The organism is Paenibacillus sp. ISL-20, assembly GCF_018613005.1.
Taxonomy (GTDB): domain Bacteria; phylum Bacillota; class Bacilli; order Paenibacillales; family Paenibacillaceae; genus Paenibacillus_AQ.
This window is the reverse complement of the sequence record NZ_JAGGRD010000002.1, coordinates 1-57,671: the sequence shown is the minus strand read 5'-3', so window position 1 is coordinate 57,671 and position 57,671 is coordinate 1. Positions and strand designations below refer to the sequence as shown.

The 57,671-nt window shown below is 49.2% G+C and carries 54 protein-coding genes, 1 pseudogene and 1 riboswitch (1 of these 56 running past the window's edge); of the genes and pseudogenes, 43 read left to right on the top strand and 12 right to left on the bottom strand.

The annotated features are described in order from the left end of the window. The 3 genes from J7E85_RS02700 to J7E85_RS02690 all read left to right on the top strand — a co-directional run. Positions 1–1,242, top strand: the 3' portion of a protein-coding gene (locus J7E85_RS02700; RefSeq protein WP_215154710.1) for a sensor histidine kinase. 159 nt of this gene lie to the left of the window's left edge; 1,242 of the gene's 1,401 nt are visible here — the last part of the coding sequence; its start codon lies beyond the left edge, outside the window; its stop codon occupies positions 1,240–1,242. Between the two features lie 61 nt (positions 1,243–1,303). Then, a complete protein-coding gene (locus tag J7E85_RS02695) occupies positions 1,304–2,392 on the top strand; it encodes a hypothetical protein (protein WP_215154708.1) in 1,089 nt (362 codons plus the stop codon). A gap of 199 nt (positions 2,393–2,591) precedes the next feature. After that, complete coding sequence (locus tag J7E85_RS02690) at positions 2,592–4,013, top strand: N-acetylmuramoyl-L-alanine amidase family protein (protein ID WP_215154706.1); 1,422 nt, start codon at positions 2,592–2,594, stop codon at positions 4,011–4,013. Positions 4,014–4,149: 136 nt separating this feature from the next. Here the strand turns inward: J7E85_RS02690 and lepB are convergent, their stop codons facing one another. Continuing rightward, positions 4,150–4,791 carry a signal peptidase I gene (gene lepB, locus J7E85_RS02685; protein WP_215154704.1) on the bottom strand — a complete coding sequence of 214 codons (642 nt, stop codon included), beginning with the start codon at positions 4,789–4,791 and terminating at the stop codon, positions 4,150–4,152. 368 nt (positions 4,792–5,159) lie between these two features. Between lepB and J7E85_RS02680 the strand changes: the two genes are divergently transcribed. Next, positions 5,160–6,095, top strand: coding sequence for an NAD(P)/FAD-dependent oxidoreductase (locus J7E85_RS02680; protein ID WP_215154702.1), 936 nt, complete (start codon positions 5,160–5,162; stop codon positions 6,093–6,095). Between the two features lie 267 nt (positions 6,096–6,362). Here J7E85_RS02680 and J7E85_RS33795 read toward each other — a convergent pair whose 3' ends face one another. Together J7E85_RS33795 and J7E85_RS02670 are read right to left on the bottom strand one after the other, a co-directional pair. Beyond that, positions 6,363–6,533 (bottom strand): hypothetical protein, encoded by a 171-nt coding sequence (locus J7E85_RS33795; RefSeq protein WP_251035408.1) that lies wholly within the window; start codon positions 6,531–6,533, stop codon positions 6,363–6,365. Positions 6,534–7,203: 670 nt separating this feature from the next. Then, complete coding sequence (locus J7E85_RS02670) at positions 7,204–7,428, bottom strand: hypothetical protein (protein WP_215154700.1); 225 nt, start codon at positions 7,426–7,428, stop codon at positions 7,204–7,206. Between the two features lie 311 nt (positions 7,429–7,739). Between J7E85_RS02670 and J7E85_RS02665 the strand changes: the two genes are divergently transcribed. From J7E85_RS02665 to J7E85_RS02630, 8 genes are all read left to right on the top strand, one after another. Further along, positions 7,740–8,756 (top strand): zinc-dependent alcohol dehydrogenase family protein, encoded by a 1,017-nt coding sequence (locus tag J7E85_RS02665; protein WP_215154698.1) that lies wholly within the window; start codon positions 7,740–7,742, stop codon positions 8,754–8,756. Between the two features lie 242 nt (positions 8,757–8,998). After that, positions 8,999–9,682 carry a sigma-70 family RNA polymerase sigma factor gene (locus J7E85_RS02660; RefSeq protein ID WP_215154696.1) on the top strand — a complete coding sequence of 228 codons (684 nt, stop codon included), beginning with the start codon at positions 8,999–9,001 and terminating at the stop codon, positions 9,680–9,682. 444 nt (positions 9,683–10,126) lie between these two features. Next, entirely contained in the window at positions 10,127–11,293 is a 1,167-nt protein-coding gene (locus J7E85_RS02655; RefSeq protein WP_215154694.1) for a bis-aminopropyl spermidine synthase family protein, read from the top strand. 62 nt (positions 11,294–11,355) lie between these two features. Beyond that, complete coding sequence (locus tag J7E85_RS02650; RefSeq protein ID WP_215154692.1) at positions 11,356–13,491, top strand: DNA topoisomerase III; 2,136 nt, start codon at positions 11,356–11,358, stop codon at positions 13,489–13,491. A 137-nt stretch (positions 13,492–13,628) separates the two neighbouring features. After that, positions 13,629–13,766: a hypothetical protein gene (locus J7E85_RS02645; protein ID WP_181469949.1), complete on the top strand. Its 138-nt coding sequence runs from the start codon at positions 13,629–13,631 to the stop codon at positions 13,764–13,766. Between the two features lie 234 nt (positions 13,767–14,000). Beyond that, on the top strand, positions 14,001–14,264 hold the full coding sequence (locus J7E85_RS02640) for a DUF1294 domain-containing protein (protein ID WP_076325616.1): 264 nt from the start codon (positions 14,001–14,003) through the stop codon (positions 14,262–14,264). 120 nt (positions 14,265–14,384) lie between these two features. Further along, on the top strand, positions 14,385–14,819 hold the full coding sequence (locus J7E85_RS02635; RefSeq protein ID WP_076325615.1) for a universal stress protein: 435 nt from the start codon (positions 14,385–14,387) through the stop codon (positions 14,817–14,819). A gap of 194 nt (positions 14,820–15,013) precedes the next feature. Further along, entirely contained in the window at positions 15,014–15,292 is a 279-nt protein-coding gene (locus J7E85_RS02630; protein ID WP_215154690.1) for a hypothetical protein, read from the top strand. A 34-nt stretch (positions 15,293–15,326) separates the two neighbouring features. Here the strand turns inward: J7E85_RS02630 and J7E85_RS02625 are convergent, their stop codons facing one another. Next, positions 15,327–15,938, bottom strand: coding sequence for a histidine phosphatase family protein (locus tag J7E85_RS02625; protein ID WP_215154688.1), 612 nt, complete (start codon positions 15,936–15,938; stop codon positions 15,327–15,329). Positions 15,939–16,474: 536 nt separating this feature from the next. After that, a riboswitch (purine riboswitch) is annotated at positions 16,475–16,576 on the top strand. Positions 16,577–16,771: 195 nt separating this feature from the next. Between J7E85_RS02625 and purE the strand changes: the two genes are divergently transcribed. The 8 genes from purE to purF all read left to right on the top strand — a co-directional run bounded on the left by purE (position 16,772) and on the right by purF (position 25,530). Further along, the gene (purE, locus tag J7E85_RS02620; protein WP_215154686.1) at positions 16,772–17,257 is read left to right on the top strand and encodes a 5-(carboxyamino)imidazole ribonucleotide mutase; all 486 of its coding nucleotides are present in this window, start codon (positions 16,772–16,774) and stop codon (positions 17,255–17,257) included. Then, complete coding sequence (purK, locus tag J7E85_RS02615; protein WP_215154684.1) at positions 17,254–18,441, top strand: 5-(carboxyamino)imidazole ribonucleotide synthase; 1,188 nt, start codon at positions 17,254–17,256, stop codon at positions 18,439–18,441. Before purE ends, purK begins: the two co-directional genes overlap by 4 nt. Positions 18,442–18,444: 3 nt before the next feature. Then, complete coding sequence (purB, locus tag J7E85_RS02610) at positions 18,445–19,740, top strand: adenylosuccinate lyase (RefSeq protein ID WP_215154682.1); 1,296 nt, start codon at positions 18,445–18,447, stop codon at positions 19,738–19,740. A gap of 225 nt (positions 19,741–19,965) precedes the next feature. Next, a complete protein-coding gene (locus J7E85_RS02605; protein WP_215154681.1) occupies positions 19,966–20,856 on the top strand; it encodes a phosphoribosylaminoimidazolesuccinocarboxamide synthase in 891 nt (296 codons plus the stop codon). A gap of 50 nt (positions 20,857–20,906) precedes the next feature. Beyond that, positions 20,907–21,152: a phosphoribosylformylglycinamidine synthase subunit PurS gene (gene purS, locus J7E85_RS02600; protein WP_012819094.1), complete on the top strand. Its 246-nt coding sequence runs from the start codon at positions 20,907–20,909 to the stop codon at positions 21,150–21,152. A 4-nt stretch (positions 21,153–21,156) separates the two neighbouring features. Next, entirely contained in the window at positions 21,157–21,846 is a 690-nt protein-coding gene (gene purQ, locus J7E85_RS02595) for a phosphoribosylformylglycinamidine synthase subunit PurQ (protein WP_215154680.1), read from the top strand. Continuing rightward, positions 21,824–24,067, top strand: a complete 2,244-nt coding sequence (purL, locus tag J7E85_RS02590; protein WP_215154679.1) for a phosphoribosylformylglycinamidine synthase subunit PurL — start codon at positions 21,824–21,826, stop codon at positions 24,065–24,067. The genes purQ and purL overlap by 23 nt, the downstream gene beginning before the upstream one ends. Next, complete coding sequence (purF, locus tag J7E85_RS02585; protein ID WP_215154678.1) at positions 24,052–25,530, top strand: amidophosphoribosyltransferase; 1,479 nt, start codon at positions 24,052–24,054, stop codon at positions 25,528–25,530. Before purL ends, purF begins: the two co-directional genes overlap by 16 nt. A 31-nt stretch (positions 25,531–25,561) precedes the next feature. Here the strand turns inward: purF and J7E85_RS02580 are convergent, their stop codons facing one another. Next, entirely contained in the window at positions 25,562–25,804 is a 243-nt protein-coding gene (locus J7E85_RS02580; RefSeq protein WP_215154677.1) for a hypothetical protein, read from the bottom strand. 23 nt (positions 25,805–25,827) lie between these two features. On the opposite strand from J7E85_RS02580, the gene purM reads away from it, so the two are divergent. From purM to J7E85_RS02510, 14 genes are all read left to right on the top strand, one after another. After that, positions 25,828–26,868 (top strand): phosphoribosylformylglycinamidine cyclo-ligase, encoded by a 1,041-nt coding sequence (gene purM, locus J7E85_RS02575; RefSeq protein ID WP_215154676.1) that lies wholly within the window; start codon positions 25,828–25,830, stop codon positions 26,866–26,868. Then, positions 26,868–27,479 (top strand): phosphoribosylglycinamide formyltransferase, encoded by a 612-nt coding sequence (purN, locus tag J7E85_RS02570; protein WP_076325605.1) that lies wholly within the window; start codon positions 26,868–26,870, stop codon positions 27,477–27,479. The genes purM and purN overlap by 1 nt, the downstream gene beginning before the upstream one ends. A gap of 151 nt (positions 27,480–27,630) precedes the next feature. Continuing rightward, positions 27,631–29,178, top strand: a complete 1,548-nt coding sequence (gene purH / locus J7E85_RS02565) for a bifunctional phosphoribosylaminoimidazolecarboxamide formyltransferase/IMP cyclohydrolase (protein ID WP_215154675.1) — start codon at positions 27,631–27,633, stop codon at positions 29,176–29,178. Positions 29,179–29,396: 218 nt separating this feature from the next. After that, entirely contained in the window at positions 29,397–30,665 is a 1,269-nt protein-coding gene (gene purD / locus J7E85_RS02560; RefSeq protein WP_215154674.1) for a phosphoribosylamine--glycine ligase, read from the top strand. A gap of 437 nt (positions 30,666–31,102) precedes the next feature. Next, positions 31,103–31,819, top strand: coding sequence for a response regulator transcription factor (locus J7E85_RS02555; protein ID WP_215154673.1), 717 nt, complete (start codon positions 31,103–31,105; stop codon positions 31,817–31,819). Beyond that, positions 31,816–32,895, top strand: a complete 1,080-nt coding sequence (locus J7E85_RS02550; RefSeq protein ID WP_215154672.1) for a sensor histidine kinase — start codon at positions 31,816–31,818, stop codon at positions 32,893–32,895. The genes J7E85_RS02555 and J7E85_RS02550 overlap by 4 nt, the downstream gene beginning before the upstream one ends. A gap of 91 nt (positions 32,896–32,986) precedes the next feature. Further along, positions 32,987–33,907, top strand: coding sequence for an ABC transporter ATP-binding protein (locus tag J7E85_RS02545; protein WP_215154670.1), 921 nt, complete (start codon positions 32,987–32,989; stop codon positions 33,905–33,907). Further along, positions 33,904–34,611, top strand: a complete 708-nt coding sequence (locus J7E85_RS02540; RefSeq protein WP_215154668.1) for an ABC transporter permease — start codon at positions 33,904–33,906, stop codon at positions 34,609–34,611. Before J7E85_RS02545 ends, J7E85_RS02540 begins: the two co-directional genes overlap by 4 nt. 14 nt (positions 34,612–34,625) lie before the next feature. Beyond that, positions 34,626–35,360: an ABC transporter permease gene (locus J7E85_RS02535; RefSeq protein ID WP_215154666.1), complete on the top strand. Its 735-nt coding sequence runs from the start codon at positions 34,626–34,628 to the stop codon at positions 35,358–35,360. Positions 35,361–35,806: 446 nt separating this feature from the next. Then, positions 35,807–37,117, top strand: a complete 1,311-nt coding sequence (locus J7E85_RS02530; protein WP_215154664.1) for a sugar ABC transporter substrate-binding protein — start codon at positions 35,807–35,809, stop codon at positions 37,115–37,117. A 97-nt stretch (positions 37,118–37,214) separates the two neighbouring features. Then, on the top strand, positions 37,215–38,528 hold the full coding sequence (locus tag J7E85_RS02525; protein WP_215154662.1) for a sugar ABC transporter permease: 1,314 nt from the start codon (positions 37,215–37,217) through the stop codon (positions 38,526–38,528). Next, positions 38,528–39,370 (top strand): sugar ABC transporter permease, encoded by an 843-nt coding sequence (locus J7E85_RS02520; RefSeq protein ID WP_071221547.1) that lies wholly within the window; start codon positions 38,528–38,530, stop codon positions 39,368–39,370. The genes J7E85_RS02525 and J7E85_RS02520 overlap by 1 nt, the downstream gene beginning before the upstream one ends. A 131-nt stretch (positions 39,371–39,501) precedes the next feature. Next, positions 39,502–41,538: a methyl-accepting chemotaxis protein gene (locus J7E85_RS02515; RefSeq protein ID WP_215154660.1), complete on the top strand. Its 2,037-nt coding sequence runs from the start codon at positions 39,502–39,504 to the stop codon at positions 41,536–41,538. A gap of 262 nt (positions 41,539–41,800) precedes the next feature. Beyond that, positions 41,801–42,118: a hypothetical protein gene (locus J7E85_RS02510; protein WP_215154658.1), complete on the top strand. Its 318-nt coding sequence runs from the start codon at positions 41,801–41,803 to the stop codon at positions 42,116–42,118. Between the two features lie 185 nt (positions 42,119–42,303). Here the strand turns inward: J7E85_RS02510 and J7E85_RS02505 are convergent, their stop codons facing one another. Beyond that, the gene (locus J7E85_RS02505; RefSeq protein WP_215154656.1) at positions 42,304–44,445 is read right to left on the bottom strand and encodes an alpha-amylase family glycosyl hydrolase; all 2,142 of its coding nucleotides are present in this window, start codon (positions 44,443–44,445) and stop codon (positions 42,304–42,306) included. Between the two features lie 433 nt (positions 44,446–44,878). Here J7E85_RS02505 and J7E85_RS02500 point away from each other — a divergent pair, with 433 nt between their 5' ends. The 5 genes from J7E85_RS02500 (at position 44,879) to J7E85_RS02480 (ending at position 49,480) form a co-directional block, all read left to right on the top strand. After that, complete coding sequence (locus tag J7E85_RS02500; protein WP_215154649.1) at positions 44,879–46,024, top strand: serine hydrolase domain-containing protein; 1,146 nt, start codon at positions 44,879–44,881, stop codon at positions 46,022–46,024. A 309-nt stretch (positions 46,025–46,333) separates the two neighbouring features. Continuing rightward, a complete protein-coding gene (locus J7E85_RS02495) occupies positions 46,334–47,290 on the top strand; it encodes a GNAT family N-acetyltransferase (protein WP_215154647.1) in 957 nt (318 codons plus the stop codon). Between the two features lie 35 nt (positions 47,291–47,325). Next, entirely contained in the window at positions 47,326–48,033 is a 708-nt protein-coding gene (locus J7E85_RS02490) for a PIG-L deacetylase family protein (protein ID WP_100540310.1), read from the top strand. A gap of 506 nt (positions 48,034–48,539) precedes the next feature. Then, positions 48,540–49,154: an alpha/beta hydrolase gene (locus tag J7E85_RS02485; RefSeq protein ID WP_215154645.1), complete on the top strand. Its 615-nt coding sequence runs from the start codon at positions 48,540–48,542 to the stop codon at positions 49,152–49,154. 140 nt (positions 49,155–49,294) lie between these two features. Further along, positions 49,295–49,480, top strand: a complete 186-nt coding sequence (locus J7E85_RS02480) for a hypothetical protein (protein ID WP_251035407.1) — start codon at positions 49,295–49,297, stop codon at positions 49,478–49,480. Between the two features lie 147 nt (positions 49,481–49,627). Here J7E85_RS02480 and J7E85_RS02475 read toward each other — a convergent pair whose 3' ends face one another. Beyond that, complete coding sequence (locus J7E85_RS02475; RefSeq protein WP_251035406.1) at positions 49,628–50,233, bottom strand: copper amine oxidase N-terminal domain-containing protein; 606 nt, start codon at positions 50,231–50,233, stop codon at positions 49,628–49,630. Positions 50,234–50,522: 289 nt separating this feature from the next. On the opposite strand from J7E85_RS02475, the gene ilvA reads away from it, so the two are divergent. Next, positions 50,523–51,788, top strand: coding sequence for a threonine ammonia-lyase IlvA (ilvA, locus tag J7E85_RS02470; protein ID WP_215154771.1), 1,266 nt, complete (start codon positions 50,523–50,525; stop codon positions 51,786–51,788). 139 nt (positions 51,789–51,927) lie between these two features. Here the strand turns inward: ilvA and J7E85_RS02465 are convergent, their stop codons facing one another. The 3 genes from J7E85_RS02465 to J7E85_RS02455 all read right to left on the bottom strand — a co-directional run bounded on the left by J7E85_RS02465 (position 51,928) and on the right by J7E85_RS02455 (position 53,993). After that, entirely contained in the window at positions 51,928–52,866 is a 939-nt protein-coding gene (locus tag J7E85_RS02465; RefSeq protein WP_215154643.1) for a hypothetical protein, read from the bottom strand. A 126-nt stretch (positions 52,867–52,992) separates the two neighbouring features. After that, positions 52,993–53,655 (bottom strand): DUF1129 family protein, encoded by a 663-nt coding sequence (locus J7E85_RS02460; protein WP_215154641.1) that lies wholly within the window; start codon positions 53,653–53,655, stop codon positions 52,993–52,995. A gap of 2 nt (positions 53,656–53,657) precedes the next feature. Further along, positions 53,658–53,993, bottom strand: coding sequence for a PadR family transcriptional regulator (locus tag J7E85_RS02455; RefSeq protein WP_215154639.1), 336 nt, complete (start codon positions 53,991–53,993; stop codon positions 53,658–53,660). 294 nt (positions 53,994–54,287) lie between these two features. Between J7E85_RS02455 and J7E85_RS02450 the strand changes: the two genes are divergently transcribed. The 3 genes from J7E85_RS02450 to J7E85_RS02440 all read left to right on the top strand — a co-directional run bounded on the left by J7E85_RS02450 (position 54,288) and on the right by J7E85_RS02440 (position 56,614). Beyond that, positions 54,288–54,542: a hypothetical protein gene (locus J7E85_RS02450; RefSeq protein WP_215154637.1), complete on the top strand. Its 255-nt coding sequence runs from the start codon at positions 54,288–54,290 to the stop codon at positions 54,540–54,542. Between the two features lie 390 nt (positions 54,543–54,932). Then, positions 54,933–55,760: an alpha/beta hydrolase gene (locus J7E85_RS02445; protein WP_215154635.1), complete on the top strand. Its 828-nt coding sequence runs from the start codon at positions 54,933–54,935 to the stop codon at positions 55,758–55,760. A gap of 77 nt (positions 55,761–55,837) precedes the next feature. Next, entirely contained in the window at positions 55,838–56,614 is a 777-nt protein-coding gene (locus J7E85_RS02440) for a DODA-type extradiol aromatic ring-opening family dioxygenase (RefSeq protein ID WP_215154634.1), read from the top strand. A gap of 202 nt (positions 56,615–56,816) precedes the next feature. Here the strand turns inward: J7E85_RS02440 and J7E85_RS02435 are convergent, their stop codons facing one another. After that, positions 56,817–57,044 carry a hypothetical protein gene (locus J7E85_RS02435; RefSeq protein ID WP_215154633.1) on the bottom strand — a complete coding sequence of 76 codons (228 nt, stop codon included), beginning with the start codon at positions 57,042–57,044 and terminating at the stop codon, positions 56,817–56,819. A gap of 425 nt (positions 57,045–57,469) precedes the next feature. Beyond that, positions 57,470–57,671: pseudogene (locus tag J7E85_RS02430) on the bottom strand (Crp/Fnr family transcriptional regulator); the annotation flags it as partial.

Here is a 57,671-nt window from a genome sequence, read left to right as displayed (position 1 = left end):
TATGAAAATTTGAATTCAATCAAATCCCGGGGGATGTCCATTAATGATACCGTATTATTTGATGTTGCACGCTCTTATGCAGATTATTATCGGCAGCAGGGAATCGCTTTACAATTATGGGATCAGGGGCAGTTAGTATATAGTGACGATTCTGCTACGAAGGACATGCCCGTAATGCCAAATGAACAAGCAGATGAAGAAACGGTACACGAAGTTATCATATCCAAAGAGCTGCCATCTCCTTACAATCACCTCTTGCTGACATACCGGCGGGATATCGAGGAGTTGTATGCCAAACAAGCCGAATTAAATCGTTATTTTGTTTTTATCAATTTTATCGCCAGTCCAATTCTTATTATTTTGCTGTATATCCTGATCCGACAATTAACGAAACCTTTGCGGTTATTATCCAATACGACCAAAAATATCGCAGAAGGAAATTATGGTGAACGGGTGACTTTAAAGAACAACGATGAATTTGGTGAATTGGCGCAAAATTTTAACCAAATGGCCGAAGCTGTTGAACGTCATGTAACCGAGCTTTCTGCTATGGCTGAGGCAAAGCAAAGAATTGTCGATAACCTGGCTCACGAATTGAGAACCCCTCTGACAAGTATGCAGGGTTTCGCCCAATATTTGAATTCCGCAAACATTGGCGAAGAAGAACGAATGACGGCTAGCGGTTATATCTGGAGCGAAACATTGCGCTTGAAAAATCTGGTCTTTAAGCTGCTGGATCTCTCCATCCTAAGTCACCAGCCGATAGAACGTACACCTGTGTCAGTTGTTGATCTGTTTGAATCCGTCCGGCGAACGGAACACAATAATTTGGAGATGGCTGGTATTGAACTTGTCCTGCAGGTTGAACTCGACAGCGTATGGGGGGATCGTGATCTGTTAGCGTCTTTTCTGATCAATTGCATTGAAAATTCAATTCACGCTTCATCCGAGGGTTCCGAAATCAGACTTCTCGCTTATGAACAGAATTCCACAGCTGTACTGGAGGTGCGCGACTTTGGGAGAGGTATGAGCGCCAAGCAGGTGGAACATGCGTTTGAGCCATTCTATCGAGTGGACAACGCCCGGTCGAGAGTACATGGGGGAGCAGGGCTTGGTTTATCTTTATGTCGTCAAATTGCGGAGGCGCATCAGGCGATGTTGTTTCTCGAATCTGAGGAATATATCGGCACAACCATCCGAATTAATTTACAACTTCATAACAACAACCTTCTAACTCGATAACATTTTTAAATTAAGGTATGCATAGGCGGACAAGCCTACTTAAAAAGTGGAGGTTTTAACTGTGAACAAAAAGAATGTCCTGGCGGCCCTCGCTATAATCGCCATTTCTGGCGGATTGCTTGCAGCCAGCACGTTTGCTGTCCTGCATTTGGTTCCCACGCCTGTACCTGAACTGTATGGGGAATCTAAGCGGCAAGGAATACCTGCAATGACTTTAGCAAACAGCGAGATACCGATTTTAAAGGTAGAAGCGCCAATTCCGGCAACGACAGTTAAGGAATATCTGGAACAAACGATGACGGACGAGGATATTCAACAAATCTATCATTATTTTGACAACATCAAGATTGAAGCGGAAGCAAGTAACCGTAAAATGACCGATCAGGAGGCTAAAAGGCTGAAGGTACTGAAGGAACAATATATTTATGAAGGCGTCCGTCCTCAAAAGCCTTTGCCCCTTAAAGAGGGAAATTATAGTTTCTATTTAGACTTGAGTAAAGCAACTTATGTATATCCCAAGCGGCTTCTGACAGATGAGGAATTATTGCAGTATATTGATTGGCACTCCCGAGTGAATTTTGCTCTGAGCAAACGGATTGTCAAGCCCCAGCCCGATTCGAAAGATATAAGTGAAGCAGATGCGTTGGCAAAGGCTCATGACAGTGTAACTCGTCTGTTTGATGTCGATGTCTCCAAACTGAAAGTAACCATATTGTATAATAAATTTGGCCCTGGGCAAATTGGGGAATGGTTTGTTCATTTTCAGCCTTACAATGTGGAGAGACTGCAAGCAAGCACAGAAACTTATTTCATGTATGATGTATTCATAGATTCCTTGACTGGGAATGTGATCGATACCACTCTTTTCAATTCTAACTATAAGAGAACGCCCATCACAGCGGCTATGAAAGAGCAGATCAAACAGGATCACAGCTGGATCGATGCAGCTAAAACCATAGTAAGAGAGAAACAGGGTGATACTCGTGCAATCACAAATACGTCATTCATTGAGGATGTCAAATATGATCAACGAGGTATTGTAGCCATATCCATCAGCTTGGAAGACGGTAACGCATATACAGCAGAATTGCGATATCCCGAAAAAACGTTACGATGTCTTATATATGAACCGGCTCCAAAGAAGATATAGTCATAGGGATTTGTTTTATATAAAACAGAAAAATGTTGCATGTGATAACATAGAACTCTTTCAGAATTGGTTTGTCTAATTAAATCATCTACAATGTATTCAGACAAAAATCCCATTTCTATATTGAAGTGGGATTTTTGCGTCCATAAACGAATGTATTAAAAATATGTAGCAAAAGAAATTATAGTAGAGGTGTATGATGAAAAAAACCATTCTTTTAATGATTTTATTCCTATTCTTTCTTATCATTTTACCAGATCAGAGTCATGCAGCAGCTAACCAATCTAAGATCATATTAGACGGTCAGGAAGTGATATTACCTTCTGATGTCCAGGTCACAGTGATGAATAAGCATGTTATGATCCCAATTCGTGTTGTTGCTGAGAATCTAAAGTTTAGAGTTAATTGGGATCAAAAATCGCATCTTGTAAAAATCCAGCAAAATTCAAAGATAATCTCTTTACACGTTGACCAAAGAGAAGCGAAGGTAGCAGGGAAGCCCGTATTACTGGATATTGCTCCTCAAATTCTGAATAAAAGTGTAGTCGTTCCGATACGCTTCGTAAGTGAACAGATGGGACTGTCTGTGAGTTGGGACAACAAAGATAAAATTGTATATCTGACAAGCAGCACCACTAATTATGCTCAAACTGAAGATCCTGCTCCCCATTCAGAGAACAATGAAAAATTATCGTTAAAACATATCAACGAAATTAATTTTTTGAATAACCAACTCGTTATAAGCATGGATGGGAAAGTTAACCCAATCATTTCTAATTTAAATGACCCTAATCGAATTGTTATTGATTTACCTAATACAACGTTTGGTGATTTATCTCAATCATTAGATTCGGGATCTATGGGGAAATTGGATGTTAGTGGTCAACCCCATGTATCGGAAGTGAGATATTCGTTATTTAGTCGTGATCCAGATCAAGTCAGAATCGTGATTGAATTAAAACATGATAGTGAAGTTCAAGTTAAGCATGAATTTATCGGTGATCAACTGGTTATTGATTTAAGCGATACCAGCGATTTCGAATCTCCTATTCAAGCGCCATCGGCAGGTGAGCAGGGCAGAAAGATTGTAGTGATCGATCCGGGACATGGAGGAAGTGATCCGGGGACGACAAGTATCTCTAATAAACATGAGAAGGATTTTAACCTTGCTTTATCTCTAAAAGTACAAGAACTCCTTTTGAAGGAGCCTGAAATCGAAGTATGGATGACCCGCGATAGTGACGTGTACCCTACCCGAACGGAACGTGTGCAGCTCGCCAATAAAATAAATGCCGACGTATTTGTATCTATACATGGAAACAGTGTTCTCGAGTCACCTCAAGCTAATGGTACAGAGACTTACTATTATCAGCGAAGCAGCAGTAAAGAGCTGGCTGATGCTATTCACAAGCGTTTAATTAAAGCGATAGGTCTGAAAGACCGCGGTGTAAAAGATAACAGTTTTCAAGTCATTAGAGAAACGAAGATGGCTGCTGTTCTATTGGAAGTTGGGTTCCTGAGCAATATCTCCGATGAAAAAGCGATGCTATCCAATGCCGTACAATACAAAGCTGCTCAAGCTATTATCGATGGAATAAAAGAATATCTGAGCATCAGGTAAGTAAAATAGGAAAAATGCAAACTGGCTATGTTTATTAAATTGTTGATGGACTAGAACTTTAATCGATTATAGGAACCGCATTCTATCACTCAACGCTCGTTGAAAAGAATACATAGAATTTTTCCATTAAAATTCTTTAGTAACCCCTAGCCCCTAGTACTTTACCTTGAATAGTTTTTAAAGGAACGGGGCCAAAATGACGACTGTCCACACTTCTTTCCCAATTATCACCTAAGACAAATATATGTTCTTTAGGAATTTTAATTTTAACCATATTCTGTTTAAAAAAATCATTTTCTTCCTGAGTTAATTTAAAATTAGAGTCACTTTCTTTTTGTTTATCAATGTATTCCTGCTCAGTTAGACCGTATTTTGCTGCCACACCGTAAAAACCATCAAGTTTTTTGTCATTGACATAAACCACTCCTTTTTTTATTTCCACATTATCCCCCTCACTTGCGATAATTCTAGAAATATAATGATCAGCTAATTTAAAATCTGGGTTATCTTTAAATCCCTCGAACTCTGGAGGTATAAAATAAACAATATCGCCCGGCTTCATGATCATACGGTCAATTTCCGAGTCAATTACTAACGCACCATCTTCAGTATAATGATATTCTGATCGTTGACGGCTCATGTTGTCGATTTTATAGTCAACTGTTTTTAATACCTTTGGTTTTTCTGAACCATTTAAGCTTTCCGTAGAAGTCTTATCTGTAGAACATCCCGACATTAGAAAAATCAAAATAAGACCAAGAATCCACTTTCTTCTCATCTCAGCACCTCCTGCTGTAGTACTTCCGGTCAAATCATAATATGCACTCTATTAAATTAAATTGAGTCCATATTATATGAACTATTTTATTCAACCACGGATACATGTCTTCCACTCCATCTTTAATGAATTCTGAGATGTTTACTGAGTTTTGCTCAGTTAGTAATCTCCCATTCATAATATCTGCCTTTATTCTCTCTGAAATTGTTGCGGGAACATTCACATCAGGATTAAACGTTTGCCTGACGCTACCCCTTAAGGAAAAACATTCTTGACAGCTTTCATTCTTTACAGTTATTATAGACCTATAATATCCATTATATAATCGTACTCATTTCACTAAGAGATCGTTATAAGGAGGAAAGAACATGATGAATCGCAATACTTCAGAAGACCATGATGATATCTTCGATGTGGCGGTGGTAGGGGCAGGAGCTGCAGGGCTAAGTGCAGCACTGTTTCTCACTCGAGCTCGTCGCCGAACAGTCATTTATGACGGAGGACCCGTTCGTAATTCAATGATCTCTAAGATTCATGAATACCTTGGGTATGAAGGAAGTACACCAGCCGAATTCCTGGAACGTGGGCGTTCCGAGGTGGTAAGCTACGGCGGAGAAATTCGCAGTGAGACCGTATTGAAGATCGAAGCAAGGCCCGATGGGCTCTTTGATGTCTGGGGCAGCAAGATGAAGATCACGGCTCGGGCCGTAGTACTGGCCACAGGGCTAGTCGATGTGCTCCCCATTGTGCCTGGCTTAAAAGAGGGGTTGGGCAAGTACGTTCATCTGTGCCCATGCTTCAGCGGATATGAAGTTCGGGACAAACCTTTCGTAGCCTTTGGACTACCGGAGCGCCTTGCCCAGCTTGGAAAGTTCCTGACCGCGTGGTCTTCAGACGTAACGGTCGTAAGCCCACACGAGTTCGACTCCGAAACGCTGACAAGGCTTGATGGATTCGGAGTTAAAACCGTTCAAGACGAGGTGACCGGTCTGGTAACGGAAGGGGACCAACTCGTCTCCATCGCCACAGCGAGCGGCACGGAAGTGCCATGTGAAGCAGTTTTTGTGGCGGCCCCTTTCAAAGCTGCGTCTGAACTGGCTGTCTCTCTCTGTGAAGTAGACGAAGCCGGTTTCGCAGTTACCGATACGTACGGAAGAACGAGCCGACCAGGAGTATGGGCGATCGGGAATGCTACGGATCAGCTTGCCCATCTCGTTCATTCAGCCGCCTCCGGTGCGAATATTGGACCTTGGGTCGTTGACTATTTGCTTGAAACATCCCTGAATCCGAAGAAGAAAGAATAGGCACGGATGACCGAAATTTCTTTTTCGCGCGCCCAGGCGCTGACGGTGAATCGGCTGATGGCTGCGTATTTTGGAGACATGGACCACACATCAATGGTGAAATTAATCGAGTCTCTAACTATGTGAATACAGTGCTGCGACACAAACAAATAAAAAGATAAAAGCATCGCTTAAGCCTCTGTAAAAGCTTAAACGATGCTTTTTCTATATTAGGGTATTGCGAAATCAAATCTATTTCCGATTTTTCCTTTTAAAAACCGTTTTCTATTACCGGAACTCATCCTTGTGTCCGCCAAACTGGAAACCGAATTGACCACTATAACCGCCTAAATGGCCCCCGGCATCGAAGCCAAAACCATGTCCCCCACCAAGATGTGCACCGGTATAACCACCGACACCATATTTTCCACCAAGATATCCACCTGCATGAACTCCCATCCCATGACCACCACCGAGTTGGCCGCCAGCATGAACTCCTACTCCATAGTCACCGCCGAGATGGCTCCCAGCATGAGCTCCTATTCCATGGCCACTCCCGAGATGACCACCGACAAACATACCTGCTCCATAATCACCCCCAAGCTGTCCACCAGCATGAACACCAATGCCATGTTCGAAATGATTGCTGTTAGAAGGATAAACGCCATAATATGGTGCAGGATACGGATAATAAGATGGTTGAGGGGATCGACAATATGAGCATAAATATGGGTTAATTATCATTAATAAACCTCCAATCTGATCGATGATTGTAGCTTATTCAGAACTAATAAAACATGATACTTGACCATTCCAATATAGGAAAAATACAGAATACAGGGTCCGTGAGTTATCCAACCAATCTATAACAGTTTATCGAGAATAGTGCCCTTACGAAGCCATAGTGGACCCGTGGGACTAGTGCGATTTACATCAACCATTCCAAAGTTAAAACGAACAAGCCCATGCAATTTGCAAGGGCTTCATATTGTCGAGAATCCCTGTCCTTTTTCACCTCAGCCCAGTAGAATATCGAACGTAGGCTGTGGCTTAGAGGAGTTTTTTAGATGTCTACTTGACGGGGGGAACTTCATTCAGCGGTAGCCTCTTGTTTATGGTTGTTGAGCTCTTAATCCTGGGCTGGATCCTCATCCATGCCGACGCCTGAATCAAATACACTGTCCTGCGGAACTTTCGTGAGATCTAGCTTTAGCTTCACTTGGTCATTGATATTCCCATACCAGGCCTCAAAGGAGTCATCCAACTGCTCCTCTCGATTACGATCCTCGTTCACATCTGAATCAACTTCGATTTTATTACCTAATACCTCGTAGTCGTCTTTGGGGTGGATCATACTTTACTTCAACTCCTTCGTATAGGAATTGAATTAAAATTCCCTATAAAACTAATTTTATACATGGTTTTCTTTTACAGCTTAGGTGAACAAGCTGATAAAACAAAAAGAGGGTGTCCATCGTCATTTTTATGCTAATGACATTTGGGACACCCTTGATTACTTTTGTGATTTAATATTCATGAATCGTTTCGTACATGCTGGCCGCTGATTATTAGGTTTAAATATATATCAAATATAGACACATCTCTAATTACAATTCGACAGCTATTCCATTAATCTAACGGGCTGCAAGGATAATTCAGTAAGGAGTGAGACGCATTAAGGAGTTTATTTCTTTACAGTATAAGAAGTTTGGAAATCCTCTTGAGGTGTTGGAATTAGAACAACGAGTAGACGATATACAACTTCAGCACGACGAAATAGTGGTTCGAATGATTCTTAGTCCAATCAATCCTTCTGACCTAATTCCGATTCGAGGTGCCTATAAACATCGAATTCAGCTGCCAGAAGTACCAGGATATGAAGGGGTTGGTGTTGTTGAAGCTGTTGGTTCATCCGTAACAACATCCCTTTTAGGTAAACGGGTACTGCCTCTACGTGGTGAGGGAACTTGGCAACAGTACGTGAAAACAAAAGCCAATTTTGCAATTCGAGTTCCCGTTGAAATTAATAACGAAACAGCAAGCCCAATGTACATTAACCCTATGACAGCGTGGCTTATTTGTACAGAAGAATTGCGGTTAAAGTCTGATGATGTGTTCATTGTAAATGCTCGCGGTTCTGCAATAGGACGTATTTTTGCACAGTTTTCAAAGGTGTTTGGATACAGATTGATTGCGGCGGTAAGAAATGATAGACATACCCAGGAACTGCATTCGCTCGGTGTTTGGGCGGTAATTGACACGTCTAAAGAATTGCTTGTCCATCGAGTTTTGGAATTGACTTGTGGGATGGGGGCAACGGCCGGTATTGATAGCATTGGCGGGCAAGATGGACACAATCTGATTGAGTGTATCCGTCCAGGTGGCACAGTCTTAAGTATTGGTCTTATGTCAGGAACCCAAATGAATTGGGCTCAGATACACCAAAAACATTCTAATATCAGAGTGAAGCCATATTGGCTTAAAAGATGGATTGAAGGTATCTCCGATGTTCGGTGGCATGAAACTTTTGGTGATGTATTCAAATTGGTGATAGATGGGGAATTGACTATTCAAGCACCAAGAACGCGTTTTAGTCTACGGGAATATGAGAAAGCAATTATAGAAACTCAACAAAGTGGTCACATAGGGAAGGTGATTTTGGAACCATTTTTATTCAACTAATGCGCTAATACTCTATTTCCTTAAATAATTTATAATAACAACGGAGGAAATATGAAACTAAAATCATTGATTCTTGAAAACTATAGATCATTTAAAGAACTAGTTAGAGTTGAGATTAATGATTATATTCAATATGGAAAGAAATTTTTTTATAAAATAATAAACTTGCGTGAACCTGAACACGTTCTGATGCATCTAACATATGTAAGGCCAAGAAAGTGTTGCAGAGGAGGTCTCCCAATGTGAATAAGAAATCAAATATAGAGCACGATGTTCAGCTTGCCAAGCATGGGGATCGGGAAGCCTTTAGCAGGCTGATCCACGCTTGCGAGCGTAATTTGTACGGCTTAGCCCGTTTGTACCTGAAGCGGGAAGAGGATTGTGCGGATGCTGTACAGGAAGCGATTTATAAATCCTTCGCAGCTATGCCTACCTTAAAGGAGCCTGCTTATTTCAAAACATGGCTGTCCCGTATTCTCATTCATGAATGCCTGCAACTGCTGCGTTCCCAGCAGCGGCTGCGCACGGTTGAACTTGCCAATGGCGGTGCCGATTCACTGCCGTATGAAGCGATCGAACTCAACGAAGCCGTGACTCACTTGGATGATGATTTACGCAAGGTCATTCAGCTTCACTATTACCGGGATATGCCGGTTAGCCGTATCGCCAAGATCGTAGGAATACCGCAAGGAACGGTAAAATCCCGGTTGTACCGAGCCCGCGCCATTTTGGCGGAAAGATTGGATCCCTCCACGGAAAGGAGCGTGAGCCATGACCCGATAGTAGGTAAGGAGTCGAGTCGGGATGACTTTGCTCCTATCCTACAGCCTGGTAGTGTTGTACTTCTGCCAGCCAAATCGATCTGGACGGCTAGGCTTGCCGAGGATTACGATATCATTCACAGATCATGGGGTGTGGCGGCTTAATGGGAAAGGATTCCGGCGGAAGATTTTTATCGGAAACATGATTTTGAAGTGAAGAAGGATATTATTTTTATGGCCAACAGGTTTTAGTCGGCGGAATTTATATTGAAAAATAGGGAGCTGTCTTGATGTCGGTGCGTGTTCTTAACTAACCAAATTTTATAGGACTCTGGCTTGTGCATTGCGAAAAAACCCCCTTTATGTGAGTTTTATTTGTCATGCGCGATGGTTCTGAGTCCACCTGGTTAAGAACACAACAGCCATCCCTTATATATTGACTGTACAGCCGTGCTCTGGGCACGGCTTCCCGCTTGGGGGACAGAAGATGGACGATGGTTCATGGACTTCTGTCCCTTTTTTTCATTACTGCAGCACGTATGGGGGTCACGTGTGTTCTTTTCCAGGGGTAATAACAAACTCATATTCAGGAAAAGAGCGTGATTTCACATGATCCATTATATAGAAGAAGTGAAAACCAAGGTTCGTCTGCAGGAAGGCGTCCAGGTGATCGAACAGCTGCTGGTAGCGAGTTATATGCGGCCCGGCATATCAACCAAAGAGCTGGCACGTCATACGTATCTGCCGGTTCCGGTTGCTGCCGCGATCAAGAAGGAACTCATCAAGGCAGGGGCTCTCATTCAAGATCGGGGAGTGCGCTGCACCGATTCCGGGAAGTCCTATATTGAACATGAGCTGGGGTATGGAGGCATCGATATAGATCTGTATCAGAAGCTACTGGCCGGCGAAGTCGATTGGCAGGAGGAGCTTTCTGATGTACTGGCGAGGCTCACGGAGATTCTGGAGATGCGTCCGCAAGTCGATGTACAGATTGACCAATCCCAATGCACGGTAGAGACGAGTCTGCGGAGGGCGATTCTGTCTCTGAGGGAGCACAGTCTGATCGGGAAGAACATTCTGTGCGTTGGCGATGACGACCTGGTGAGCATCTCGCTTGGTCTGCTGCTTAAACGGCTGTTCCCGCACGCGAAGGAGCAGAGAGCCGCCATTACCGTCATGGATATCGATGAGCGATTCCTGCGGTTTATCCAGGGCGCGGCTGCAAAAGAAGGCTTATCGGTTACATGCAGGCATATCGATCTCAGGCAGCCTTTGCCTGAGGGCTTGAACGGACAATATGATTGCTTCTTCACGGATCCGCCATACACGCTACAAGGGCTGACTCTGTTCTTATCCAGAGGCATTAGCGCGCTGAAACGCCAGAAGGGATGCCCCATCTTTCTCTCCTTCGCCCACAAATCTCCCGATTTCACATGGTCCATGCAGCGTGAATTCGTCCGTATGGGTTTATCGGTAAAGCAGGCCCTGCTTCATTTCAATCAATATATTGGAGCACAGATGATCGGTAATAGCGGTCAGATGATCGTGTTAACAACGACGGAATTTACGGCGCCGCGTGTTACAGATTCTTTCGAGGATGAGCTCTACACAGGCGAGGTTAGGCGAACCGTTCGAACCTACAGATGCATCCAATGTCAGGGTGAGCTGCAGGTGGGCGTGCAGGGTGATTTTGCCACGATCGAGGATTTGAAGAAGCAGGGCTGTCCGGTATGCGTCAATCATACGTTCACATGGCTGGCTAAGAAAACGATCTGACTTATCTTTGTGGAAACAATCGAGGGGAGGTTATAATAGGGGAATAGAGGAAGGGGAGGGCTATGAAAGTATTAGTATTGGCTGAGAAGCCGTCCGTTGCGAAGGAAATTGCGAGAGTAATGGGTAGCCGCGAGAAGCAGAAGAATTATTTTGAAGGACCAAAATATATTGTGACCTGGGCGCTTGGACATTTGGTAGGACTTGCCGAACCCGAGGACTATGATAAGAAGTACCAGACCTGGGTTCTGGAGGATTTGCCGATCCTGCCGGATAACACAAGGCTTAAGGTGTTGAAGGAAACAAGTCACCAGTTCAAGACGGTCCAGCATCTGATGAAGCGCCCGGATGTCGGCGAGATGATTATTGCCACCGATGCTGCCCGTGAAGGGGAGCTGCTTGCGCGCTGGATCCTCAAAATGGCGAAGTGGAACAAGCCGTTTAAACGGCTGTGGATTTCTTCCCAGACGGATAAGGCGATCAAGGAAGGCTTTGCATCACTCAAGCCGGGGCAGCAGTTCGACCGGCTGTATGAGTCCGCCCGCTGCCGGGCGGAAGCGGATTGGATGGTTGGACTGAATGTGACGCGTGCATTGACAACCAAATTTAATGCACAGCTGTCGGCCGGCCGGGTTCAGACGCCAACGCTCGGAATGATCATGGACCGGGAGAAGGAGATTGTGAATTTCCGCTCCCAGGAATATGAGACGCTGCAGGCGGATCTGGGGAGCTTTGAGGTATCGTGGCGTCCGGCCGGCGGAGACGGTCGTCTATTCGAGAAGGAGAAGGCGGCCAAGCTGAAGCAGAAGCTGGAGGGCAGCACCGGAAAAATCGTCAGCGTGAAAAAGAGCGAGAAAACCGAACCGCATCCGCTGGCATACGATTTAACCGAACTGCAGCGGGATGCCAACCGCCGATTCGGGTTCTCGGCCAAGCAGACCTCGAATGTGCTGCAGCGCCTGTATGAGCAGCATAAGCTGGTCACCTATCCGCGTACGGACAGCCGTTACCTGACATCCGATATGGTCGGAACGTTGAAGGAAAGGCTGTCGAGCATTGCCATCGGGCCTTATGCGTCCATTGCGCGTCCGCTGCTGCGTAAGAACTTATCACCAGGCAAACGGGTCGTGGATGACAGTAAGGTTACGGATCATCATGCCATCATTCCAACCGAACAAACCGTGCTGCTGAATCAGTTATCTGTCGATGAACGCAAGCTGTACGATCTTATCGTACGCCGGTTCATCAGCTTGTTCTATCCTCCTGCCCGTTACGATAACGTATCGGTTACCGTTCAGATTGAGGGGGAGCAGCTTTACGCGAAAGGGACTACGATCAAGGATAGCGGCTGGCGTGAGGTATACGGCGGCGATTATGATGATGACGCTGACGACGAGCAGGACGATGCTCAGGGTCAGTCTTCAGGCAAGCTCCTGCCGGAGCTGCGAGAAGGAGAGTCGGTGAAGGTGGTCCGCTGCGTGCTGAAACCGGGACGTACCCAGCCGCCGAAGCGTTATAACGAAGCGGCGCTGCTCTCCCAGATGGAGAAACATGGGCTTGGAACCCCCGCGACCCGGGCTGATATCATCGAGAAGCTGGTTAGCTCGGACACGATCGAACGGCAGGGGCAATCCCTCCATCCGACAGGCAAAGGCAAGCAGCTGATTGAGCTTGTTGCTCCAGAGCTGAGAACACCGGAGCTCACGGCGCGCTGGGAGGCCGAGCTCGAACGGATCGCGAAGGGGCAAGGCAAGCCGGAACCATTCTTGCGCGGAATACGGGACATGACCAAGAAGCTGGTAACGGATGTGAAGGGAAGCGAAGCGGAGTATAAACCGCATAATGTCTCGAACAGCCACTGTCCGGATTGCGGGACAAGACTGCTGGAGAAGAAGACCAAGCGCGGCAAGCTGCTAGTCTGCCCGAGTGACGACTGCGGATATAAGCGTTCAGGCGAGAAGCGTCTGTCCAACCGCCGCTGCCCGCAGTGCCACAAGAAGATGGAGATGAAAGAAGGCAAGGCGGGGTTGTTCGTGCAGTGTTTGGGCTGTGGCATTACGGAAACGCTGAAGAAGGATGCCAAGCATGTGAACAAACGTGAGGAGCGGAAGCTCTTGCAGCAATACAGCAAGCCGGAGTCGATAGGCTCCAATCTGGGTGACCTGTTGAAGGCGGCCCTTGAGCAGAAGGGGAAGGAATAATCTGCAAAGGTGAGTTTGCCGAGGGGTCTGCTCAGTCCCACGATGGGCATCTTCCAAGGCTTGAAATGCGTTTTTCTTGCCGTTGTTAGCATAACCTCGGGTGCAATGGCTCATTCTACGGACAGGGGGTGATTTGCATGCCGAATCATAAAGCAAGAAAAAGCGAAAACCAGCAGAACAAATCAAGCATTCTTGAGGAGAGCAAGACCCTCAAACCGAAAAAGGCTGCAGACTATGTTCCGAGCCTGAACGAAATATCCAAGAATGAATCATAAGTTTTCGTAGAGGTTGAGTATGGTCTGGTTGTCATTATGCCGGACACGGGTCCGCTCCGATTTATGACGTCGGCCGTGTCCTAATAATGGCATTCATAGATGGCTTGGCCATGGCTAGGATTGTTTAGCCGGCATTGTCTTCATTAGCCTGCAGTTCTATAATAACAGTAGAACGTAAAGCAAATGGCTGATTGGGCAAGATCGATCAGTTGGAATGGGGGTGCGTGAACCAACGTGAGACCTGCACTGATCGTTTGGTTTATTTTTATCAATGCGGTAGCCTATCTGGTCATGTCCGAGGATAAGCGGCGTGCCCGAATGGGAAGGGATCGGGTTCCGGAGCGAACACTATTTCTGCTAGCTGCCATCGGCGGGGCCTTGGGTGTATGGATTGCCATGTACCGCAAACGTCATAAAACGAGGCATTTATCCTTTAAACTGGGCGTGCCGCTGTTGTTAGTCGTGAATGTCGCGCTATACACGTACTTCTGGGGATAAGTCGGATTAATCTGAATTACATAGGAACATCACAGCAAGTCAGCAAGCTCGTTTCATATCGGTATGAAGTTGTTTAATAATAAGTAGTAGGTCTTTTAACTATAGAAAGAGGTGGCCTGTATGCTTTTTACTAAAATTCTTCTAGCTTACGACGGCTCCAAAGCAGCGAATAAAGCGCTCGGACGTGCGGTTGAACTTGCCAAGGTAACACCGGGAGCTACGCTGGATGTCATTCATGCTTACGATTTTCCGCGTTTCTTCGTTGGGGAAGGGCTTGCCCCGATTCCAGCTTCACTTAATAAAGATGTCTACGATCTTGCCGTGCAGACGACAGAGGAAATCCGCGAGCGGATTGAGAATTCCGGCGTCACCGGTCAAGTGGAGATGATTCAGGGTCCTCCGGCTGAAGTCATTCTGGAGTACGCGAATCAGAACGGCAGTGACCTTATTGTCATCGGCAGCCGCGGTCTTGGCGGAATTCGTGAGTTTGTTCTCGGCAGTGTCAGCCATAACGTGGTGCAGCATGCAAAGATTCCGGTACTGGTAGTGAAATAATGTTGTTGGGGATGCTGAGGCGTCCCTTTTTTTCTGAGAAAGTACGATGATGTCGTTTTTCTTGGGTTCAAATGTTCTTCGGTTTTGCATCCGCTGGTGCCGCTTCATTCTTATCGTACGCGATATAGTCCGGGTCTTCGCTCTAACAGCGGTCCGTTAGGGTGATAGGTGCTTTTTTATCAGAGGAGGTTCATATGGAAATTATTCTACTTATAGTCTTGGTTGTTCTGGTCGGTCTTATGGTGTCCAGTCGAATGACGGCAATGGAAAAGCGAATGAAGCAGCAGCAGAACACGTTAAAACAAATTGCAAACCAATTAGGCATACCCGAGCCGCCGGTACATGAGGAAGCCAAAAGGCTGCTGGAGGAAGGGCAGGATATTAAAGCGATTAAAATCGTACGAGAAGAATTAGGATTGTCTTTGGTGGAAGCCAAACAATATGTAGATGCCATCAAGCATGGTGAGCAGTAGAACAGGCCTGAAGGGAAAGACAGGTTTCTTTCAATTATAGATGAGGTGTTGCATTCTCCAGGGTAAACTCCCAACGCCCACCGCGGTATTCAATCTTGTGCAGCCCTGTATTCGCCGCAGGGAAGAACGGGTGCTTATTGCTCCATGAAATATCCTTCATCAGATGATAAATGATATTGATAACTCCACCGTGAGTGACCACCAATACGTTCTCATGTTTGTTAGCAGCAAGCTGATCCTCGCATAACCTCGTGAAGGTTTCCTTAATCCGCACAAAATTCTCCTGGGGGCTCTCACCGCCAGGATATCTTTCGTCCATCCGTAAGCTTGAAAAATACAACCCAGGAAATTTTTCTTCAGCTAAAGCGTGGGGCATGCCGGCTAGCAGACCGTTGTTGGTCTCCCTCCAATCCTCGAAAGCTTGAAAGGGCAGGCCCAACTTATCGGCAATTATCGCAGCAGTCTGATAGGCTCTCTGCAGATCGCTGCATACGATCCGGTGGATATTCAAATCATGATGATGTTCATATAAGTAATTCCCCAGCTTCTCCGCTTGCCCGATCCCTTTGTTTATGAGCCCGCGCTGGCTCCACCCTCCGCGGTACCCTTCTTCATCTTGACCATGCCTTACCAGATAAATAGCCATCGGTTCCTCCTAAGCGATTGTTTTGTCGAATTTAACATTAATGACGGGTTAAACGATTTCGACACTCGACTCCATTTTCCTTGTAAGTAACTACAATTAAAGAGCAGAATACGGTCTTATTTTATTCTGCGATAATACTTTTCCCTTACCCTCTATGCAGCAGCAAAAAAGGTTCACGCTCCAGCGGAGCGGACGAATCGTGGATGGAGAAGCGCAAGCGTTCGCCTTTAAACACGGGAAACATCCATTATAGTTCAATCCAGTTTCCCGTGTTTAACAGCGATCGGAATCACGATGCGTCAGCGCAGCGGCTGCCAATGCTCCACATGTACTGCTCACGGCTTTTCCAGTCCGACAATGTTCACGCCTTTTATTTAGCCCGCAGTCTTCAGGAAGTTTTTGCTGCTGCATGCTTACTCTCTAGATACGAACATTATATTTTCTATAAATCCGATTGTTCGTGTTTAGGTTGACATGAGGTGTCAGAAATTGATAAACTGAGGATGTTGAGGTTCAAAATAACTTATGAAGCATGATTGATGAAATTTAATATTTCTCGTATAAAGCCGGGGATATGGCCCGGAAGTCTCTACCCGGAAACCGTAAATTTTCGGACTACGAGGGAATACAAACGGTGCGGCTACGATGGGGCTTGGTTTCATGTTTGCCTCTTTGGCGGCGGATGCGCAAGACTCTTCTGCTTGACGCAGGCAGCAGCGTTCGTAATCCTTGTATGTCCGAGACCTGCACAGACTTTGTGTTTACGGGATCGGACTTTTTTTTCAGCAGTTAACCATTCTATTGTCGATTTTCGAAGAAAGCGGGGGTAACTCATGACAGCACAAGTAGGAGTCATTATGGGAAGCCAATCAGATTGGGATACGATGTCCCATGCATGCCAGGTGCTAGACGAGCTTGAAATTCCTTATGAGAAAAAAGTCGTATCCGCTCACCGGACGCCGGACTTGATGTTCCAGTATGCCGAGGAAGCGGAAGGCCGGGGGCTTCGCGTCATTATCGCTGGAGCCGGCGGAGCCGCTCATCTGCCCGGGATGGTCGCTTCGAAGACGGTATTGCCGGTCATTGGCGTTCCGGTGAAATCGAAAGCGCTGAAGGGGTTGGATTCATTGCTGTCGATCGTGCAGATGCCAGGGGGCATTCCGGTAGCGACTGTAGCGATCGGCAAAGCGGGAGCCACTAACGCCGGATTGCTCGCAGCCCAGATTTTAGGCACTTCGGATGCAGGGATTCGCGAAAGAGTGCAAGCGCGCCGAGACCGTATCCGTGATGAAGTGCTGGAAAGCAGCGATAACTTATGATGGAGAACGGAGCACAGCAGACGCGAGTACCTGGCAAAAAGCTACTGCCTGGTTCCGTCATTGGCGTACTTGGCGGGGGACAGCTCGGACGGATGATCGCGCTGGACGGGATCCGGATGGGATATTCGTTTGTCACCCTCGATCCAACGCCGAACTCCCCGCTTGGCCAGATGGCCGAGCAGGTTACGGCCCGGTATGACGATGTGGAGGCTGCCCGGCAGCTCGCCGTCAAGGCTGATGTCATTACGTACGAATTCGAAAATGTCGATGCGGGCGTAGCCCAGCTTCTGGAGGAGCAGTCTTATGTTCCGCAAGGAAGCAAGCTGTTGTACACCACGCAGCACCGGCTGCGCGAGAAGGCAGCGATTGAAGCGGCCGGCGTACCGGTTGCACCGTATCGTGAAATAACAAGCTTGGAAGATTTACAATCCGCCGCCTCTGAACTTGGACTTCCGTGCGTGCTTAAGACCGCCATGGGAGGTTATGATGGTAAAGGGCAAGCGGTTCTCCGCAGCGAAGATGATCTGGAATCAGCCTACAGGGAGCTGGCTGCCAGCGGGACGGAGCTAGTGTTGGAGAAGTTTGTGAAGTTCGCGTGCGAGATCTCTGTGATCGCGGCGCGCACGCCCAGCGGCATCGTGAAGAGCTTCCCTCCGGCAGAGAACGTGCATGTCAACAATATCTTGCACTTGTCGATTGTGCCTGCTCGCGTGACGAGCGAAGTAAAGCGCAAAGCATGCCAGCTCGCGGAACGCGTGGCAGAGGGAATGGGAGCTGTTGGCCTGCTGGCTGTCGAGATGTTTGTGACCGAGGATGGGGAGCTGTACGTGAATGAGGTTGCACCTCGTCCGCATAACTCGGGTCACTATACGATGGAGGCATGCTCAACCTCCCAATTCGAGCAGCATGTGAGAGCGATCTGCGATTTGCCGCTCGGGGACACAACGCTGCTGAGCCCGGTCATCATGGTGAACCTCCTGGGGCAGCATCTGGAGGAAGCGGTACGGCGTTTTGGAGAGCACGACGCACTTGCAGAGTCTCTCGGCGTTGTGCCTAAGCTTCATCTATACGGCAAGAGCGAATTGAAGATTAACCGCAAGATGGGTCATATCAACCTCCTGTGCGGGGATGTCGATGCAGCGCTCGAATGGGTAGAGAAAATGAATATTTGGAGGCAGGATTAAACGATGATTGAACGTTACAGCAGACCGGAAATGCGGGCGATTTGGACCGAGGAGAACAAATTCAGAGCATGGCTGGAAGTAGAATTGTGCGCATGCGAGGCATGGGCCGACCTTGGCATCATTCCGAAGGAAGATACTGTTAAGCTTCGCCAGAATGCGACCTTTAATATGGACCGAATTTATGAAATCGAGCAGGAAACCCGTCATGATGTCATCGCTTTTACCCGCGCGGTATCGGAAAGTCTTGGCGAGGAGCGCAAATGGGTCCACTACGGATTGACTTCGACGGATGTAGTGGATACGGCGATGGGATACTTGCTTTTGCAAGCCAACGATATTTTGGAGCAGGACATCCTGCGTTTTATCGGTATTTTGAAAGAGAAGGCACTGGCCTACAAGCATACCCCGATGATGGGCAGAACGCATGGCGTGCATGCAGAGCCGACAACCTTCGGTTTGAAAATGGCGCTGTGGCATGAAGAGATGATCCGTAACCTGGAGCGTTTCCGCCATGCGGCCGACGGCGTGCAGTACGGCAAAATTTCCGGCGCAGTTGGAACGTATGCCAACATCGATCCTTCGGTTGAAGAATTCGTCTGCCGCAAGCTCGGTACGAAGCCGGCGCCGATCTCGACCCAGACGCTGCAGCGTGACCGTCATGCGGAATACATGGCAACACTTGCGCTGATCGGTACTTCGCTTGAGAAGTTCGCTACTGAAGTACGCGCGCTCCAGAAGAGTGAGGTTCGCGAGGTCGAAGAGGCATTCGCCAAAGGACAAAAAGGCTCCTCCGCGATGCCGCATAAACGGAATCCGATCGGTTCGGAGAACATCTCGGGTCTGGCGCGCGTCATTCGCGGCCACATGGTTTCCGCTTACGAGAACGTGTCGCTCTGGCATGAGCGGGATATTTCCCACTCCTCGGTAGAGCGGATCATCCTGCCGGACGCTACGATGCTGCTGAACTACATGCTGAACCGCTTCGGCAACATCGTGAAGAACCTGACAGTCTTCCCGGAGAACATGAAGCGCAACATGGCTCGCACATACGGCGTTCCTTTCTCCGGCCGGATCATGACGAAGCTGATCGACAAGGGCTTCAGCCGCGAGCAAGCTTACGACACCGTTCAACCTCGAGCCATGCAGGCATGGGAAGAGCAGCGTCAATTCCGCGAAATCGTGGAAGCCACGACTGAGATCACCGAGGTGCTCAGCGCCGAGGAGATCGAAGATGCATTTAATCCAAGCTGGCATCTGAAGCATGTGGATACCATTTTTGCCAAGCTGGGGTTGGAGTAGGGTTAGAAACGGATTAATCCGCATTCATAAAAGATCTAGAGAAGATCATTTTCTACAACGGAGAAGGCGGAATTGTTTTGTAGAAGCGTTAGCGGTCTCCTTTGTCCCCGGATTTCAACCATATAATCGTATGTAATAGAAATCTGGGGACAACAGAGATCGGAAAAATAATCCGCATTCGTAGTGATGATATGCAGACAAACTCTAGTCCAAGGGGAGGAACACATGACATTACCGGCATTATCGACCGCCACTCATCTGGTCAACGTACCGCTGCTGTATAAGGGCAAGGTTCGTGAATTGTACGACCTGGGCGAGCATGTACTCATTGTAGTAACCGACCGTATTTCCGCTTTTGACTATGTGCTGGAGCCTCCTGTACCGGCCAAAGGAACCGTGCTGAACAAACTGAGCGCCTTCTGGTTTGAACAAACGGAACAGCTCATCAGCAACCATGTCGTGCACACGGACGTGAACCTCCTGGGCGATGCCGTCAAGGACAAGGATCTGCTGGATGGACGAATCATGGTGTGCCGCAGGGCCGAGCGTATCGATATCGAATGCGTAGTGCGCGGATACATCACCGGCGGAGGCTGGAGGCAGTATCAATCCTCGGGAGAGGTCAACGGCATTAAGCTGCCGGAGGGCCTGCGCAAGAATGAGGCTTTTCCGGAGCCGATCTTCACGCCAGCTGCCAAGAACGATGTCGGTCATGACGAGGACATCCCGCTATCCCGCATGAAGGAGCTTGTCGGCGAGGAGCTCGCGCTGCAGCTGCAGGACAAAAGCCTGATGCTGTACAAGTTCGCCCGCGATTATTGCAGCAAGCACGGCATTATTTTGGCCGATTGCAAGTTTGAGTTCGGTTTGATCGACGGAGAGATCATTCTGATCGATGAGATCTTCACGCCGGATTCCTCCCGTTTCTGGGATGAGGAGAATTATGCGCTCGACATTGAGATTGACAGTATGGATAAGGAGCCTGTACGCACGTATCTCGCTTCGTCCGATTGGGATAAGAACAGTGAGCCAGATCCTCTGCCGCAGGCCGTGGTGGAGGAGACGACGCGCCGCTACACCGACATTTACAGCCGAATCACGGGTGCAAGTCTGTAAAGCTTTTATAAACCATTTCATTCATATATACCGAGGAGGAACAGGATACAATGTTGAAAGCAAAGGTCTACGTCACGATTAAGCAGAGCGTATTGGACCCTCAAGGGGTAGCGGTGCAAGGTGCACTTCATTCGATAGGGTACAAGGAAGTGGAGAGTCTGCGGATCGGTAAATATATGGAACTTGAGCTGGGTACGGACAACCGTGAGGAAGCCGAGTTGCGAGTGAAAGAAATGTGTGAAAAGCTTCTGGCTAATACGGTGGTTGAGAACTACCGTTATGAATTGGAGGGCTAAACCAATGAGATTTGCAGTGCTGGTCTTTCCTGGCTCCAATTGTGATATTGACTGTTATAAGGCGGTAGAGGAGGCGATCTCGCAGCCGGTGGATTATGTGTGGCATACGGCTACGGACCTTTCCCCATACGATTGCATTTTGGTACCCGGCGGATTCTCCTATGGAGATTATCTCCGGTGTGGTGCGATTTCCCGATTCGCCCCGGTTATGAGCGAAGTGGCGAAGGCGGCAGAAGAGGGCAAGTATATTCTTGGCATCTGCAACGGATTTCAGATTTTGACGGAAGCCGGACTCCTTCCGGGAGCTCTGCGTCGTAATGATTCGATGAAATTCCGCTGCCATGACACGGTGCTCAAAGTGAACAATAATACAACGCCATTTACGCGTGAATACGCGGAGGGGCAAGAGATTGTCATTCCCATTGCGCATGGCGAGGGCAACTATTACTGTGATGAAGAAACACTTCAAAAGCTCCGGGACAACCGGCAAATCGTATTTACGTATCAAAACAATCCGAATGGCTCGATCGAGGATATCGCAGGCATATGCAACGAGCGGGGCAACGTAATCGGCATGATGCCGCATCCGGAGCGCGCGGTCAGCAGCTTGCTCGGATCGGATGACGGTAAAGCAATGTTTACATCCATATTACAGGCATGGAGGGATACTCATGGCGCAGCAAACGTCCGTTAAGGAACCGACAGCAGAACAGATCGCAGAGCATCAGATTTACAAGCAGATGGGAGTTTCGGACAGCGAGTATGAGCTGATCTGTTCCTTCATGGGACGCAAGCCGAATTACACGGAAATCGGCGTATTCAGTGTCATGTGGTCCGAGCATTGCGCCTATAAAAATTCCAAGCCATTGCTTCGTCGTTTCCCGACAAGTGGCCCGCGCGTCCTGATGGGACCGGGCGAAGGCGCTGGGATCGTCGATATCGGTGACAACCAAGCGGTTGTATTCAAAATCGAAAGTCATAACCATCCGTCCGCTGTAGAGCCTTATCAAGGCGCAGCCACGGGCGTTGGCGGCATTATCCGCGATATTTTCTCCATGGGGGCAAGACCGGTAGCGATTCTCAACTCGCTTCGGTTCGGCAAGCTGGAGAGCGATCGCGTTAAATATTTGTTTGAACACGTGGTATCCGGTATTGCCGGTTACGGCAACTGCATCGGGATCCCGACGGTAGGCGGCGAGGTTGTATTCGACGAAAGTTATGAAGGCAATCCGCTGGTCAATGCGATGTGCGTCGGCATTATCGACCATGATAAGATTCAGCGCGGCGTTGCAAAAGGGGTAGGCAATCCGGTCTTCTATGTCGGCCCTCCAACTGGCCGCGATGGCATCCACGGGGCGACCTTCGCTTCCGTAGAGCTGACGGAGGAATCCGAAGCGAACCGTACGGCCGTTCAGGTCGGCGATCCGTTCATGGAGAAACTCGTGATGGAATCCTGCCTCGAGCTGATTGATTCCGGCATCGTGCTAGGCATTCAGGATATGGGCGCGGCTGGATTGACTTGCTCCAGTGCGGAAATGGCAAGTAAAGCAGGCAACGGTCTTGAGCTGTACCTGGACCAAGTGCCTCAGCGCGAAGAGGGCATGACGCCTTATGAAATGATGCTATCGGAATCCCAGGAACGGATGCTGTTCGTGGTTGAGCCGAAGCATGAGGAGCAAGCACGAGAAATCTTCGAACGCTGGGGCGTTATCTGCGCCAAAGTCGGCAAAGTGACGGACGATGGCCGCCTGAAGCTGATCCACCACGGTGAGGTGGTAGGCGACATGCCGGTTAAAGCGCTCGTAGACGAATGCCCGATCTATAACAAACCATCCCAAGAACCGGCTTATTACAAAGAGCAGGCCGCGGTGGATACGCTTCGTTATGAAGAAGTGAAGGATTTGGGCGGTGCCCTCAAAAAGGTGCTCGGTTCGCCAAGTCTTGCAAGCAAAGCATGGGTATACAACCAATACGATTATATGGTTCGCACCAGCACGGCCGTTCGTCCGGGTTCGGATGCTGCTGTCGTAACGGTGCATGGAACGCGCAAAGCCCTGGCGATGACAACGGACTGTAACGGACGTTACGTCTACCTCGACCCTGAGCTTGGCGGCAGAATCGCCGTTAGCGAAGCAGCGCGCAATATCGTGTGCTCCGGTGCCGAGCCGCTGGCGATTACGGATAACCTGAACTTCGGAAGTCCGGAGAAGCCAGAAATTTTCTGGCAGATGGAAAAAGCTGTGGACGGCATGGCGGAAGCTTGTCGTGAGCTTGAAACGCCGGTTATCGGCGGTAATGTCAGTCTCTACAACGAGAATGCCAAAGGCGCGATTTATCCGACGCCGGTTGTCGGCATGGTTGGCCTGATCCATGATACGGATCATATTACAACACAAGGCTTCAAGGCGGAAGGCGATGCCATCTATGTGTTGGGTGATACCCGTGCGGAGCTTGGCGGCAGTGAGTTCCAAGCGATCATTCACGGGGTGTCGGAAGGCAGACCGCCTGAACTGACCCTGGATACCGAGAAGAAATTGCTCGGCGGCGTACTGAAGGCTATCCAATCCGGTCTGGTACAATCCGCGCATGACGTGTCGGAGGGCGGACTTGCAGCCGCACTGGCAGAGAGCTGCATCAGCGGCAACATTGGGGCGAGCGTACAATGGTCAACCGATCTGCGTAACGACGTAGCGCTCTTTAGCGAGAGCCAATCCCGGATCGTGTTGTCGGTGTCCCCAGATCATAAGAATGCGCTGGAGAAGCTCCTGCAAGAAGCGGGTGTTCCATTTACCGCACTTGGCGTAGTCGGCGGGAATAAGCTTAGCATTAACATTAACGGTGCTTCTGCGCTGGAAGAATCCGTGGAGGCTTTGAAATCCGTCTGGGAGGATGCCATTCCATGTCTCATGAACTGATACCCGAAGGACTGTGGACAGGGGATTACTACAATGAGGGAACAGGTCAGAGCGATATTTTCGATACATTAAAAGAAGAGTGCGGCGTATTCGGGGTGTTTGGGCATCCCGATGCCGCCTCCTTTTCCTATTACGGGCTTCACGCCCTCCAGCACCGCGGCGAGGAGAGCGCAGGAATCTGCGTGGCCGATGGCGAGAACTTCAATTATCATCGCGGTATGGGGCTGGTAAAAGAAGTGTTTGATAAAGACAAGCTGGAATCGCTGAAGGGCAGCATGTCGATCGGGCATGTTCGTTATTCAACCAGCGGGGACAGCGGGCTGACGAATGCGCAGCCGCTCGTCTTTAAATACCGCGAAGGCAATCTGGCGATCGCAACGAACGGCAACATCGTCAATGAGCCGAAGCTTCGGCGCGAGCTGGAGATGGAGGGTTCCATATTCCAGACGACCAGCGATACGGAGGTCATTGCGCATCTGATTGCACGGTCGCCGAAGGACTTTGTCGAGGCTGCCAAGGATGCCTTGCGGCGTCTGGTGGGCGGGTTTGCCTTTCTGCTCATGACCAATGACAAGCTGCTCGTCGCCTCGGACCCGAACGGACTCCGTCCGCTAACGATGGGTCGTCTGGGCGATGCGTATATCTTAACCTCCGAGACCTGTGCACTTGAAGTCATCGGGGCGGAAGCGATCCGCGATGTCGCTCCCGGGGAGCTGCTAATCCTCGATCGGAACGGGCTTCGGGAAGAGCGGTACACGGAAGCGGGACGCAAAGCGTTGTGCGCGATGGAATATATATATTTCTCCCGTCCGGACAGCGATCTGAACGGCTCCAACCTGCATTCGGCCCGCAAACGGATGGGCAGCAAGATGGCCCTGGAATCGTTCGTGGATGCGGATGTGGTTACGGGGGTACCGGATTCCAGCATCTCGGCCGCTATCGGTTATGCCGAGCAAACGGGCATTCCTTATGAGCTGGGATTGATCAAGAATAAATACACGGGCCGGACGTTCATTCAGCCGAGCCAGGAGCTGCGCGAGCAGGGCGTGAAGATGAAGCTGAGCGCGGTACGGCGTGTGGTCGAAGGCAAACGGGTGGTCATGATTGATGACTCCATCGTACGGGGAACCACGTCCCGCCGGATCGTCAATCTGCTTCGCGAAGCGGGTGCTACCGAAGTGCATGTGCGGATTACGTCGCCGCCATTCAAGAACCCTTGCTTCTACGGCATCGACACTCCGGACCGCAGGGAGCTGATTGCCTTCGAGAAAAGCGTCGAGGAAATCTGCCGGGAGATCAACGCGGATTCCCTGTCGTTCTTGAGCCCGGAGGGACTTATATCCGCCATTGGCGGTTATGATGAGCACAGCCCTAAAGGCGGTCTGTGCATGGCCTGCTTTGACAATGATTACCCGACGCAGATTGATTTTAACGGGGAAGAGAAGATGGGCTGCAGCTGCTGATTCTGCAGTGGACAGCCATTTTTTCTAGGTTTTATCCTTTAAGTGCGTGTTCAAAAGGTCGGTTTTCAGCACCGAGAAGGTTGGATGAAGCAAGGGACTGAGGAGCGGAGCGTACGTCTGGTACGTGAGCACCAGAAGGCCCGGCTGAATTCAAGATTCGATGCTGAGTGGCTTCCTGATTCACTTCGTGATCAAAAGAGAGCTTTTTGAACAACCTCTTAAGCTGATTATTGATTAAGCCCATAAATAATGTGTGAACGGATACTTTCGTCATAACGAAAAAGGAGTGTTGAGCGCGTGTCGGATACTTACAAACAAGCAGGCGTGGATATCGCTGCAGGCAACGAAGCGGTAGAGCGGATGAAAAAGCATGTCAAAACGACTTTCAGACCGGAAGTCATGACCGACCTCGGGGGTTTTGGCGCACTGTTCAAGCTGAATAAAGACCAATATGAAGAGCCGGTACTCGTCTCAGGCACGGATGGCGTCGGCACAAAGCTGAAACTCGCATTCGCGATGGACCAACATGATACCATCGGCATTGATGCGGTAGCGATGTGCGTGAACGATATTGTGGTGCAAGGCGCAGAACCGCTCTTTTTTCTCGACTATTTAGCGTGTGATAAGGTCATTCCGGCCAAAATCGAGTCCATTGTCAAAGGGATCGCTGACGGATGCAATCAAGCAGGCTGTTCCCTGATCGGCGGAGAGACGGCGGAAATGCCAGGCATGTACAGCGAAGGCGAGTATGACATCGCGGGCTTTACCGTAGGGATTGTCGACAAAAGCAAAATGATCAACGGGTCGAATATCGCGGCAGGCGACACGGTGATTGGTCTAGCATCCAGCGGTGTGCACAGCAATGGCTTCTCGCTTGTCCGGAAGCTGCTTCTGGAGGACGCCGGCTACTCCCTGCAGCAAGAGCTTCCGGAACTGGGCGGACGTCTTGGGGACGTGCTGCTCGCACCGACAAAGATTTATGTGAAGCCGCTGCTTGGACTGTTGAAAGAGATCGAAGTAAAGGGCATGGCGCATATTACGGGCGGCGGATTCATCGAGAATATTCCGCGCATGCTGCCGGATGGCGTCAATGTCGACATCGAATACGGCTCTTGGCCGATTCTGCCCATCTTTAAGCTGATGCAGGAAAAAGGCAACATTTCGAACAAGGATATGTTTACGACATTTAATATGGGAATCGGCATGGTGCTTGTCGTTAAGGAACAGGATGCAGACGGAGCGCTTCAATATCTCCGCTCCGCAGGCGAAGAGGCTTATGTGATCGGCCGCGTGACCGAAGGCGAACGTCTTGTAACCTTCACGGGAGCTGAGGTGTAATGAGATCGTTTCGGATTGCGGTTTTCGCTTCCGGCAGAGGCAGCAACTTTCAGGCTTTGGCAGACGCGCAGCACAGGGGGGCTTTGGGCGGCGTAATCAGCATTCTGGTATGCGATAAGCCGCAGGCTCCCGTCGTGGAGCTGGCTCAAGCGGCGAATGTGGATGTATTCGCGTTTCAGCCGAAGGAATATGCCACGAAGGAAGATTATGAACGTGAAATTGCGGTAGAGCTTCAGCAGCGCGGTGTCGAATTGATTGTCCTTGCAGGATATATGCGGTTGTTGAGTCCGTCCTTTGTCGAGTTCTATAGCGGCCGGATTATTAACATTCATCCTTCGCTGCTGCCTGCTTTTCCAGGTAAAGACGCGATTGGCCAAGCGCTGGATTATGGTGTGAAGATGACCGGTGTCACGGTTCATTTCGTTGATGGCGGCATGGATACCGGACCGGTTATTGCTCAGAAAGCTGTAGAGATCAAGGAAGGCGATACGGCGGAATTGCTGGCACAGCGTATTCACGCGGTGGAGCAGAAGTTATACTCCGAAGTCGTCTCCTGGTTTGCCCAGGGGCGGATTTCGCTGAACGGGCGGAATGTGACGATTACCGAATAAGCTATTGTAATAAAGCAGACAAGGTTTTTCTGTTAATCGACATGTTCGATATTTCTCGGGAAATAATTTGCAATTATGGATCTTCGACAGCATCTACGGAATCAAGACAGGTCTACTTAGTTGATTTTCATTCAAAATAGGGGGTATGAACGTGGGTATCAAAAGAGCTTTGGTCAGCGTTTCGGATAAAACCGGTATCGTGGAATTTTGCCGCGAGTTGTCTTCATTGGGTGTAGAGATCATTTCGACAGGGGGAACCAAGAACCTCCTCGCCAAAGAAGGTGTTCCTGTCATCGGCATTTCCGATGTGACCGGATTCCCTGAGATTCTAGACGGACGCGTCAAAACCCTTCATCCAGCCGTACACAGCGGCCTGCTTGCCATTCGCGACAGCGAAGAGCATCAGCGTCAGATGCAGGAGCTGGGCCTCGAATACATCGATATGGTCGTGGTTAACCTGTACCCATTCCAGGAAACGATTGCGAAGCCGGATGTCGAGTATGAAGATGCAATCGAAAATATCGACATTGGCGGTCCAACGATGCTGCGTTCGGCTGCGAAAAACCATGCTTTTGTGAGCGTGGTTGTCGATGCTGCGGATTATGGCAGCGTGATTGAGGAAATCCGCGGCGGCGGCGACACGACCTTAGAAACTCGTAAACGCCTTGCAGCCAAGGTGTTCCGTCATACGGCAGCCTACGATACGTTGATTTCCGACTATTTGTCGAATGTAACGGGCGATCCGCTTCCTGAGCGCTTTAGCGTGACCTACGAGAAAATTCAGGACCTTCGTTACGGCGAGAATCCGCATCAAAAAGCCGCATTTTACCGGAAACCGCTGGCACCTGTGGGTACCTTGACGACAGCGGAGCAGCTGCACGGTAAAGAGCTCTCCTACAACAATATCAATGACGCGAATGCGGCCCTGCAGATCGTGAAGGAGTTCGACGAGCCGACCGTGGTGGCCGTGAAGCATATGAACCCTTGCGGCGTCGGAATCGGGACGAATGTGCTGGAAGCTTATCAAAAGGCTTATAATGCCGACCCGACATCCATCTTCGGCGGCATTGTGGCAGCGAACCGGACGATTGACGCTCCGACGGCGGATCTGCTGAAGGATATCTTCCTTGAAATTATCCTGGCACCGGACTTCACGCCGGAGGCGCTGGAGATTTTGACGAAGAAGAAGAACATCCGTCTTCTGAAAATGGGCGAGTTTGGCTCGGCCAAGGAGCGCCAAAGCACGCTTGCCGTGACAACTATCGAAGGCGGCATGATTGTGCAGGAAAGCGATGTGCATTCCCTGGATGCCGCAGACCTGCAAGTTGCAACAGATCGCAAACCAACGGAAGAGGAGCTGAAGCAGCTGCTCTTCGGCTGGAAGGTTGTAAAGCACGTGAAGTCCAATGCGATCGTATTGGCGGCAGACGACATGACCGTTGGTGTTGGCGCAGGCCAGATGAACCGTGTCGGCTCGGCACGCATTGCAGTGGAACAGGCAGGAGAGAAAGCCAAGGGAGCCGTTCTTGCTTCCGATGCGTTCTTCCCGATGGGAGATACCGTGGAGCTTGCAGCGAAAGCCGGCATTACCGCTATCATTCAGCCGGGTGGCTCCATTAAGGATGAGGAATCCATCAAGGCAGCCAACGAATACGGGATCGCCATGGTCTTTACTGGCGTGAGACATTTCAAGCACTAATTCATGAGTTTAAAAAGGGGGCTTCGCTACAGCCGTCAGGCTGCAACCGAAGGAACACCTTTCATTCAGCAACATATAGAGGCGACGCCGCTCTTTCGAGCGCGCCGCCTTTAAGTTTAAGGGGACAAGAAGGTGAAGGTGACCTCACGCTTCGCCCTGTAAATCATTCATGTTATGAAATTTCATCGGTAAATTGAAATGAATCGGGAGGCAAAACCATGGATATTTTAGTTATCGGAGGCGGCGGAAGAGAGCATGCCATCGTATGGGCACTGGCGAAGAGCCCGAAAGCGGATAAGATCTACTGTGCACCCGGCAATGCTGGCATCGGACAGCTGGCCGAGTGCGTGCCGATTGCGGTATCAGAGTTTGATAAGCTGGCAGCATTCGCAGTGGAGAAGCAAGTGGGACTCATTGTCGTCGGTCCGGATGATCCGCTGGCTGACGGTATCGTAGACGCGTTTGACGCTACAGGCATCCCGGTATTTGGTCCGCGTAAAAATGCAGCCGAAATTGAGGGCAGCAAAACCTTCATGAAGGATCTGCTCCATAAATACGGTATTCCGACGGCAGCTTACGCGAAGTTCGACGATTATGAGGAGGCGCTTGCTTACTTGCGCCAGCAAGGTGCACCGATCGTCGTGAAAGCGGACGGGCTCGCAGCTGGCAAAGGCGTTACCGTTGCAAGGACGATAGAGGAAGCCGAGCAGGCACTCAGCGACATCATGCAATCGAAGGTGTTTGGCGATGCCGGAAGCCGGGTGGTCATCGAGGAGTTCCTGGAAGGCCAGGAAATGTCGATCCTGGCCTTTGTGGATGGTGAAACCGTGAAGCCAATGTCGGCTGCCCAGGATCATAAACCGGCTTATGATGGAGATTTGGGGCCGAATACCGGAGGAATGGGAACGTATTCGCCTTTGCCTCATATTCAGCCATCCATCATTGAAGAGGCGATTGAGACGATCATCAAGCCTACGGCAAAAGCGATGGTAGCTGAAGGGCGTCCGTTCCGGGGCGTTCTGTTCGCCGGATTGATGATCACACCGGAAGGCAAACCGAAGACCATCGAATTCAACGCCAGATTCGGCGACCCGGAAACGCAGGTCGTATTGCCGCGTCTGAAGACCGATCTGCTTGACGTCTTCCTTGCTGCCGTAAATGGAAACCTGGCTGATCTTGAGCTGGAGTGGAGTGATGAAGCGGCAGTATGCGTCATTCTGGCTTCTGGAGGCTATCCTGCATCGTATCCGAAAGGAATTGCGATCAATGGGCTGGACAACGAGCAGGACGGGACAATTGTATTTCATGCGGGTACTTCTCGCGATGCCGATGGAACGTGGAGAACGAATGGAGGACGTGTCCTGGGCGTTGTCGGTTTAGGAGCTGATATCGCTTCAGCACGTGCGAAAGCCTATGAACGGGCAGAAGCGATTTCGTTTGAAGGCAAGCAAAACCGGACGGATATTGCGCTGAAGGCGCTTGTTTAGAGTCATTTTCTGGCTAATAAAATATACTTGAAAATAAAAGGAGTCTTCGTCGAGAAGACTCCTTTTATTTGTAATCATAACCAGATTCACGAGCCCAACGTCTGTCCGACTTCTTGTATTATTCGATCGGTTGATTATTTACATTAACTTAACTGTAACATAAACCCCTGTCTGGAACTGCCAAAAGGGCCTATATACTCTGTGCCGTGAGAGGAGCAGATAACCGTGCTCTGCATTATGATGCCTTGTATTAATTTATACTTTGTTCAGTTTCTGTTTACCTAATGTTAACTTTGCATCGATAGGATGATTAAGAAAGGATAGAGTTGATCCATTTCCAGCACCTCTTAGCAGATAATCTGAGCTTTTGGGAGATGACTCTGTTATATAATATAATCAGTTGTTTGTTAAAATATGAAATAATGGAGAAAAATGCTATGGATAACATTTTTGTTCTGCTTGTAGATGATGAACAAGGGTTATGCGATATGTTGACTACCGTTTTGAAGAAGGAAGGCTTTCGGCATATTCGAAGCGTGGGTACAGGGCAGGAAGCGGTGCGAATATTAACGGAGTTTAATCCGGACGTGATCATACTGGATGTCATGCTCCCGGATGAAGACGGCTTTGAGGTGTGCCGAAAAATTCGCAAAATGACCGAAACGCCGATTCTCTTCCTTACTGCCCGGGACTCTGACTTGGACAAGCTGATGGGGTTTGGCATTGGCGGGGACGATTATATTACGAAACCGTTTAATCCATTGGAGGTCGTTGCCCGGACCAAAGCTCGTCTGAAATATAAAATACAGCGGGAACAAGAGGCTCAGCCGCGATTAACTCAATTGGATTTTGGTTATTTTCGGCTGGATCTTGCAGCCGGGGAGCTGATCGTAAATGGAAAGCATTTGGAGTGTCCGGCGCGTGAATGGGAGCTGCTTGTATTCCTATGCCGTCATCCAAACCGTATTTTTAGTACACGTCAATTATACGAATCGGTCTGGAATGAGCCCTATCTTGGCGATGAGAAGACGGTTGTAATCCATATCTTTAGACTGCGAAAAAGGGTGGAGCCCGATCCCGGAAACCCACGGTTTATTGTTAACGTTCGTGGACTTGGCTACAAAATGCTGGCCCCAAGGAAGGGAAAAGAATGAATCCAATGGTCACAATGGCTTTTCGCTTTATCAAAGTAACCATTATTTTGGTGATGATGTTTGTCTTGAGTTTTATTTTGTGCGCGGTGATATTTATATATCTTCAGGATTGGATGAATCCCCGGGGCACGATATCCATGAAGACTTTTTTAGCTGTTACGGGCTTCGTGCTAATGGTTATATTTTTCATTGCTTTCGGTTGGTGCGTGGGCAAACCTCTCACTTATCTAATACGCTGGATCAACCGATTATCCGAAGGAAATTACAGCCAGCCGCAGGAACATTTCCGTCAGCCGAGCGAAGGCTCCGATGGCTCATTACATCATAACAACTATCGTTATCCGTATGTCTTATATAAAGAATTATTTGATCGAATGACGCAATTATCGAATCAATTGCAGCGCAGCGAGACCGATCGAATAAATATGGAGGCCAAGAAGCAGGAATGGATCGCTGCTATTAGCCACGACCTCAAGACACCACTGTCCTATGTCGAAGGATATGCTCACATGCTCGCGGCGGCCGATTATCAATGGACCGATGAAGAAAAGCAGAATTTTAGCAGGCAGATCAGCGATAAGACAGCGGAAATGAAGCAGCTGATCCATGACTTGAACCAAACGGGCCGATGGTCTGTCGAACAGTTCCCCATGAATAAAAGGGAGGATGATATCGTGAATTTTCTGCGTGATATGATGATCGATATCGCAAACCACCCGTTAGCCGAGCAAGCTTCATTTACGTTTACTGAGCAAGAGAACGTGTGCATGATGGATTTTGACAGCAGACTGTTAGGCAGAGTCTTTCAAAATGTATTCATGAATGCGGTTATTCATAATCCGCCCGGCATCGAGATTCAGTGCGGTATCTCTTTAGAAGGAAAGCGTTGTATCATCGTGATCGAGGATAATGGAATTGGGATCGAGGAAACAAAGTTAAGACAGGCTCTGGATCAATCCGGTAAAGGAATTGCTATAGCCAATGCCTTTGTTGAAGCCCATGCAGGCTGTATGAGCATTCTGCCCGCAGATGGTAAGGGCACCCGGGTTAAAATTGTATTACCGATCCGTCCATAAATTATCCTAACGTTCATTTCTTGTTTACCTCCTGTTTATTTCCTATTGCTAAACTTTAAATGTTAGTTAAGTCAAGCAGGAGGAATAAGAGATGAACGAATATGCTATCGATACACATCAGCTGACCAGAAGATTCGGGCAGCGGGAAACAGTAAAGCAGATTAATTTGAAGGTTCCCAAGCGGGAGGTCTATGGATTTTTGGGGCCAAATGGAGCCGGTAAGACAACAACGATTCGGATGCTCCTAGGACTCATCCGCTCGTCATCCGGGGAGATTCGTATACTTGGCAAAGATCTGAAGAAGAACCGAATGGACATTTTAAAAGATGTGGGTTCTCTCGTAGAATCTCCTTCATACTATGCTCATCTTTCAGGATACAATAATTTGAAAATCATGGCGCTAATCCACGGTATACAAGAATCCAGGATTCAGGAGGTTCTGGAATGGGTGAGACTTAATCATGCAGCTCATCAGTCGGTCAGGAGTTATTCACTTGGCATGAAACAGCGGCTCGGGATCGCAATGGCGCTTATTACGAATCCCAAATTATTGATTCTGGATGAGCCGACGAACGGACTTGATCCATCAGGAATTCAGGAAATTCGTGAGCTGATTACTAGACTTCCTCGTGATTTTGATATAACGGTTTTGCTCTCAAGCCATTTATTGAGCGAAATTGAGCAGGTTGCAACCTGGGTGGGAATTATTAACCAGGGGGAAATGATTTTTCAAGGACCGCTTAAGGAATTAACCGACCGAAGTAAGCCTTATGTATGGATTGAGATGGATCGGCCTGTGGAAGCAGCAGCTGCTCTGAACGATCATGGATGGGATGCGGAACCTGAAATAACAACGGGTCAGATCAGAACTTCCATGACCACCAGGCCGCAATCGGCGGAAATGATTCGCTTTCTTGTGAATCGGCAATATGATGTATACCGTATAACGGAGAAGAAGAAGACCCTTGAGGAAATCTTTCTGGAATTGACCGGTCAGGAGAACAGCTTATGATACTGGAACTGATGCGTGCAGAGGGATTGAAGCTGAAGCAATTATGCCGGTGGATGCCTCTCATTCAAGGCATCATTTTAATCAGCATGACGGCTCTTGAGTGGTATCTTTATTTTCGTCAAGGTCCGGGGGGCATCTATTCTGGCTTTGCCGTAATGTATTTGTTCTTATCTTTCATTTTTTTATTGGGAATTACGCTCCTAGCCAGCATTATGGCCGGTACCGAGCACGAAACCAAGGCATGGAAGCAGCTTCTTGCGATGCCTGTTCCTAAAGGCTCTGTATTCCTGGCAAAAATGGCGTGGATATTTATTTTGCAGCTATGTACCGTAATCATTACTATTGCTGGCATGTGCATGATCTGGGTTCTATACTCGGATGAACCGATACCATGGGGAATTATGATATTGCAGCCTCTATTCGCATGTTTGGCAACACTGCCGATGATGGCCATTCAGCTCTGGTTGTCTACTGTATTTTCCAACCAGGCATTACCGCTGGCTATAGGGATATTTGGATCTATCTCCAGCCTGTTTTTAGCTCGAAGCCCTTCTTTTGTGATTCAGATCCTTCCCTGGTCGTATCCGTCATTATCCAGTCCGCTTGTCCCTGGTCATATGCAGTGGATTGGCATCTCACTCGGAATAGGGGCAATGCTGTCAGTTCTGGGAGCTCTCCTGTTTGCCAGGCGAGAATTTGAATAGGAGGTTGCCAGATCATGAGAATGCTGTTGCGTGCTGAAGGAATGAAACTTCAATGGAGAATTATATTTTTACTCATTGTATTGGATACGCTGATCAACTCAGCGATGGGAGCGATGCAGCTTCAGAGTTTAAGGGACTTTTTTCCGCCTAGCTGGTCTACGCTTTATATACACAGCGTAAATCTTCATTCTATGTTTTTCTATCCTCTGTACAGCGGGATTGTAGCATCTTTATTGTGTTTATATGAGCATAAAGATGGGGGCTGGAAGATCACGATGAGTTTGCCGGTCCCCAGATATAAGGTCTTTTACGTAAAATTTATTTTGTTGGTCGGGATTTTGGCGTTGGTGCAAATCGTATTTTTGCTTGGTTACCTTGGAACGGGTTATCTTGTCAAGGCTCCTGAAAGGATTCCGTGGGAGTCATTACTGTATTCAGTCATTGGGGGATGGATAGGAGTTTTACCACTCGCAGCTTTACAACTTATGGTTTCGATAAGAGTGCGTAATTTCGGAGCATCGCTGGCGATGTCCATAGGTTATGTGGTACCGAATATCGTGCTGACAGGTTTTCATTCTGCGATTGGGGCCTGGCTTCCGTTTACCATTCCCTACTATGTTATGATGCCACAGTCAGCGCTTTACGCGCCAAGAGTTGAACCTTACAGCTTGTGGTTAATTGTGTTATTTACAGGAATGGTGTATTTGTTGATAGGGCAGAAATTTGTTGAAAAAAGAGATTGGTTGTAGCCCATTCGTTAAACATATAGGTGGTAAATAGTTTTCTTTACCCTGGTGTACTAACACCAGGGTTTGTTTAATGATAAGTCGATGTGCAAACGTTTGTGCAACAACGGAGCGTTTTACAGCCGTTCTCGTCCATTTTAGAGAGTAGAAAGACTGAATTGCACAGCATATGCACAACTATTTTTACGATAATTTACGAAATAGAGTGAATAGTGAAGGTAACAAGAGATTATATGCCTAAAACGGGCAAAAATGATCTGTGCAAACGTTTTTACATTCAATATTAAATGGTGTATGATGTTTTCAGTGAATGAAGCGCTTTCTCAACGGGATTTTTCCTAAGTATCTCGCCAGATGCTACATAGAAAAAGAGACGCTGAAAATTTCTGAAATCGTTTGCGCAGATTTCCAACATTTTCTGATCATTTATTGAGAGGGGTAATCATGGAATGAAGATGAAGAAACTACTTACGCTAGCTGCAACCTTCACGTTGGCGTTCTCCATTACAGCGTGCGGAGGAAATTCACCTGCTCCTGCTGCTGAGGCACCTGCTGAGAATCCACCGGCACAGGAGACGCCGGCCGAAAATACAGAAGCACCGGAACTTAAGCCAGAGGAAGGCGCTAAATTGATCGTATGGGAAAGTAGAGATGAAAGAGCCTACACGGATGCGGTTGCGAAAGAATTTACCGAGAAATACGGTGTTGAAGTAACCATCGAAGAATTGTCTCCAACCGACCAAGTGACCAAGCTTCAACAAGACGGACCATCCGGATTGGGTGCTGACGTTGTATTGTTCCCTCACGATAACCTGGGCAAAGCCGTAGCTACAAACCTGGTTCTGCCAAATGATTTCTTCGAAGAAAAAACGAAGAGCAGCAACACGGAGGCCGCTATTCAAGGTGTAAGCTATGACGGCGTTCTGTACGGATACCCGCGCGCTGCTGAAACATACCTGATGTACTACAACAAGGACTTGGTAAAAGAAGTTCCAACAACGATGGAAGAAGTTATTGAATTCAGCAAAACCTTCACAGACAAATCCAAGAACAAGTATGGATTCATGTTCGAAACAGGTAACCTGTACTTCGCATATCCATTCCTTGCTTCCAATGGCGGCTACATCTTTGGTAACGGCGGCGCAGATGTCAACGATATCGGCCTCAACAATGAAGGAGCAGTCAAGAGTATGGAAGTTTACGCAAGCCTGAAAGAAATCCTTCCGGTTAAATCCGGCGACATTACGCCTGATATCAAACGCGGACTGTTCACATCCGGTGATCTGGCTATGGACATTAACGGACCTTGGGAGCTTGGCGGATACAAAGAAGCGCTTGGCGACAAGCTTGGCGTTGCTCCAATCCCAACCATCGGCGGCCAGCCTGCTGTATCGTTCTCCGGTATCAAAGCTTGGTACGTAAGCTCGTTCACGAAATATCCGCAAGCCGCTCGCTTGTTCGCGGACTTTGCAACAAGCAAGGAAGCTCAATTGAAACTGAGCGCACTGGTTGGATCGGTTCCGACAAACAATGAAGCTCAAGAAGACGATCAAATCAAGAATGACGAGTATGTATCCGCATTCACAGAGCAATTCAAATCTTCCCAACCGATGCCATCCGTTCCTGAAATGGCTAACGTATGGTCTCCTGTAGGTGCTGCACTGGCTGAGATTTGGGATAACAACAAAGACGTAAAAGAAACGCTTGATAAAGCTGTAAATCAAGTGAAAGATCTCAACAGTGGTGGAGCTAGCGAGTAATTACGTTCTTATATAATACGAGAAAAATGAAGAAGTTCACCCGCCGAACAACCGGCGGGTGATTCCTCGATTATATGGAGAGGAGAATGGAGGGAGCATGCGTCAACATCGTACGACAGCAGCCGTATTATCAGCCATCTGTATGGGTCTGGGTCAGCTTTACAACCGGCAATGGATCAAAGGCGTTCTTTTACTTATCGTAGGTATATTCAGTCTGTATTACTTCATCAACAACCTGGGTGATGCCATCTGGGGAATGACAACTTTGGGGGAACAGGGAAGCCATTTAGAGAAAGTCAACGGTTTAACCCAAATGGTAGCAGGTGACCATTCCATCAATCTCCTGATTGAAGGACTTATCACCATGATTATGTTTGTGATTTTTCTTATTGGGTATTATGCCAATATCAAAAACGCATATAACGCTGGAAAACTAAGGGAGCAGGGTGTAAAACCCAACAACTTCAGACAGACCCTTTATTATATTTTTGAATGGAAATTCGCGCAATCTTTCCTGACACTGCCGGCGATTGGTATTTTGTTTTTTACGGTCATGCCGATTATCTTCATGGTCATGCTGGCGTTTACGAACTATTCCGCTCCAAACAATCTGCCGCCGGCGAATCTGGTTGACTGGGTCGGTTTCAAAACCTTTACCAATCTCGTTGCATTGAAATCGTGGAGCCACACCTTTTTCGGCGTCCTGACTTGGACGATCATCTGGGCGGTGCTGGCAACAGTAACAACGTATTTTGGCGGTGTGCTCGTTGCACTGCTTATTCAACAAAAGGGAATTCGTTTCAAAGGCGTATGGCGTGTCATTCTGATCATTCCATATGCAATTCCACAGCTGATCTCACTGCTCGTGATGCGTAATATGTTTAACGGACAATTCGGACCGATCAACCAGTATTTAAGATATTTCGGTTTGGAAGGCCTGCCATGGCTGACCGATCCGGTCTGGGCCAAAGTGACCGTTATTATCGTTAATATGTGGGTAGGTATCCCGGTATCCATGCTTCTTGTCATGAGTGTCCTGACTACGATTCCGAAAGATCTCTATGAAGCGGCCGATGTAGATGGGGCAACGGGCTTCCAGAAATTCAAAATCATCACCCTACCGATGATTATGTTCTCGACGGCACCGGTTCTGATTACGCAGTTTGCCGGTAATATCAATAACTTTAACTTGATTTTCCTCCTGACGAACGGTAACCCGGTTGTGGGTGACTATCAATACGCGGGCGCGACGGACCTGCTGGTAACCTGGCTCTATAAACTGACGCTGGATCAGCAACGCTACAGCATGGCATCGGCAATCGGTATTATCATCTTCATGATTATTGCGACCTTCTCGATTTACAATTATCGCAGAACCAGATCCTTTAAAGAGGAGGATATGATCCAATAATGGGAATTAAAATGAGAAATGCGATTCGCCTGACGGCAAGTTACATTACGCTTGTCATCATCGCGATCGGTTGTATTTACCCGGCGCTCTGGATTGTTCTGGCCTCTTTCCGTCCCGGAAAGTCGTTGTACAGCAAATCCTTGATTCCAGAATCTTTTACGCTCAGTCATTATAAAGAATTGTTTACGTCCCAAAGCTTTCTGTTTGGCACGTGGTACATGAATACGTTGAAAATTGCGATATTCTCCATGATTATCGGGACCATTCTTGTCCTGCTTACAAGTTATGCGGTATCCCGGTTCCGGTTTAAAGGCCGGCAGAATGCGCTATCGGTCATTCTCGTGCTGGGGATGTTCCCGGGCTTCATGAGTATGATCGCCCTGTATATCCTGCTGAACTCACTGGATCTGCTGAATACGCATGCGGCGATGATTATCGTGTATGCGGCAGGGGCGCCGCTAGGCGGAACCCTGATCATGAAGGGCTTCCTGGATACGATACCGCGAAGCTTGGATGAAGCGGCCAAGATCGACGGAGCCACTAACTTCCAAATTTTCCGCAAAATCATTCTGCCGTTGTCGAAGCCAATGATCACGTATATGGGATTGACACTGTTCGTTGGTCCGTGGGTAGACTTTATCTTTGCCAGACTCGTGCTCCGGACAAAAGAAAACTGGACGCTCGCCGTCGGTCTATGGGATCTCGTCAACTCCACTCAGGACAGTAACTTTACGTTATTCGCGGCGGCATCGGTGCTGATCGCACTGCCGATCACCCTGCTGTTTGTCTTCCTGCAGCGTTTGCTGGTCGATGGCATGACGGCTGGTGCAAGCAAAGGGTAAGGAACGGATAGCTAATCGTATGGATTCATCATAAGACAGATAGATAGAGAGAACAGCGAAGAGACACAGCCGGTAACCGCTAGCTGTGTCTTTTTGCATTCAAACATGCGATGCAGGGGGGACATATACATATGAACATGATGAGACGTTTTCAATTCAAAGCGGTTGGGATGAAGTTGTTTGTTATCTTTTTTACCACGATCGTGCTGTTATCTTCGGCGTTGGGGTTATTATCGTATTTCATCTCCAAGGACACGGTGATGGATCAGGTGTCAGAAGCGACTTCGGGGCAGATGATGCAGGCGGCGGACAAGCTGGATTTTCTGCTGGCCCAATATGAAGCCGCTTCCCGTCAATGGGCGCTGGATACGGTGCTTCGCGAGGACCTCGTTACGGTGAGTACTGCGGGTATCGGCATTCGGGACAAAACGCAGGCCGAGAACCGAATCCGTGAGAAATTGAACGGGATGGCATCTTCGGATAAACGTCTGCAGGGCATGCGCCTGGTTGCGCCCAATCTTCAAGCTCAAAGCTCCTATAACTCAACGGGCTTATCGGGAATGTCATCTGCAGATGGCGTGAATTCGAAGATGGACCGGATTATTCAGGCCGATGGCGAACCGGTATGGTTCCCCACAGAGGTTCAAGGCTTTATGGAGAACGAGAAAACCGCCACCATGACGATGGGGAGATTGTTGAAAAACCTGAAAAATCCGGATGCGCAGTATATCCTGCTGATCGATATCAAGGATGAGGCGGTCGGAGAGGTGCTGGCTAATTTAAAAATAGGGAACAACGGCCGGATGCGAATTGTTGCCGAGGATAACCGGATCGTACACGACATGGACACGGCCCAACTGATGCAGCCGTCCACCATTACGGTTCCTCAAGATGCCGAAGAAGGAGGGATTTATTACACCGCCGATGAGCAGATGGTAGTGTATACCCCGCTGAAGACGGCTCCTTGGCATATGGTCGGCTTTGCTCCCGTTAGTGATTTTGTAAAAGCCACGGACAAACTGCTGGTTGTGACGCTCGTGGTCATTGTGGCCGCCGTTCTGGTCGCGATAACGCTGGGCTACTATATGATGCGTTCCATCGGCCGCCCGCTGAATCAGATGTGCCGTCTAATGGAAGAGGGAGAACAGGGAAATCTGAGGGTTCGGACCGAGTTCCAGCGTGCGGATGAAATTGGCCGTCTCGGCCACAGCTTCAACCGGATGATGGGGCAAATCGCGACTTTGGTCGATCAGACGAATGCCTCCGCGAAGGAAGTGCTGGCTACGGCGGAGGAATTGGCGGAAGCATCGAAGGGAACCTCGCTGACGGCTGGTGAAATTGCATCGGCCATGGAACAGATTGCACAGGGAAGCGCAAGCTTGGCGATGGAAGCCGAGCGGGAGAATCAACTGGCTGATAACATTGGCGTCCAGATGAGCAAGGTTTCGGATTCGAATCAAGTGATGGAGGCAGCGGCTGATCGGGTGCTTCGGGTGACGGGAGAGGGCGCACGGCATATGGACAATCTGGTGGAAAAATCAACACGGATTAATCAGGTAAACCGTGCCATCGTTCAGAATGCGGAGAAGCTGAAGGAGAACACAGCGTCCATTCACAAAATATTGGAGCTGATGTCGGAGATCACGCATCAAACCAACGTGCTGTCCATTAACGCGACGATTGAAGCGGCCCGTGCGGGGGCAGCAGGCAGCGGCTTCATGGTCGTAGCCAATGAAGTGCGGAGCTTGGCGGATCGTTCCAAGGAATCGATCCAGACCGTAGGCACGATGATCAAGGATATCCGCTCTGAAGTACAAGGCTCCGTGGATGCCTTGACGTCGGCCTCGCCGCTCTTTGACGAACAGCTGCACTCCGTACAGGAAGCCCAGGGCGTATTCGATCATGTTCGCCACGAGATGGATGCTCTTTTGGCCGAGATCCGCGAATCGACCCGTTCGGTCGAGGTGCTGATCGGTTCCCAGCTTACCCTGACCGACTCGATCTCGGAGGCGAGCTCGATCGTGCAAGAGACCAGCGCCGCCACGGAGGAGGTCGCTTCGATGTCATCCGAGCAGTTCAAGGTAAGCGAGAAACTGGTTGTCCTGTCTTCACGCTTGGAGGAATTGTCGGAGGGATTGCGTAAGTCTTTGGTGATGTTTAGGACGTAAATGGTTACTATTACTACACGAAGATGTGATGGCTTATGCAGCACTCCGCATGCGGATCATGCTTCCGATCCCTGTTACCCCCGGATTTCTATTGGAATGATATTTATGGTTGAAATCCGGGGATAAAGGGGACCACTATCGTTTCTCCAGCATGATTCCGCCTGCTCCGTTGAAGCTTGTGGGGAATGGATTCGTCCTCTTTCGCTACTGCGTGCTATGCACACAACCACTTACGCTAAGGTGTGGGGATGGAAAAGAGCCGATGAAGGGGAACATCTTCATCGGCTTTTTGTTGGTGGGAGTGCTGCTCGGGAGTGCTGGGATTGAGCGGAGACCGTTGAACTACCTCGTACGCTTGTTGAGTTACTACCTGCTGAGCACGCTCTCCCTTTGGGAATCGCTTCATGTAGCACGGGGAACGTTGGGGTACTTCGTGCGTAATGTGCTATTGCCTGCTGGAATTATGAACTGCATGAATAAAAACCAGCTCTGGGACAATTCCCGGAGCTGGTTTTGTTTAGGTGCCGCCCTTGGCAAAAGCTCATGGCCTGAACCATTGCTTCGCAGGCTGTGCCACTAGCCGGAGCGGCAAAGGAAGGGTACGTTTTTATGGGTTGTGGGCACTACTTTGCATAAATGGCGGCCGTGCCGCTCGCTTGAGGGTTAAGATGGTAGCATACGGCGTAATAACGGCGGCCTGCCAGCGCACATTCATTGTGGCCGCGTCGCCTGCCTGAGCAGTGAAGAAACAGGGCGTTTTTGTGCTTACGGCTGCCAGTTCACATTAATGGTGGCTGTGCCGCTCGTTGGAGCGGTGAAGGAATGGTTTGATCCGCCTTCCCACGTTACCGTTGAGCCTTGTTTTTTCAGGAATTTGAATTCAATGGTTTTACCGGCCGGTACGCTGACGTCATAGTACCAGGTTGGGTATTGGTAGATGACCTGGTTGTACAATGGCCCGACAGCTTTGGCAGGGTCCCAATTGCCGAGCTCGCTTACGCTGCCTGCCAGGTACACGTTTTGTCCAAGTGCGGTGGTGGCATTATTCACGACGAACCGGACACTGACTTGATCCCCGGTCAGCACTTCGAAGTTGTCGTGAACATTGCTTGAAGTGCCAGCGCTATTGGCGACTTTGATGTTATATACGCCTCCGGCAACCGCAGGGATTTTCACTTTGATCTGCGTGTCCTCCCATGCTGTAACGTTAGCACCCGTTACGGCCGTTGAGCCGAAGTATACCGTGCCTTTGGTTGCGCCGAAGCCGCGGCCGTCAATGGTGATGGTTGTGCCCGGTTTGGCCATCATCGGGCCTACGTGCCCGATCGTTGGCGAAGTCACGGCCGTGGTATATTGCCATACGGCCGTACCGCCGGCAGCCAGCGTAAAGTTGGAAGCTGCTCCGCCTGTGCCAACGGTCAAGCTGTTGCCGTTTAGAAGTCCGCCCAGCACGTCGGTATAGCTGCCGGCAGGCAATGAAGTCGCCAATCCCGTAATGGAAACCGGTGTGTTCACGTTGCGGTTGACAGCGATAAGCGCCACGTTGCTGCCGAATTTGCGTTCATAGATCAGCACATCATTGTTGATCCAGCGCTCCTGCGTTGTTCCATAGGCGATGGCCGGATTGGATTTGCGCAATGGCGCCAGCTTTTTAATTACTTGGTAAGCGGTAGTCGTCGTAGAGAACGAAGGAATCCGTGCCCTGTTGTTAGGATCGTTCCCGCCGGACATGTATTGTTCGGTTCCATAATAGATGGCTGGCACCCCGCGTGAGGTGAGCGTGAAGGCCAAGGCCTGTTCCAGCTTCCGGTGGTTGGCGCTGTTATCGTGGAAACGTTCCATGTCATGGTTATCAATGAATGTGACCTGATCCTCCACTTGGGCATAGTCGGTTGCCGAGCCCTCCAGCATGGACTTCAGACCATACATATTGTCGGTGTTATCCCTGAATACCTGGCGTACCTTCTGCGCGAAACGGAAGTCCAGCAGGCTCATGCCGGATTCGTTGGCGAACTTATGGTTTTCGGCACTCACTTCGTTCACGCCGAGGAACCATTCGCCGAAGGTGAAGACCGGCTTATAGTTGTTAACTGCAGCCATGAAACTCTTCTGCCAGCCAAACGGCATATGTTTCACCGCGTCCATTCGAATGCCGTCAATGCCCAGATCAAGCCACATTTTGATGGCATCTTTCAGGTAGGTATCCACGGTGCTGTTGTTGTGGTTCAGGTCAGCAAGGTCATACAGGTTTTTGTAAATCCCGTTCTCTGTCGTTGAGAAATCGGTGCCCCCGTTATGATGGAACAAATTCTGCGTATCGTTTGTGTATCCGCCGAGCAGGGTGCCGTTGTTGTACAGCTTCCCGTTCTCCGCGAACGACGGCTGGTCCGAGGAAGCGGGAGAGGTGTGGTTCGGTGCGAAGTCGATGATGACTTTAATGTTCTTGGCATGAGCGGCAGCGATGAGATTCTGGAAATCGGCGATCGTGCCATAAGCCGGGTTCGTTTTCTTAAAGTCTCTGGCCCAATAGCCGTGATAAGCGGTGTTGTTTACGCCGGAATAGTTGATGACGCTGTAGATGTTCTCGACAGGCTGGGAAATCCAGATGGCGGTAACGCCCATGCCGGTCAGGTAGCCGTCGTTGATTTTGTTTGTGATCCCTTGCCAGTCGCCGCCGCAGTATAATCTCAGATTGGTACAGGTACCGTCAAAGGCAGGTCCGGTCGGGTTGTTAGCCGCATTGCCGTCGGAGAAGCGGTCCGTAAAGATTTGATAAATGACATCCGTGCTGAAATTTTGCTTGTTGGATACCGAAGTATCCGGGGCTGCATGGGCTGGGCCAAGCAAGCTCAGGGCCAGGGACAAGCTAAGGGCAAGAGCAGTTGTCAGTTTGTAAAACTTTTTCATCGTAATTCCTCCTATGTAGTTGATATAGAGAAGGTTGGTTTTACTAGCTTATCGGCTGCTTGAGCATCACCTCCCATACAAAATCGGGCAACAAAAAACCCCGGAATCTCCTGTAGAGAAACCGGGGTTGTTCCATACCGGGTGTGCGGTTACGGAATGCATGGCCCTTAAATTATGCGAGTGTTTGATTTCAACAATATTGTAAATGAAAGCGCATTCAGGTGTCAATATGAAATATCCAAATAAAAGGAAAATGTATGTAGGATATTGTGAAATTAAATTTTATAATTATTAAATATTATTGAAACAAAATTTTACAGGCCATATAATAGGTTTAGGAAACGTTTACATGTTGAAGATGACGTTGATGCAATGGCATGTTCGTTATTCAGTTGATCCGGCTTAAGGCCTTGAAGCAAAGGAGGAAAGAACAATGGAGCGTCATGCGGAGGCTGGTGCAGAGCAGCTTGGATTGGGAATCAAGGGAGTGAAATCGGCTTGTGCCGCCATTGAACGCGAGATTGCCGCAGGTACGACACCGGGAGGCGTACTGGGTGTTATGCATGAAGGCAAGCAGTGGTTCTATAGTGCCGGTTATGCCAACCCCAAGCCGAAGCAGGGTCAACCTGTACCGGCCAGCAAGGATACGTTATACGATTGTGCGTCCTTAACGAAGGTGGTCGTTACGCTCCCGTTGATTCTGCGATTGATTGATGAGGGGATCTTGACCTTAAGCACAAAAGTGAGTGGCATTCTGCCTTCATTCGGAACGGCAGGAAAAGAAGAGCTTACGGTGGGACAGCTGCTGACACATACTTCAGGGCTCCAGGCGGATATGAACCTGCATTCCCATGGCTGGGACAGGGAGCAGATGTGGGACGCCGTTCTTTCAGCGCCGCTTGCGGCGAAGCAGAATACCGAAGTGATTTACAGCGACTTGGGATATCTGACGCTTGGACGCATCATTGAACGGTCGCTGGAGCTGCCTTTGGACCAAGCGTTTAAGCGATGGGTGTCGGATCCGCTGGGCATGCGTCATGCAACTCTGACTCCTTCGCCGGAAGAGGCCAGCAGCTATGCAGCAACGGAGTATGAGAATACCATCCAGGATCATTTATGCGGGATCGTGCACGATGAGAAGGCACGGGCCTTGGGTGGTGTATGCGGCCATGCCGGATTGTTTACCACCGCAGGGGACCTGCTACAATACGCCCGAATGTGGCTGGAACAAGGGGCGATCCCGGCAACGGCGAGTCCAGAGGCGGTGGGCGGCGAATCCCGCATCTTATCTCGGGCTGCGGCCGTTACGGCCACTCGTACCCATACGGGACGTATTGATGGCACTAACCGTGGTCTGGGGTGGGTACTGAAAGGGGATAAGATGGATGCTTCCGGTGATATGATGGGTTCGGGCTGCTACGGACATACCGGATTTACCGGAACTAGCCTGTGGATCGATCCTGAGTTGGATCTTGCGGTCGTTCTGCTGACAAACCGCGTGTACGGGGGGCGGAGCAGCAGCGTCGCTCAGCTGCGGGCCCAGGTTCATAACGCTTTGACAGGAGCGGTGGCATGGTAAGACGGGGATGCGGCATAGGGTCGACAGCCATCCAATCATGCCCCGGACCACACACCGTGTGCAGGGAACGGTTCGCATGATGTACAAAATAGGTGTTTTCGATTCGGAAGCGACAGCAATCTGAAGGTAATGTGATGCCGGATAGACTTAAGGAATGACCAATTGAGCTGGTACATTTATGGGAGCTTGTAAATAGATGTACCGCCCAGTACATGAAATATTTTGGTTAATTAAGATGAACCGGTCGCACGCCGTTCGCAGCAATCGCAACCAATCCAATGACTTACGACTATAAGGAGGGAATACGTAATGACGAGTGTAACCTACAGACCTTACCGGCCTGGGGACGAGGACGGTATCACTGCTCTGTGGAACGCCTGCCTGCCGGGAGATACCATCACCCGGCTCCGCTTTCGGAATTTGGTGCTGCTCGATCCGAACTTTGATCCGCAGGGACTGCGGATTGCAGAGCAGGATGGCCGCATGGTGGGCGTCCTGTATGCGGTGCGCCGGAGGCTGCCAATGATCGGAACCGAGCTGGAGCCGGATAACGGCTGGATCACCTTCTTCTATACCGATCCATCGGTTCGAAGACAGGGTGTAGCATCGCGGCTGCTGCAGGAAGGCGAAGACTATCTTCGCGGTCATGGGCGCAGCAAAGTCTTTTTCTCCTCGTATGCCCCGAATTATATCGTCCCGGGTATCGATGGCGAGCGTTATCCGGAGGCTTTGGGGTGGCTTGCGGCCAGCGGCTTTACCCGCAACTACACGGCGGTTGCGATGGATCGCTCCTTGGTCGATTTTCATATGCCGCCGGAAGTTGTGGAGCTAAAGTGGCAGCGCGAGCAAGAAGGCTTTACCTTCAAGCTGGCTCACGACAGCGATCTGGTGGAGCTGATCGAGTTTGCGACGGACGTGTTTAACCCGGATTGGGGCCGGGCGATTCGTGAGGGACTGCTGCAGCGATTAAGAACGGATCAGATCCTGATCGCGCGCGATCAAGGAAAGCTGATGGGATTTTGCCTGTATAACGGATATGAAGGCGTGGCTGAACGCTTTGGTCCGTTTGGCGTGGACCCGTCGATGCAAGGGAAGGGCCTGGGGAAAATTCTGTTATATGATTGCCTTGCCCTCATGCGGGCGCAGGGGCTGCATGGAGCCTGGTTCCTATGGACGGGCGAACAAAGCCCGGCAGGGCATTTGTACCGCAAAGCCGGATTTCAGGTGACGCGCCGGTTCGATATTATGAGCAAGCCGCTTCAATAGATTCGACTACTTTTCATACAAAGGGGAGATCCGATGTGACGGAAGCTAAGCAGCATCATATTTTGGCGATTGGCGGACATGCGGGCGATATGGATCTAACGGCAGGAGCCGTAATCGCTAAATACACGCAGGCTGGCCACAAAGCAACGTTTCTTCATTTAACGCCAGGGGAGAAGGGACACCCTCGACTGACGCCGGAGGAATACGCGAAGCAGAAGATTGATGAAGCTCACCAATTTGCCGATATCGTTGGCGCGGATGTCCGATTCCTTGCTTACAAGGATGCCGAGCTACCGCTGGACGAGGAAGTGAAATATCAGGTGGCGGACGTCATACGGGAAGTGAAGCCGGATATCATCATTACGCATTGGAAGGAGAGCATCCATAAGGATCACTCCAATACCCATTATATCGTGGAAGACGCCCGCTTCTATGCGGGGCTGAAGACGATTGAACGGGAGCTTCCGGCCCACTATGCCCAGCATTTATACTATGCTGACAATTGGGAGGACCCGTATGATTTTCATCCCGAGGTATTCATCGATATTCCGGACGAAGCCTATGAAACGTGGGTGAGAGCCATGAACGTTTACGCTTATGCGCGCGGGGAAACCTATGGCTTCCCGTTCATCGAATATTACAAAGCGCTCACGATCGTGCGGGGAGCTCCGGTGAACTTCAAGCGGGCTCAAGCCTTTGCCGTTCCGAGAGGCGCGTTAACTAAACGATTACAGTTTTTCTAAATATATGGTTTTACATCCAGGTAACTGGAATAATACCTAATGAAATCACAAAAAAATTGTGAGAAATGCCAAAACATCCACTGACATTATACCTATCTTTTGATATAATGAGTGATGTTACGGGGGAACACGTACGGAATCATATAGAGAATACAAACAGGAGAGGAAGTCTTCCATATGGAGGCTTCCTCTCTTTTCATTTCGTCCAATGGTTGTGGAAAATGGCGATATAGCGTTTCCGATTGCAGTTCTGATCGGGTTGCGGAAGGGTGGCTGGCTGTTGCATTTTTTAAAATCCATGGTATTATGTATTTAAAGAATCTTAAATTAAAGATATTAAGGCGAATTTTAGGGTAGCCTAAGATGTGATTGTAGCCTAGTTTATGATGTGATTTTCAGGGTAGCCTTTGGTCCTATTGGGCTATTCCGGGGCATTGTAACATTTATGGTTGTCAAACGGAATTGGAATCTAACTGTATAACCAATCGGAAGGAGACTATAAACACATGGAACATACGCATATTTACCGCCAGGGAACTTCCCCGGAGGCACCAACCTTACTATTGCTGCACGGTACTGGGGGGAACGAGGAGGATTTGCTGCCACTGGCCGAGATGGTCTCGCCAACGTCGAATGTGCTTGGCGTCCGCGGGAATGTGCTGGAGAATGGCATGCCGAGATTTTTCCGTCGTCTGGCCGAAGGCGTGTTTGATATAGAGGATCTCGTGAAGCGCACGAACGATCTGAATGAATTCCTGAACTGGGCAGCTGCCGAGTACGGTTTTGACCGCAGCCGCGTCGTGGCAGTCGGGTATTCGAACGGCGCCAATATTGCCGCCAGCCTGCTGTTCCACGAAGGAGATGCGCTGCAAGGGGCTATTCTTCACCATCCAATGGTTCCGCTGCGGGATAAGACCTTGCCGGACTTGACCGGCGTTCCGGTCTTCATCGCGGCCGGCCGGCGCGATCCGATGTGCACTCCGCAGGAGAGCGAGGATCTGAACGAACTATTGAGCGGAGCAGGCGCGGACGTGAAGCTGCATTGGGAGAACGGGGGTCATCAACTCAGCCGCGCAGAGGTTGGGATGGCTGCGGCTTGGTTTAAGGAGAAGTTCCAATAATACCGGGCATGCCAAGATTCATGATGCGTTCTCTGTATAATAAAGTAAAAATGAAAGCGAATATGATCAAAATACCGTCAAAACGTTGGCGGTATTTTTTTTATACTTAACCCATCGAATAAGAATCGAGGGGGTCTAACATGGCACAGACAATGGAGACGAAGCCTGGCGCCCAGCCGACGCGGGGGTACAAGTCCCGGGGATCCTTGCAGCGGGGAGAGAACATGTGGGGGATCGCATTCGTTAGCCCGATGCTGATCGGCGTTATCATTTTGGTGCTGTTTCCGATATTGGCAACGCTTGTGCTGGGGTTTGCCGATTCATGATTCCGGGCCAGGCCATCCTGATCCCGCGCGGTTTGTCAGAGCTAATATAGATCATACAGATAGACAGGCGAAAGCCGGGGGTCATTAACCCCCGGCTTTCATTAGTAAATATCATGGCCTTCCGCCCGCGCAAATCATCGCAAGGACTTATTTTGTCAAATAGGAACTGGTCAGAGGAACAAACAAGGAAGTGCCCGGACCCTCATCAACGATCTCTACAAAAATAAAATCGGCAGCGGATACATCGACGTCTACCCCGACCAGGCCATCTTCAGCAGCCTGGGATACTTTTTTGAGCGTTGTGTTGTTGTGGTCCATAATTACGATTTCTTGCGCACCGCCAACCACGGCCAGCTCAAGATGCAGTTTGGCATATTTTTTACCCGTCATGATCTGGAAGCTGTTGCCTTGTTTGGCCGAATCGGTATGTAAATAAACGTCTTTATAATCCTTGCCTTTATAGACCGTATCGCTGGAATCTTTGGTGTGCCAGGCCGATGTCCCCAATACGGAGGCTCCTAGCGAGCTTAATGATAACGGACTGGAGGTTTCGGATGGGGCTCCCTGATTGCCGCCAATCAGTACTGAAGAAGTTGTGCTGTCATAACGAATGTCGATGTTCATCAGGTCTCCTACAGCTCGCACAGGCAAGTACGTCGTGCCGTTGTAGGTGATCGGCAGCACGGTTTTGCCGTTTGCGTCTTTCGGCGTTACCACCGTACCGTTTAACTTCAGGGAAATCTTGCTGTTCAAATAGGCTTTGATTGGTTAAAATTTAGGTTAATTTTCATGCTTTATAGTAGTAAAGTGTCAGAAGGAAGTCAACCCTTTTTAAAGGGAAGGTCCGATCCTTCATAGCCATATCCGGGTTTCGGCGGAGCATCCGGGCTATGCTTGTTGCGTAAATGACTCTTTTGCGAAAGCTTGCCAGAAAAGGGCGGGATATTTTCATGAAAAGTGATACAATGATAGAAATACGTAAATAAGGGTAGCGGAAGGATCAACGTTTACCTGGCAGCGAAGTGGGAGTGTGATCGAGAGAATGGAAGAGACGTATACGGCAAAACGGGCAGTCAGCATGGAGGACATCGTGCGCGCACACCACGTGCTTCGTGAAGTGATCGTACGCACGCCGCTGCAGCGGGACGCTGTGCTATCGGCTAAGTATGACTGCGAAGTGTATCTGAAGCGTGAGGACCTGCAGGTAGTTCGCTCCTTCAAGATCCGCGGCGCTTACAATATGATTCGCAGCTTGTCGGATGAAGAACGCAGCAACGGCATTGTGTGCGCGAGCGCGGGTAACCATGCGCAAGGGGTGGCTTTCTCCTGTAATGCTCTGAATATTAAAGGCAAGATTTATATGCCGAGTACGACCCCGAATCAGAAGGTGAAGCAGGTGAAGCGTTTTGGCGGGGGCAGTGTCGAGGTGATACTGACAGGCGATACTTTCGACGATGCCTATGCTGAAGCGATCAAGGCCTGCGATGAGTATGGCATGACTTTTATTCACCCGTTCGATGAAGCGAAGATTATCGCGGGCAATGGCACCATCGGGATGGAAGTTATGGAGGAGCTGGACACACCGGATTATATGTTTGTTACTATTGGCGGTGGGGGTCTTGCCGCAGGCGTGGCAACGTATGTCAAAACCGTCAGCCCAACGACGCAAGTCATTGGCGTTGAACCGCTCGGGGCTGCATCCATGATCGAATCCAAAAAGCAGGGTGAGGTCGTCACCATGCACGAGATCGACAAATTCGTGGATGGCGCCGCCGTGAAGCGTGTCGGGCAGCTGACCTACGATATATGCTGTGAGCTGGTCGATGACATCGTGACCGTTCCGGAAGGAAAAGCCTGCACCACCATCCTTGAGTTATATAACGAAAATGCGATCGTTGTCGAGCCTGCCGGGTCGCTGGCCGTGGCTGCGCTGGATATGAACCGGGACCGGATTCGTGGAAAAACGGTGGTATGCATCATCAGCGGCGGCAATAACGATATCGACCGGATGCAGGAAATCAAGGAGCGTTCCTTAATATATGAAGGGCTGAAGCATTACTTCATGATTAACTTCCCGCAGCGTGCGGGAGCACTCCGCGAGTTTCTGGAAGAAGTGCTAGGTCCCAACGACGATATCGCACGCTTTGAATACACGAAGAAGCATAACAAGGAAGACGGGCCTGCCCTGGTGGGCATCGAGCTGTTAAGGCCCGAGGATTACGGTCCGCTGGTAGAGCGGATGCAGCGCAAGGGTCTGGATTATACGGAGCTGAACAAGAACATGAACCTCTTCAATCTGCTGATTTAAGAGGTACAGGCCACGATAAATAGGCACGAACCACAATCAAAGCCGGATTCTCCAACAAACGGGAATCCGGCTTTTTTATACATATTAATTAGGTTGGTGATCCTGCTGAACATAGGGAAATGGTTTGTGGTTCGTTTGTCTAGTCGAGCGGAACCGCCTTCGCACGATATTGCTCAACTTCCTGGGTCAGCTTGTCCTTGTTGCTCTCAAGCACTTCAGACCAGGACTTCAGCTTTTTCAGAAGAGCGCTTTTGGTGACGGTGTCGCTGTCCTTAAGGACATTATCGAAGGATTGCCGAACTTCCGGATCGAGCAGATTGTCCTCGTACTTGAATAGCGGCGTATTGTTATAGCCGTAGAATAAGCTTAGCTCGGTAAAACGAAGCTTCAGCTTCACATCAGCGGCCCGGTTTGATTTTGGATATGCCGTGATAAAAGCCTCTTGCGCAATTCCCCGTTCAATGACCTCGGACCAAGGGATGACCAAGGCCGCATCACTGACCGCAGGCTTCTCGGACTCCACGATCATGATGTCGATATAGGCTTGAAGATCCTTATTGATGTAAGGCTTGTATGGTTTCAGTGTCGTATAGTCAACAATCGGGAAGATGACACCTTCGGTCGTATACAGTCTGTAGCCGCTGTCTCGCAGGTTGATGAGCACCTTGCGCAGCGTGTCGTCCTTGGCTTTGTTAATGGTGGTGTTAATCGGCTCCCCGTATTTGTACAGGTTCATCAGCTTATCCTGAATGCCGATTTCATACACCTTGTCGGTTTTTGCCGGGAGTGCATCATACATCGCGTTCTCCAGTTTGAGCACCAGCATGGTAGCCTGATACGTGGTTACGCTGCGGATATGCTTGGTGATGTAAGACTTGGCATAAGCCACATCGGATTCCTTCAGCAGTTTACTGGCTTTGTTGTACACCGCATTGCCGAAGGCGGTAGCTATGCTTGAGACGGCGGTCAAACTAGCTTGGGATACGGATGCAGTTGCTGCGTTAGCGATGACGCCGGTCTGGATCGATAGAATAAGTGCAAGGATGGCAGCAATCGCGGATTTTTTGGATTTTGACATATATATTCCTCCCTTACCACACATTACCCCTATCCTATCATCTTCTATAGAACATTAGTTTACATTGATCGAAAAAATATTAAAGATTTTGTTAAACTCCGGCCGCGAATCCATGACGAGTTTGTATTATTTGCTCGAAAAAAGAAGTTTCGTCCCGGCGATTCCGACCAGGAATATGACGAGGCTGATCCATGGCGCTATCGTCAGGACCGGCAGCAGCCGCCCCAGCCATACGCCGGCAACCAGAATCAATACCGTGATGGCGACATAAATCCCCATATTGCGGACATTAATCTTGCGCTTGTCCTCTTCCGGCTTGAAGGTATCGCTCTTCATCCATCTTAACAATACGTGGATAAGCACATAGGAACCGCCTGCAATCAGAATCAGGGTGGAAATACGTACCTGCGTCATGCGCTCAACCGGTCCCCCGGCCCACATCGTAATGAAACCCACCAGCGCTTGAACGAAGAAAAACCAGGTTAAGGCAATCCAGGGGATCATGAAATGGTATTGGAGACTGCTCAGGCCTTTTATTTTTGGCAGCTGCTCCACAAGCTCCTTGCAGTAGGATTCGGGATCGCTTCCGAACACATCCTCGGCGCTCCTGCCCTTGGCCTGGGCATCCAGCAGGTGCTGGGCGATTTCAAGCAGCAGTTCCTCGCCTTTTTGCTCCTGCACGAAGCTGCTGCGGATATAGACCACCATGTCTTGGTAATAGCTGAGGTTGTCAGGCGTCATGGCATCTTGGAGTCGGTTGTTCTCTTTGATCATCTGTTTGGTATTCATCTTCATTGTCCTCCACGGGTTAGAATATGGTCCACACTATCTTTAAGCGTTCCCCAATGTTCCTTGAATTGTTGAAGAACGTGCAGGCCTTTAGCGGTTAGATTGTAATATTTGCGGGGCGGTCCCCCGGCACCGGGCGCAGGCCGCAGTGTCCCTTCAATAAGCTGGTCTTTCTGCATGCGAAGCAGCAGGGGATAAATGCTGCCTTCGCTTACAAACGTGAGTCCGCTGTCTTCCAGCAGCGTGCTAATCTCATAACCATATACCTCCCGATGTTCCATAAGCGAGAGTATGCAGCCTTCGAGAATGCCTTTTAGCATTTGACTTTGGGTGGTCATGAATGGGGTTATCCTCCTTCAAGTATATTGCTATGCAAGGTAGCGGGGCGCATTAAGGCTACGAATTGGAATGACAAATGCCATCTTGTTCAGTAAAAGCAGACCCTCTGTCGACTACCTTGTTATGCAATATATCATACCAGCGACATACTTGCAATGCAAGGTAGTTTGAAAAATCCATGTCGTATTCGTGAACGAGGTATAATTCCACCGTTCCTATTTCACAATAATAAGCATTCTGAATCTATAGACCACACCCTAATCATTTTAGGGATAAGAAGGAGGAATTCTCAGGTGAGTGCTAACTTTTTTGACGATGAATTACATGGGGGAGACGCTGTGCCGGCCAATGGGCAAGAGGTTGTCGCAGGCAGCAGTACAGAGGATGGGATATTTGGCCAGCCTGAAGGGGGATACACCTCCGGGGATAATGAAACAGATCTGTCCGCATCAAGCTTGTGGGAGAACGACCCCATTGGGAAGACCTGGATGAATGATTGGAGCGGACGAGAAGAGACTCATGCGATGTTTCGCCAGAGCTATGAGTAAGGCTGAAGGTGCGGTGTGAAAGCTGATGAAGATTGAAGTGACAAGATAAGACGCATGCTGGGGTTTGTAAAGCCGTGAGTGGGGGTTGAATGGTTCGGAGAACTGGGCGGAACTATAGTTTAGGAAAACGATGTCACGTCTGTCTATAGCATAAGTAGTGGTTGAATGGACCGTTTCATAACCGGTGGAGCTGTAGTAGAAGGCTGCGCCACGAATATAGCCGATTTCCACATGCATCGGACGATCATATCTTGCACTGTAGTTTGCCGTCTGCCATTTGCGTTGACAATCCATAATCACGATGCTAAGATAAGTTTATCTAATTCATATTAAACTTATCGGAATTGTTAATATTATGATTAAGGCGTGTTATCGCAAGGAGGAATCGGCATGGAGCGGCAAATTACAATCCGGCATAATCAAGAAGAACTTACGGCAACCATCCACTATCCGTTGAAGGAAGCGGCCCAAGGCGGCAGGTGCAATCGGGTACCATTGGTCATCATCTGCCACGGCTTTGTTGGAAGCCGGATCGGCGTGGACCGGCTGTTTGTCAAAACGGCGCGTGAGTTTGCCGAAGACGGGTATATGGTGATCCGGTTCGATTATATCGGATGCGGGGAGAGCTCGGGCAATTATGGAAGCGAGGGGCTCGACTCGATGATTGCCCAGACGCGTTCCGTTCTCGATTATGGACTCAGCTGTGCCGATGTCGATCCGACGCGCATCACACTCATCGGACATAGCTTGGGTGGCGCTGTCGCCCTGCAGACCGCCGTTCGTGACCGGCGGGTAAAGAATCTGATTCTGTGGTCTGCGGTAGGTTATCCGTTCAACGATATCGTCAAAATCACCGGTCGCGATGTATACGATACCTCTGTTAAGTCGGGATCCGCTGATTATTTGGGATACTCGTTTACCCCGGTCTTTTTCGATTCGTTGGCACAGGGTCAGCCTTTCCAGGAAGCGATCAAGTTTACAGGCAATGTGCTGGTGGTACATGGTACCTCGGATGAAGCCATTCCGGTGGATTACGCATTTTTATATCAAAAAGTGTTCTGGATGCGCCAGGAAGGCCGCTGCGATAAGGAGATTATCTTCCAGGCTGATCACACGTATTCCGCCGGGCCTCAGCGCGAGCTGCTCCTTCAGCGGACACGGGATTGGTTGAACGAGCAGGAGAACACTCAGCAGGAGTGGCAGCACTGGATGATTTAAGGGAGTTATTTGGCATATTGGGCGATTTAACGGTACAATAGAGTTGTCCCTTGATTTTGAAGCTGGAGGTGGCATCGATGACGTTACCTGCTTTATTTATTGCCCATGGTTCGCCGATGATGGCCTTGGAGGACAACGAGTACACCCGCTTCCTTGAGCAGTTGGGGCGGGAGCTGCCTGTACCTAGAGGCATAGCGGTATTTTCTGCCCATTGGGACGATCCGGATCAGCGGCTGACCGAAGATGCCGTGCATGGCACGATGCATGATTTTTACGGATTTCCGGATGAAATGTACCAGATCACGTATCCTGCCCCAGGCAGCGCGGAGCTGGCTGCTCAGATTCGTCAGCGTTTTGAGGCAAGCAATCTGCATGCCAAAGCCGTGACTGGCCGCGGACTGGACCATGGGGTATGGGTCATTCTGCGCAAAATGTACCCCGATGCGAATATTCCCGTGGTGGCCTTGTCCGTGGACTCCAAGCGCTCGCCAAACGAACAATATTCCATCGGCACGATGCTGTCCGATTTGCGTGAGGAAGGCATCCTGATTATCGGGAGCGGCGGTTTGGTGCACAATCTGCGGATGGTGCATGAGAGCGATGAGCCTGATGAATGGGCGACTGCATTCGATGAATGGATCGCGAAGCAGCTGATGGAATGGAATCTGAATAATCTGTTTGCGTTTGACAAAAAAGCGCCTCATGCCAGCGATGCTGTCCCTTCTTATGGACGGGAGCATTTTGTCCCTTTATTCTATGCAATGGGTGCTGCCGACACCGGCCGCAAGGCAAAACGATTGTTTCAATCTTACCAATATGGCAGTTTGAGTCTGAACTGCTGGTCATTCGAATAATGAGATGCCGGGCTTGGATCACAAGCTCGGCTTTTGTTGTGTTAGAGGGGGATTGTGTGTGGGATTTTCCGTTGGCAGCAAGTCGGGGCAGATGTCTGTTGGAATAAGCAGGAAATAGTGGGGGCCGTTATTGGGTAACCCGTGCACTTGGTCAGTCCGTCGGCGGCCCGGCAGTATCGGACATCAGATCCGCTATTTTTCGCTATTGGCTCGCTTTTACGGGTTTATCGGACACACGATCCGTTATGTTGCCGATAATCGGCAAAATGATGGCCTCATTCGGGGAATAACGGATCTCTGGTCCGTTCGTGTTAAGGAAATGGTGCTTTTGGTCAAAATAAGGTCCGCTGAGTCCGCTAAAATTGTAAGTCGTTAAGCAGTGTGCCGTAATGTACGTCGCTCGAACGTAAGCACAATGCTCTTTGGACATCAGATCCGCTATTTTTCGCTATTGGCTCGCTTTTACGGGTTTATCGGACACACGATCCGTTATGTTGCCGATAATCGGCAAAATGATGGCCTCATTCGGTGAATAACGGATCTCTGGTCCGTTAGTGTTAAAGAAATGGTGCTTTTGGTCAAAATAAGGTCCGTTGAGTCCGCTAAAATTGTAAGTCGTTAACAGTTTCGCATGTACTCTTAAGCAATGTTGTATAAACTCGTTAAGCAGTGTCGCATGTACTCGTTAAGCAGTGTTGTATAAACTCGCTAAGCAGAGTCGCAATGTACTCGTTAAGCATGTTGTATGTAACAACGCTCGAACGTTGCCATAACAAAAAACAACCCGGCTTGATTGCTCAAGCCAGGCGGTCTAATCAATAGGGTAGAATTTTTTAACTACTGTTACTTACCACGTCATGCCGTTTGTTTTTTGAATGGTGTGTGCGTGGTTCCGTCGCCTTTGGTTGTTTTGTGGGTCATTTTATTCCACAGGCCACGGAGGTAAGGGAGTACCCAACGGTCGAGACCGATTTTACCGGCGTTGGCAGCAGCGACGATGATCAGCACTTCAAGCAGTAACATTTGGGCGTTGGTACTCACGGTGCCCGAGAAGAGG

What these genes read in the sequence shown, in the direction of transcription:
- J7E85_RS02555 (WP_215154673.1), top strand. Translation starts at nt 31,103, where the DNA reads ATGGATAACATTTTTGTTCTGCTTGTAGATGATGAACAAGGGTTATGC.
- J7E85_RS02530 (WP_215154664.1), top strand. Translation starts at nt 35,807, where the DNA reads ATGAAGATGAAGAAACTACTTACGCTAGCTGCAACCTTCACGTTGGCG.
- J7E85_RS02500 (WP_215154649.1), top strand. Translation starts at nt 44,879, where the DNA reads ATGGAGCGTCATGCGGAGGCTGGTGCAGAGCAGCTTGGATTGGGAATC.
- J7E85_RS02480 (WP_251035407.1), top strand. Translation starts at nt 49,295, where the DNA reads ATGGCACAGACAATGGAGACGAAGCCTGGCGCCCAGCCGACGCGGGGG.
- J7E85_RS02635 (WP_076325615.1), top strand. Translation starts at nt 14,385, where the DNA reads ATGCTTTTTACTAAAATTCTTCTAGCTTACGACGGCTCCAAAGCAGCG.
- J7E85_RS02645 (WP_181469949.1), top strand. Translation starts at nt 13,629, where the DNA reads ATGCCGAATCATAAAGCAAGAAAAAGCGAAAACCAGCAGAACAAATCA.
- J7E85_RS02445 (WP_215154635.1), top strand. Translation starts at nt 54,933, where the DNA reads ATGGAGCGGCAAATTACAATCCGGCATAATCAAGAAGAACTTACGGCA.
- J7E85_RS02540 (WP_215154668.1), top strand. Translation starts at nt 33,904, where the DNA reads ATGATACTGGAACTGATGCGTGCAGAGGGATTGAAGCTGAAGCAATTA.
- purL (WP_215154679.1), top strand. Translation starts at nt 21,824, where the DNA reads ATGGCGCAGCAAACGTCCGTTAAGGAACCGACAGCAGAACAGATCGCA.
- J7E85_RS02550 (WP_215154672.1), top strand. Translation starts at nt 31,816, where the DNA reads ATGAATCCAATGGTCACAATGGCTTTTCGCTTTATCAAAGTAACCATT.
- J7E85_RS02440 (WP_215154634.1), top strand. Translation starts at nt 55,838, where the DNA reads ATGACGTTACCTGCTTTATTTATTGCCCATGGTTCGCCGATGATGGCC.
- J7E85_RS02455 (WP_215154639.1), bottom strand. Translation starts at nt 53,993, where the DNA reads ATGACCACCCAAAGTCAAATGCTAAAAGGCATTCTCGAAGGCTGCATA.
- J7E85_RS02465 (WP_215154643.1), bottom strand. Translation starts at nt 52,866, where the DNA reads ATGTCAAAATCCAAAAAATCCGCGATTGCTGCCATCCTTGCACTTATT.
- purF (WP_215154678.1), top strand. Translation starts at nt 24,052, where the DNA reads ATGTCTCATGAACTGATACCCGAAGGACTGTGGACAGGGGATTACTAC.
- J7E85_RS02485 (WP_215154645.1), top strand. Translation starts at nt 48,540, where the DNA reads ATGGAACATACGCATATTTACCGCCAGGGAACTTCCCCGGAGGCACCA.
- J7E85_RS02545 (WP_215154670.1), top strand. Translation starts at nt 32,987, where the DNA reads ATGAACGAATATGCTATCGATACACATCAGCTGACCAGAAGATTCGGG.
- J7E85_RS02520 (WP_071221547.1), top strand. Translation starts at nt 38,528, where the DNA reads ATGGGAATTAAAATGAGAAATGCGATTCGCCTGACGGCAAGTTACATT.
- J7E85_RS02630 (WP_215154690.1), top strand. Translation starts at nt 15,014, where the DNA reads ATGGAAATTATTCTACTTATAGTCTTGGTTGTTCTGGTCGGTCTTATG.
- J7E85_RS02525 (WP_215154662.1), top strand. Translation starts at nt 37,215, where the DNA reads ATGCGTCAACATCGTACGACAGCAGCCGTATTATCAGCCATCTGTATG.
- J7E85_RS02535 (WP_215154666.1), top strand. Translation starts at nt 34,626, where the DNA reads ATGAGAATGCTGTTGCGTGCTGAAGGAATGAAACTTCAATGGAGAATT.
- purD (WP_215154674.1), top strand. Translation starts at nt 29,397, where the DNA reads ATGGATATTTTAGTTATCGGAGGCGGCGGAAGAGAGCATGCCATCGTA.
- J7E85_RS33795 (WP_251035408.1), bottom strand. Translation starts at nt 6,533, where the DNA reads ATGGGAGTTCATGCAGGTGGATATCTTGGTGGAAAATATGGTGTCGGT.
- J7E85_RS02670 (WP_215154700.1), bottom strand. Translation starts at nt 7,428, where the DNA reads ATGATCCACCCCAAAGACGACTACGAGGTATTAGGTAATAAAATCGAA.
- J7E85_RS02680 (WP_215154702.1), top strand. Translation starts at nt 5,160, where the DNA reads ATGATGAATCGCAATACTTCAGAAGACCATGATGATATCTTCGATGTG.
- purN (WP_076325605.1), top strand. Translation starts at nt 26,868, where the DNA reads ATGAGATCGTTTCGGATTGCGGTTTTCGCTTCCGGCAGAGGCAGCAAC.
- J7E85_RS02435 (WP_215154633.1), bottom strand. Translation starts at nt 57,044, where the DNA reads ATGTCCAAAGAGCATTGTGCTTACGTTCGAGCGACGTACATTACGGCA.
- J7E85_RS02505 (WP_215154656.1), bottom strand. Translation starts at nt 44,445, where the DNA reads ATGAAAAAGTTTTACAAACTGACAACTGCTCTTGCCCTTAGCTTGTCC.
- purB (WP_215154682.1), top strand. Translation starts at nt 18,445, where the DNA reads ATGATTGAACGTTACAGCAGACCGGAAATGCGGGCGATTTGGACCGAG.
- purK (WP_215154684.1), top strand. Translation starts at nt 17,254, where the DNA reads ATGATGGAGAACGGAGCACAGCAGACGCGAGTACCTGGCAAAAAGCTA.
- purQ (WP_215154680.1), top strand. Translation starts at nt 21,157, where the DNA reads ATGAGATTTGCAGTGCTGGTCTTTCCTGGCTCCAATTGTGATATTGAC.
- lepB (WP_215154704.1), bottom strand. Translation starts at nt 4,791, where the DNA reads ATGAGAAGAAAGTGGATTCTTGGTCTTATTTTGATTTTTCTAATGTCG.
- purE (WP_215154686.1), top strand. Translation starts at nt 16,772, where the DNA reads ATGACAGCACAAGTAGGAGTCATTATGGGAAGCCAATCAGATTGGGAT.
- J7E85_RS02460 (WP_215154641.1), bottom strand. Translation starts at nt 53,655, where the DNA reads ATGAATACCAAACAGATGATCAAAGAGAACAACCGACTCCAAGATGCC.
- J7E85_RS02510 (WP_215154658.1), top strand. Translation starts at nt 41,801, where the DNA reads ATGAAGGGGAACATCTTCATCGGCTTTTTGTTGGTGGGAGTGCTGCTC.
- J7E85_RS02605 (WP_215154681.1), top strand. Translation starts at nt 19,966, where the DNA reads ATGACATTACCGGCATTATCGACCGCCACTCATCTGGTCAACGTACCG.
- purS (WP_012819094.1), top strand. Translation starts at nt 20,907, where the DNA reads ATGTTGAAAGCAAAGGTCTACGTCACGATTAAGCAGAGCGTATTGGAC.
- J7E85_RS02690 (WP_215154706.1), top strand. Translation starts at nt 2,592, where the DNA reads ATGAAAAAAACCATTCTTTTAATGATTTTATTCCTATTCTTTCTTATC.
- J7E85_RS02625 (WP_215154688.1), bottom strand. Translation starts at nt 15,938, where the DNA reads ATGGCTATTTATCTGGTAAGGCATGGTCAAGATGAAGAAGGGTACCGC.
- J7E85_RS02655 (WP_215154694.1), top strand. Translation starts at nt 10,127, where the DNA reads ATGATCCATTATATAGAAGAAGTGAAAACCAAGGTTCGTCTGCAGGAA.
- J7E85_RS02515 (WP_215154660.1), top strand. Translation starts at nt 39,502, where the DNA reads ATGAACATGATGAGACGTTTTCAATTCAAAGCGGTTGGGATGAAGTTG.
- J7E85_RS02580 (WP_215154677.1), bottom strand. Translation starts at nt 25,804, where the DNA reads ATGACGAAAGTATCCGTTCACACATTATTTATGGGCTTAATCAATAAT.
- J7E85_RS02650 (WP_215154692.1), top strand. Translation starts at nt 11,356, where the DNA reads ATGAAAGTATTAGTATTGGCTGAGAAGCCGTCCGTTGCGAAGGAAATT.
- ilvA (WP_215154771.1), top strand. Translation starts at nt 50,523, where the DNA reads ATGGAAGAGACGTATACGGCAAAACGGGCAGTCAGCATGGAGGACATC.
- J7E85_RS02495 (WP_215154647.1), top strand. Translation starts at nt 46,334, where the DNA reads ATGACGAGTGTAACCTACAGACCTTACCGGCCTGGGGACGAGGACGGT.